The following is a 55,959-nucleotide window of genomic DNA, read 5'->3' as shown; positions in this document are numbered from 1 at the left end:
CCAGCCTGATCGCACTCCAGATGCTTGAGTGCGCTGCCCGACTGGGCAGCTTCACGCGCGCCGCGGCCGAACTGAACGTCACCGAAAGCGCGATTTCCCGGCAGATCCAGGCCATGGAGGAACGGCTAGGCGTGCGTTTCTTCGAACGGGTGCGCCAGCGCGTGGTGCTGACGCCCGACGGCGACCGCTATGTGCGCGACATCCGCGCCGAACTGAAGGCCATCGAGCGCGCCACCAAGGATCTGGCGTCGCGCGCTGGCGGCATGGAGGTGCTGGAACTCGCCGTCGTGCCCACTTTCGCCACGCAATGGCTGATTCCGCGCCTGGCCGCCTTCCGGGCCGAGCATCCACGGATCGTCGTCAATATCCACGCGCGGCCAGAGCCGTTCCACTTTGCCGATTCGCTGTTCGATGCGGCCATCTATTTTGGCAACGACGCCTGGGACGGGCATCCGTCGGCCACGCTGCTGGAAGAGGGGCCGTCGATCCCGGTGTGCAGCCCGCGACTGCTGCAGGGCGCGGCCCTGCGCCAACGCGAAGACCTGCTGAACCTGCCGCTGCTGCATCTGGCCAGCCGCCCCGATGCATGGCCTGACTGGTTCGGCGGCGACGACGAGTCGATCCGGCGCCGCGCGCGCCTGGGGCCGCGCTACGACCTGTTCACGATGGTCACGGGCGCCGCGATCTGCGGGCTCGGCATCGCCGTTTTGCCAGAAATGATGGTGCGCACGGAGATTGAAAGCGGCCAGCTGGCGGCGCTGCCGTTCGCCGGGGCGCCGGCGTCGGGTCGGCATGGCGCCTATTTCCTGACCTACCGGCAGGCCAGACCCGGCGACGGCACGGATCGGGACAAGGCGACGCTGTTTGCCGACTGGCTGATGCGCCAGTGCGAGGCCGCCTGAAATCCGATCACCCATTCGGCTGGGCATCAAGTTAATGCGTAAAGCGCATCAAGTTGCCCGGAAATATCACTTGCCGGCCGCAAGCCGCCCGACCACACTTGGCGGCTCTTTTGTCATCCCGTCGTCCCCCGGAATAACATGTCTGCCGCTTTCACGTCCCCCAGCCAGATCCGCGCCCAGTTCTCGCGCGCCATGTCCGATATGTACCGTGCCGAGGTGCCGCAGTACGGCACGCTGATGGCGCTGGTAGCCGATGTCAATGCCGAAGTGCTGGCCCGCGTCGGTGCCGTGGCCGCCGGTGCGGCCGGCCAGGAATCGCGCATCGAGGTGGAGCGCCACGGTGCCATCCGCGTCGGGACACCTGAGGAATTGGCCACGATCCGTCGCCTGTTCGCCGTGATGGGCATGTACCCGGTGGGTTACTACGATCTGTCCGTGGCCGGCGTGCCGGTCCACTCCACGGCGTTCCGGCCGAAGGACACCGCCGGCCTGGCCGAGAACCCGTTCCGCGTATTTACTTCGCTACTGCGCCTGGACCTGATCCAGGACGCCGCGCTGCGCGACGCCGCCGCAGCAGTGCTGGCCACGCGGTCGATCTTCACGCCGGGCTGCCTGGCGCTGATCGAGCGCGCCGAGCAGCAGGGCGGCCTGGCTGCCGACGACGCCGCCCGCTTCGTGGCCGAGGCGCTGGAGACATTCCGCTGGCACGGCAAGTCCACCGTCGAAGCCGACCTGTACTGGAAGCTGCGCAAGACCCATCCGCTGATCGCGGACATCGTCTGCTTCCCCGGCCCGCATATCAACCACCTGACCCCGCGCACGCTGGACATCGATATCGTCCAGACGCAGATGCCGGCACGCGGCATCAGCCCGAAGGCCGTGGTGGAAGGCCCGCCGACGCGCCGCTGCCCGATCCTGCTGCGCCAGACCAGTTTCCTGGCCCTTAGCGAGCCGGTCACCTTCCGCGATGGCGGCGAAGCCGGCACCCATACGGCGCGCTTTGGCGAGATCGAGCAACGCGGCGTGGCGCTGACCGCCAAGGGCCGCAAGCTCTACGACGAACTGCTGAACGAAGTGCGCAAGGTCATCACCCCGGCTGGCGACGGTTCGAACGCCGACGCCTATCGCAAGACGCTGGGCGACATCTTCCAGGCGTTCCCGGACGACCATCCGTCGCTGCGCCAGCAGGGCCTGGCGTATTACCGCTACGCGGTGGGCAATGCGGCGGCCGATGGTGGCGATGTGGAAGCACTGATTGCCACCGGCGCGCTGGTGGCCGAGCCGATCACCTACGAAGACTTCCTGCCGGTCAGCGCCGCCGGCATCTTCCAGTCGAACCTGGGCGACGAGAACCGCGACGACCTGCAGGCATCGCCCAACCGCGCGGCATTCGAGCAGGCGCTGGGGGCGACGGTCAGCGATGAACTGGCGCTGTACGCCGCAGAGCAACAGGCGTCGCTGGACGCGGCGCTGAAGACGCTCGGGCTGGCCGCAAGCGTTTAATGCACCCTCGGTTTGCTCCCCTCTCCCATGAAATGGGAGAGGGGCTGGGGGAGAGGGCGGGCAGTTCGATCTACGAGCCGTCGCAATTTGAACCGCAATGCCGTCTCCCCCGACCCCTCTCCCGCCTGCGGGAGAGGGGAGCAAACCAGACCGCCAGCCGCCACAAAAGAAAGAGGCCCGCCAGGCAGTTGCCTGTGCGGGCCCATAGAAAGACGAAGGGAAAGTCTTCGCCGTGGAGTCTGGACGCTTGACGCGATCCGATGACGATCAATCTTTGGTCAGACGTGGATCGGACGTGGATCGGACGTGGATCAGACGTGGATCAGAAACGGTGCCGCACGCCGATGATGGCGCCGAACTGGCTCTGGCCGGCCCGCACCTGCTCGCTGGTGGCGGTCAGCGTGGTGGCGCTGCCGTTCAGCGACGGGCCAAAGCCGGACAGGCCCATCGACGAACCGTTCCGGTTCTGCGCGTAGGCGGTGATCGCGTAGAGGTCGGTGCGCTTGGACAGCGCATAGGTACCCGACAGCACGAAGCTGTACGGATCGCCGTTGCTGTTGCGCACGTCGGTGTAGTAGGCGGCGCCGGTCACGGCGATGGCCGGGGTCACCTGGTAGGTGGCGCCGACCCAGTACAGGTTGGTGCGCAGCGAGCTGCTGGCGAAGTCGCCGTAGTACCAGCGATAGCCGGCAAATGCACGGCCACGGCCAAAGTTGTAGCTGGCACCGATGGTGGCGCGGCGCTCGCGGTTGTCGTCGGTGGCGACGGTGCTGCCACGCACTTCGTCATAGACCACGCGCGCCGACACCGGACCGGCATCGTAGCCGCCGGCCACCGACCAGTTGCGGCCGGCCTTGTAGTCGCCCGGCACTTCGCCGCCGGCGCTGCTGTCGTAGCCGGTGCTGTAGAACAGGCCGTAGTAGAACGCGCCGGTCTGCCCGGTGAACTTCAGCGAATTGTCCGCACGGCCCGACATCCACTTGTCGTGCATCAGCACCGAGTAGCGCGTGGCGACGGCCATCGGGTCATAGGCCAGCGAGAAGTCGTACAGCACCGTCTGGTGACGACCCAGCGACAGCGTGCCGTACTGATTCTGCAGACCCACGAAGGCCTGCCGGCCAAACAGGCGGCCGCCCTGGTTCAGGCTGCCGGTATCCAGATCAAAACCACTCTCCAGCGTGAAGACCGCCTTCAGGCCACCGCCCAGGTCTTCGGCGCCACGCAGGCCCCAACGCGACGTCGACAGGTTGCCGGCCGACATCCGCACCACATTGTTGCTGCCGCCGGTGGCGGTGTTCGGGGCGTGGGTCAGGAACTCCACGCCGGCATCCACCACGCCATACAGCGTGATGCTCGATTGTGCCTGCGCCGTGGCGGGCAGGGCAGGCAGGACGGCCATGGCGGCCAGGCAGGCGAGACGGGTCTTCATGCTTCGTTATCCTTGTAGTGAGACGCGCGCACGCGCGCCTCCGTAAGGGCTCAGGCGCGATGCGGCGCCTGAAATGTAACGATTAGCGACAAAGCAAAGAAGATCGAATCGTCTGACAGTTTGTCTTGAGATGTGAACAATCGGGGGGGACTCATGCCGGCAGCGACGCGGCCAGGGAAGTCCAGGTGGAACCGGGCACAAAGTGCCGCCGCAACCGGATGATCGCTAAAGATTGGCCACCCGCCACATATATCCAGTGCAACAACGGCGTAGAGGGCTGGATAAACGACTATGTTGGCTTCGAAGCGCCAGGGATGCCTTTGACGTTATGGGATTTCCGTGGTGGGTTGGATCAACGAACCCGGGTACTTGTCACCGATGGTGCTTGGCGACGCCCTGTAGTGACGCCCCGTGATCGCCACACCCCGTAGCCATCCATGCCGATGGCTACGCCACCTCCATCAACCCATCTACCACCAGCGCCCCCTCCGCCCCCAGCATGACCGGGTTCAGATCCACGGAGCGGATCTGGCCGCGCGCCTGGTGCACGAGGTTGCCGACCCTGCTGGCCACGTCGCACAGGGCGGCGACATCGAGGGCGGCCTCGCCGCGTACGCCGTCGAGCAGTGGGGCCATGCGCAGGCTGCGCATCGCGCGTTCGATGGCGGCTGGGCTGGCGGGGGCCAGTAGCACCGCCGTGTCGCGCACCACTTCCACGTACTTGCCGCCGTCGCCCACCAGCAGCACTGCGCCGAAGATCGGGTCCCAGTGGGCGCCGACCATGCATTCGCGCTGGCCGCGCGACATGCGCGCGACGATCACGCCTTCGCATGGGGCGTGCATGGCGTCGAGTGTCTGCGTTTGCTTGTGGAAGGCGTCGACAATTGCGTTGCGGCTGTTGCAGTTCAGGGCCACCAGGCCGTGTTCGCTCTTGTGCGGCACGGCCGGGGAACTGGCCTTGACCGCGACCGGCGCGCCAATCCGCTGCCACGCCGCCACGGCTTCGTCGGCGCTCTGGCACAGGTAGTGCTCGACCACCGGCACGCCGGCTTCGGCCAGCCGGGCCAGGCTGGCGGCCTCGCTGAGCGTGCGGGAAGGCGTGGCGATGTTGGACGGAACGATCGGCGGCATGACGGGCTCGCCCGCCACGTCGCGCAGCAGCTGCTGGTGCGCGGTCAGCTGATGGAAGGCGGCCAGCGCGTCGGCGGCATGCACGAACGTTGGCACGTTGGCGGCGCGGAATTGGCTGACCACCGTGTCCTGCCACGCTGCCACGGCGATCGGCTTGCCCGCCTGGTCGGCAAACCGGGCGGCATCGCGGGCAAATCGGGGGACGTCGTAGCCCATGCCGGCCACCGGAATGTCGAGCAGGACCAGATCGGCGGAGGGGTCGGCGCCGACCACCGGCAGGACGTCGCCAAACAGGCCGCTGTTGGTCAGCAGTGCGGCAGTGACATCCACCGGATTGGCCGTGGCCGCAAAGCCGGGCAGTCGGTCGGCCAGCGCGGATTGCGTGGCCGCGGACAGCGGCGCCATGGAGATGCCGAGGGTATCGGCGGTATCGGCGGCCATCACGCAGCTGGCGCCCGAGTTGCTGACGACGACCAGCCGGCGGCCAGCGGGCTGCCAACCGCGCAGGTAGAGCGGGGCGCAGCGTGCCAGCGCGTGGGCGTCTTCGACGCGCCAGATGCCATGGCGGGCCAGAAAGGCATCGACGGCGCGGTCTTCGTTGGCCATGGCGCCGGTGTGCGATGCGGCGGCGCGGGCGCCCGCCTGCGAGCGGCCCGATTTGACGGCCACCACGGGGATGCCACGCGCGCGGGCCACGGCAGCGGCTTCGGCCAGCGTCTGCGGGTCGGTCAGCGTTTCCAGATACAACAGCAGCAGGCGCACATCGGGGTCCTGCGCGACGCCCAGCGCGATTTCGCTGACCGTCACATCGGCCTGGTTGCCGGTGGCATGCACATGCCGTACGCCGATCCCCTGGTTGCGCAACAGGCCGTAGACCAGCGCCGCCGTGCCGCCGCTCTGGCTGACCACTGCCACCGGGCCATCCTGCGGCGGAATCTCGATAAACATTGTCGAAAAACTGGCGATCGTGCCATTGCCAAAGTTGGCCAGCCCCTGGCTGTTGGGGCCGACGATGCGCAGCCGGCCGTCCCGCGCGATGCGTACCATCTCGTTCTGCTGGCGCCTGCCTGCCTCGCCTGCCTCACCGAAGCCCGACGCGATCACGATGGCGGCGCCCACGCCCAGCCGCGCGCAGTCGGCCACTGCCTGCACGGCCGCGTCACCGGCGACCACGATCACCGCCAGTTCGGGCGCCTCGGGGAGCGCATCGAGCGACGGGTACGCGCGCAGCCCCTGCAGCGATGCACGCTGCGGGTTGACCGGATAGATGGCGCCGGTATAGCCCATGGTCTGCATGTAATGGATCGGGCGGCCGCCAATCTTGTGGATGTTGTCGGACGCGCCAACGATGGCGACCGAACGGGGCGAGAGCAGGGCGGAGAGGGCGGAGGACATTGTTTTGAGGTCTGCCGATGGCTGTTCTGATGGCTGTTCAGATCAAATCCGGGAAAAACGCAGCAGCGGCTGCCCGGCGTGGTGGAACACCCCGGCGCGCACCCGGTCGCCGATGGCGATGCCCGGGTCGGCGTGGCCCATCACGCGCGGGCCTTCATCGAGGGTCGCCAGCACCAGCCTGTAAGGCACCAGCGCCTGGAAGGCTTCGGTGGGCGCCCGGAACACCTCGGTCACCGCGTAGACGGTGGCCTGGCCGTTGCCATCGCGCCAGGCCAGTTGCCGGCTGCCGCAGGTGCGGCAGGCATGGCGCTGCAGCGGCTGCCAGGCGCCGCAGATCTCGCAGGTCTGGTAGCGCACCACGCCAGCGGCCAGGCCTTCGGTGTAGGGGGATTGGGATGGCGGTTCGCTCATGCGGTCTCCAGGATCAGGCTCACATGCGACGACAGTACGCCGCCATCGGCATGAAACAAGGCGCGCTTCCGAGGCTGCGGCAATTGCCGGGCGCCGGCCCGGCCGGCCAGCTGGCGCGCCGCTTCGGCAAGGTGCATCAATCCGCCCGCCACGCCCGAATGGCCAAACGCCAGCAGTCCGCCATGCGTGTTGAGCGGCAACGCGCCATCGGCGTCGAAATCGCCGGCACGCAGCCGGGCGACGGCCTGGCCGCGCGGGGCGATGCCGATCTCCTCCAGCAGCATGACCAGCGTGATCGTGAACGAGTCGTAGATCGCCAGATAGTCGATATCGGCCAGCGCGCAGCCGGCTTCGGCCAAGGCGCGCCCGGCGGCATCGGATGCGCCGCTGCGCATCACGTCGTCGAGCGCGCCAAGGTGCTGGTGCCGATGCGCCTGGCCGGCCCCTGCGATGCGTACTGGCGTGCCGGTGCCCGGTTCGGCCGATACCACCAGTGCCACGGCGCCGTCCGAGATCGGGCAGCAGTCCGACAGCCGCAGCGGCGACGCGATCGGCCGTGCCTGGCGGGCGGCCTGCAGCGACAACGGATCGCGCAGGTGCGCGTCGGGGTGCGCGGCGGCATGGCGCCGCATCAGCACCGCGAAGTCAGACAGTGCATCGGCATCCAGGCCCACCTCGTGCAGGTAGCGCGAAGCCAGCAGCGCGTAGTAGGCCGGCACCGACGCGCCGTTCGGCACTTCGATCTCGGGCTCGCCCACCTGCGCCAGCGTCTGTACCGACTGATCGCGGCTCTGGCCGCTGAGGCGGTTCTCGCCGGCCACCACCAGCACGTTGCGGCAACGGCCAGCGCGCACCAGATCATGCGCGAGCATCGCCATCAGCCCGCCCGTGGCGCCGCCGCCGGCCATGCCATGGGCATAGGCCGGCTGCAGCGACGCGAATTCGCAGAAACGGTCGGCCAGCATCAGGTGCGGCAGCGTGGTGGCGTAGCCGCACAGCACGCCGTCCACCTCGGCGCGCGCCAGCCGCGCGGCATCCAGCGCGGCATCGGCGGCCTGTGCCATCAGCGTCAGCGGGGAGCTGCCGGGCAGGCGCCCGAAGCGGGTGTTGCCCGCCCCGCGCACGTAGCCCGGTATCGCCAAGGCAGCGGTCACCGCAGCGGTCATTTCCTGAGCAGCGGGCACTGCGACCTGGCTACCGGCATGAACGCCTGGTCGCCGGGCACCGTGGCCAGCAGCTTGTAGTAGTCCCACGGGTACTTCGATTCTTCGGGCTTCTTGACCTCGAACAGGTACATGTCGTGGATCATGCGGCCGTCCTCGCGGATGCGGCCGTTTTTGGCGAAAAAGTCCTGGATTGGCAGCGCCTTCATCTGCTTCATCACGGCGGCGGTCTCGTCGGTACCGGCCGCCTGCACGGCCTTCAGGTAGTGCGTGACTGACGAATAGACGCCGGCCTGGCTCATGTTCGGCATCTTCCTGACCTTGTCGAAGTACTTGCGTGACCAGGCCCGCGTGGCGTCGTTCATGTCCCAGTAGAACGCCTCGGTCAGCACCAGCCCCTGCGCCGTCTTCAGGCCGATGGCGTGGATATCGTTGATATAGAGCAGCAGGCCGGCCATCTTCTGGGTGCCGTTCTTCGTCAGCCCGAATTCCGACGCGGCCTTGATGGCATTGACGGTGTCGCCGCCCGCGTTGGCCAGGCCCACCACCTGCGCCTTGCTGGCCTGGGCCTGCAGCAGGTACGAGGCAAAGTCGCTGGTGTTGATCGGATGCCGGGCCGCGCCCAGCACCTGGCCACCGGCCTCTTGCACCACCGTCGTGGCCGATTGCTGCAGCGTGTGGCCGAACGCGTAGTCGGCCGTCAGGAAGAACCAGGTCTTGCCGCCGCGCTGGACCATCGCGCGGGCCGTGGTGTTGGCCAGCGCGTAGGTGTCATAGGCATAGTGGACAGAAACCGGCGTGCAGAGATCATTGGTAATGCGCTCGGTGCCCGGGCCAGAGAACACCACGATCCTGTTCTTCTGCCGGGCCACGTCCAGCACGGCCAGCGCCGGCGCCGACGCGGCCACGTCCAGGATGGCATCGACCTTGTCCTGGTCGAACCATTCGCGCGCCTTGTTGGCGGCGATGTCGGCCTTGTTCTGGTGATCCACCACCACCAGCTCCACCTTCTTGCCTAGCACCTTGCCGCCGTAGTCGTCGATGGCCATCTGGGCCGCCGTGGCGCTGCCCCGGCCCGTGACATCGGCATAGAGCCCGCTCATGTCCAGCAGCAGGCCGATCTTCACGACATCGTCGGAAATGCCGGCCTTGGGCTGGGCGTGGGCGGCTAGCGATGCCACGGCCAGCGCAGCGGCAGCGATCAGTTTCAAGGTTGATGTCATAGTCTCCTCCGTCTTGTTATGTCATCTGTTTTCTCCCCTCTCCCGCAATGTGGGAGAGGGGAGCCTGGTATCCGCCCCGTGCTATACGGTTGCGATCGGCGTGGTCGGCGACCCGACGGCCCCGGGCAGCCGCAGCGGCGGCGCGGTCAGCATGAAGCGGGTACGCCGATGGGCCCGCAGCCAGTCGGCCAGTTCGCGCAGGTACCAGAGTTCGCCCAGCGGCAGCCCCAGCTTGAACAGGCAGTGGTGGTGCAGCGGCAGCAGCGGATGGGCGCTGGTGTCGTCGGGCGGGGGCAACGCCGGGAAGCGTTCGACGGCGTAGTTGTCGGCGATCAGGGCGGCAATGCCAGCGTCGGTAATCCAGTTCAGCAGCCGGTTGTCGCGGCCGTTCAGGGCGGCGCAGCTGTGGTGCAGCACGGCTTCGTCGGGATTGCGCTGCATCGACAGCACCACCTCGGCAAAGCCGGTGCGCAACAGCAGCATGTCGCCGCGCTCCACTTCCACGCGGTGGGCCTCCATGGCGCGCATCAGGTCGTCATAGCCGACATTGCGGAAGTCCGTGCCGAAGACATCGGCCAGGTCCACCAGCACGCCGCGGCCCTGCATGCCCTTGACGGCGAAGTTCTCGATGCCGAGCGCGTCGGCGTGGCTGCCGTGGCCGTGGCCGCAGTCGTGCGCCTCGAAGTGGTCATCCTCGGCGTAGTCCACCGGGCCCACGATATCGGCGTTGGCGCGGTAGCCGTTGTAGTAGACGCGTTCGGGCCGGCCGTCGCCGTCGGCATCGAACAGCGCGCCCACGTGCGCCAGCGAATCCCATTGCGTCGAATACTGCAGGCACAGCAGCACCTGGTCGTCGCTGATCACGTCGGTGGCGGCCGGGTTGACCTTGGCCAGCGGGAAATTCAGGTACGGGATGTCGTCGCGGAAGGTGGGCCGTAGCTGCGGCGGATGCCGGCGGGGGTTGAGCTTGTTGCCGCCGGGATAGTCCAGCGGCATCGACAGGCAGAAGCTGATGCCGGCCTGGATCTCGCGGGCGCCCTTGACCACCTGTTCCGGGCCGATCAGGTTGACGCGGCCCAGTTGATCGTCGGGCCCGAAATCGCCCCAGTTTGAGCCTTCTGGACGTTGCTTCCAGCGCATGCTTCAAGCCTCCTTCGGTTGTGCCTGTGGTTGGCGGGTGGGATGGCGCCAGGTGGCGGCGATGGCGTCGGCCTCGCGGCGCAGCGCGCGGGCCAGTGCGGCCTCGCGTTCGGTAATGCGTTCGTTGAGGGCGGCAATGCTGATGGCCCCCAGCGGATAGCCGTCCGGGCCGGGCAGGGCGATGCCGATGCCGCCCATGCGCTCGACCACGACATCCAGCAGCACGGCATAGCCGCGCGCGCGCGTGGTTTCCACGTGGCGGCGCAGCATGTCGGCATCGATCCGGGGATAGCGCTTCAGCGATGGGGCGATGCACGCCAGCACCGCGTCGATCTCGTCGTCGGGCAGCGCGGCCAGCAGCGCCAGGCTGCCCGCCCCCACGCCGAGCGGGCGGCGGCTGCCGACATCGAGGTAATTGGCGCGGATCGGGAATGTGCCCAGGCGCAAATCCAGGCACACGGATTCCCAGCCGCCAGGCACCGAGAGAATCGCCGAATCTTCAAATGTATGGGCCAGCCGGATCAGGGCGGGGCGCGCCAGCGGCCGCATGTCGAGCCGGCGCTGTGCGGCCGCCTGCAGGGTCAGCCATTCGCGTCCCGGCGAAAACGCCTTGGTGGCCGGGTCGCGCTCGACCATGCCTTCGGCCATCAGCGTGTCGAGCAGCCGCAGGGCCGACGCCTTGTCGACCTGCGCGGCGGCAGCCAGGTCGGTCAGCCGGGCATTGCGGTTGTCCGACAGCGCGCGCAGCAGCCGGCAGGCCTTCTGCAGCGATGTGCTCTGGACGGTCACGTATGCGTCTCCTCCGGTTCAGGTTTTGTGTCATGAAACCTCGGTGCGCGCGACAGCCGTTGATTTATAGGCGACGGAAGCGGGCGCGTCATTCTGCGATGCACCAAATTTTGCCTGCCGAAACTCTGACATCGGCCCGTTTTCGGCGTCGTCCTACAGACCCGTGCGGCCGCATGCCGACGTGGCGAAAGCGGCGCGAACGCTACGATGGAACGGGGAACACAGAAGAAACATGAGAAATCTGGAAGGGAGGGCCATCCAGGAAGCGTCCGGTCGATGCGTCCGGCACAAAGGAGCCCAGACATGACAGGCAATCTGATCTCAGGCGAGGCGGCCAATACCCGAATCGCCGCACTCTACGACACCGAGGCCGACGCCACGCAGGCGGTCGATCTGGTCTGCAACACCGCTGGACTGAGCGCCAAACAGGTCAAGCTGGTCCATCCGCACGAAGCGCACTTTGGCCGCAAGCTCGAGCCCGACGAACACGGGATGGCGCGCACGGCCGTCCGGTCGCACCTGACGCTGGGCGCCTGCGGGCTGATCCTCGGCCTGCTGGTGGTGGCCGTGCTGTATCTGCAGCAGGTCGCGTGGGTCACGCAGAATCCGTGGCCATCGGCGGCCGCAGGGGCGTTTATCGGTGCCATGCTGGGCATGATGGGCGGCGGCCTGATCACGGCCCGGCCCGATCATCAGGCGGTGATCACCCCGGTGCGCGAGGCGGTGAAGCACGGTCGCTGGGCGGTGCTGGTAAATCCCGAGTCGCCGCAGCAATGCGACGATGCCATGCGCACGCTGCGCGGCACCCATGCCGAAGTGATGCGGTCGGTATGACGTCAGCGGCCGGCGGGCGGCCCCTTATGCGCCCAGGCGCCTCGTCGCTTACTCGCCAAGAAATTCGGCAATGACTTCGAGGCCCTCGACGTGATCGGCCACCACCTTGGCGATGACCGCCAGCGGTATCGCCAGCAGCATGCCCCAGGTGCCCCAGAGCCACGTGAACAGCAGTAGCGACACAAAGACGGCGACCGGATTCATGCGCGCCATCCGGCCTGTCATCCACGTGGTCATGCCGTTGCCGATCAGCGTGGCGATCACCATCGATCCGCCTGCCGCCGCAGCCGCCACGGCCAGTGTGCCCGATTGCATGAACCCGGCCACGCCCAGACACACAGCCACCACCAGCGAACCGAAGTAGGGCACCAGGTGCAGGACGGCCGCCACCAGCGCCCAGGTGCCGGCATTGTCGATCGACAGATACTTCAGCAGCAGATAAATGCAGAAGCCCAGCGAGGCGTTGGTGACCAGCAGCATGATCATGTACCGCTGCACCTGCCGGTTGATCTCGTCCAGCATATGCACGTTGATCTTCTTCTGGCTCAATGTCTTGCCGGCCATCTTGATGAACTTGCGCTTGAACATGTCGCCCGTCAGCAGCAGGAACCACGTCAGGAACAGCACCACCACCGACTGGGCCATCAGCGCAAAGGCACTGACCCAGCCCGCCCACACCATGTTGCTGAAGTTGTCGGCGGTGCGCTCCACCACCACCGGGGCGCCCTTGGGGGCGGGAAGCTGCCCGGTGCCGCTGAGGATGGTGGCGGCGCGGCGCACCTTCTGCACCACGGAGTCGTCGCCGCTCATCAGCGCCCCCACCGAACGCGACAGCTTGCTGGCGATCTCCGGCAGGCGATCGACGATCGACGACACCTGCCCCTGCAGCAGATAGGCACAGCTCAACGCCAGCGCCATCAGGCTCAGCAGCACCAGCGTGGCGCCGATGGCGCGAGGAATGTGACGGCGCTGAAGCAGGTCCACGAGCGGATCGAGCAGATAGGCAAGGATGATGGCCAGCACCACCGGGACGATGAACGCGGTGGCGACATGCAGCGCGTACAGCGACGCCAGCGTGGCCAGGACGATCAGCGCCGAACTGGCGCGCCCAAGTGACTGGGTCCAGCCCGGGGGGGTGTAATCGGAAGTGGTGACGGGTGCCGCCGCGGCACCCGGCATCGGCCCCGTCAGGGCGGCGTCCGGCATGGCACTAACCGTGTCGCCGGCAGGATCGGCGTCAGGGGTCAGCGCGCTGGCCTCTGGCGGCCGCGCGGACCGCAGGGCGGGAGAAGGCGGAACGGTCGACATGGCGGCACGATATGGAGGTCATTATTCCCGGAGGATAGCCTCGGGCCGCATCGCGGGGTGTCGGCGCGCGGCGGGTCGCGGTGTAGGACGGATACACGTAACGGTTGCAGCACCGGGGCGGAGGCACTCGGGCGCGGTACCGTGGCCCCAAAACAAAACGCCAGTCTTGTGGACCGGCGTTTCGGGGAAAGCAATGATTCGATGGGATTGCCCCGGGGGATTGCTTGCGTGGGCTTGCGTCTGTGTTTGCCTAGCGCGGTGAATCGTCGCGGGGGCCGGAAGAGGCATCCAGGAACGGTTGCTGCTTGAGCAGGGGATCGTTCTTGACCATCCAGCGGACACCGAAAGCCAGTGCAACGATGCAGGCCAGCATATACGCAACGATCGCAGTGAGAGTCAGCATGTTTCTGTCACAGGAGTAGGTTGCGACCGCAGTTGCCACGTCGGTGATCCAGGACGATGCTGGACAGCGCGTGGCGGGCCGGATGGGAACGGATTGTATGTGACAGCAGACGTGATTCCGGACCCATTTCGCCTGAAATTTTCTGTATGCCGATCTAAGCGCAACTAATATCGGCACGTTTTACTATGTCCGAACATCGGACCGATGACGCGTCAGAAATAGCACCCCATGCTGTACTGCTCGGTGCGCAGTGCCTGGGCGGCGTGGCGATAGCGGTCCGCGTAGCTCCAGTATTCGGTGTGCTGCATGGCGCGTTCGGCGGCGCGCGCCTGGTACTCCAGTGCCCGGCACTGGTTCCAGAACGCGTTCTGGCTGCGCCAATCGGCGTCGTCCTCGCGCGCGTCCCAGTTCTGGATCTGCGCGGACATGCGGGCGCGGTTCTGCAGGTAGGCCTGTTCGTCCTGGCGGATCTTGGCCGTCTTGGTGACGGTGGTCACGTTGCCGCGCATCGAGCTGGTGACGTTCTGGTAGCCCGCCGGACATGACCCGTTCGTGTAGAGCGTGTCACGCGGGCTCTCGCACTTGGTCACGGCCTGCGCCGCTCCCGAGGCGGCCAGGGACAGCAGGAAGGCGCATAGGAGTCTGGACATGGCGCGGCTCGCGGCGGGTTTCGATCCGACCACTGTAGGCAGTGCGTGGCAGACCCACCAAGGCCGTCAAGGTATCCAGATATTTCACAAGGGGTCGATGGCGTGGCGGAGTGTGCTGCGCTGAGGGTGCGCAGCGGCAAGCTGGAACGCTGGCCCTCTCCCCCGGCCCCTCTCCCGCAAAGCGGGAGAGGGGAGAAAACCGCTTCCAGTCCTACAGCAGCTTCCAGACGCCCTCGGCCTCGCTGGCGACCCCATCGGCCTCCAGCTTGCGCAGGTGGGCCATCAGAGAGCGCAGCGCGATCGGATGCCTGGTGACAGGAACGTCGTCGTAGACGCTGGCCACCAGCGTGCCGGCGTCGGCCGGCGCCAGCGCCCGCAGGGCGTTCATCACCTTGGCTTCGCGCTGCATGCGGTGGCGGATCAGCAGCCGGATCGCGTCGTGCGGGCGCGGCATCAGGAAGCCGTGCCCCGGGGCGATCCATTCGATATCCTCGTCCAGCAACGCCTGCAGCGATGCCAGGTAGGCGCGCATGTCGCCATCGGGCGGGTTGATCACCACCGTGGACCCCTGCATCACGTGGTCGCCAGTGAACAGCGTCCTTTCCTCTTCCAGCAGGAAACACAGGTGGTTCGACGCATGCCCCGGCGTGTGGATCACGCGCAGCGTGGTCTTCGGACCCAGGGCGATGCGGTCGCCGTGCCTGGGCTGATGGTCAGGCCGGAAGGTCTGGTCCTGGCGATCCACTACGTCGGTGGTGCGGCCCCAGACCGGCGCGGCGGTGGCCTCGCGCAGGCGCACCGACCCCGGCGAGTGGTCCAGGTGGGTATGCGTGACCAGAATCCATTTCACGGGCCCGGGCGCGGCGGCCATCACGGCGTCGAAGTGGGCGGCGTCATCGGGGCCGGGGTCGATCACGGCCCACTGGTTGTCGGCGCCGGCCACGAAGTAGGTGTTCGTGCCAGGCCCGGTCATCACGTTGCCGTTGTTGGCCGTCACGCGCCAGACCCGTTCCGACAGCTTGACCGCGAGGCCCGGTTCCAGCGTGTAGCGTCCGTGGCCTGCGCCATCCGGGTCGATGCGGGCGATCTCGGCGTAGCTGGGCTCCTCCGGCATCACAGGGCGCTGGCCCTTGGGGCCATGGGCCAGGCGCGGCATCACCAGCGCGATATTGCGCTGCTGCCGCGCGTAGTCGAAACAGGCCTGTGCCGTCCCGAAATGCGCGATGGACTGCAGGATCTTGCGTGTGGCATTGACCAGCGTGAGGTTGTTGGCCGGGTCCACCACGTCGGCCGGCCGCATCCAGCGGTGCTCCACGGCCTCCACGCCATCGTGGATCGCGGTCTGCCCGGCGGGCAGCACGGCCATGAAGAAGCGCGTGTCGAACCGCTTGGGCAGGCCCGGCGGCGTCAGCCAGTAGGCGCAGTAGGCCAGTTTGTCGACCGCCAGCCGCAGGCCCAGCATGTCGCACACATGTTCCAGGCCCTTGCCGCCGTAGCTGGCCGCCTCGCGCAACTGCTGGTGGACGTCGGGGCCCAGGTCGTCCAGCCGCACGATTTGCCCGCTGGCGTCGTAGGCAAACAGCAGGTTGGCTTCCTCGAACGCCTCGCGCACGGCGCAAAGGTAGTAGTCCAGCCCGTTGGCCGGCACCTGCAGCCGCGCGCTGGCCGCCGCGTCGTCCAGGCCGGCGCACAACGGATGCAGCGTGGCGTCCTGGGCATCGAGCACGCCACCCGGAAATACGAAGGCGCCGGCGCTGCGGTCGTCGTCGCGCTGCGGGCGGCGCATCATCAGGATTTCCATGCCCTGGGGCCCGTCGCGCAGCACGAGCATGCTGGCGGCGAAGCGCATGGCCTTGGCGTGGAGGGCGTTGGCGGATGGGGTGGAGGGCGTCTGGGCGGGGGAGGTCGGGGCGGCGGACATGTGCGGCGGGCGAAGTCTCTTCGGATTCTCTTATCGGCAGATTCGGCCCATTCTAGCGGGTCGGGCGGTGCCGCGACGCAGCAATGAGCCCGCCCGTGTGCAACTACTGGGTAAACAGGGCCATCTGGCCGGTCAGCAATGTCTCGAAATCGTCGTCCAGGAACGGCAGGATGGCGTCGGCGATTGGCTGCAGCTGGCGGGTGACATAGTGGTCATAGTCGATCGGGGCGGCGCGCGTTTCCAGCGGCTCGGGGCCGGCCATGGTCATCAGGTAGCTGATCCAGCCGCCGTTCTGGTACTGCCTGGGGCGCCCGTGGCGCTCGTTGTAGTCGTCCGCGATGCGCGCCGCGCGGACGTGCGGCGGCACGTTGCGCTGGTATTCGTCGAGCTGCCGGCGCAGGCGCTTGCGGTAGACGAGCTGGCCGTCGAGTTCGCCGGCCAGCGTGCGCCGTACCGTATCGCGCACGTAGTCCTGGTACGGCTCGCGGTTGAAGATCTTCTCGTACAGCGTCTGCTGGAACTGCCGGGCCAGCGGCGACCAGTCGGTGCGCACCGTTTCCAGGCCCTTGTACACCATTTCGGGCCGGCCGTCGGCACGCACCACCTGGCCCGCGTAGCGCTTCTTGCTGCCCTGGTCCGTGCCGCGGATGGTCGGCATCAGAAAGCGCCGGAAGTGCGTTTCAAATTGCAGTTCGAGCGCGCTTTCCAGCCCGTAGGTCTGCCAGAGATGGTCGCGCCACCAGTCGTTGACGTACGCCACCAGGCTGCGGCCGATCTGCGCCGCGTCGTCCTCGGTGCGGGCGCGGCGCAGCCACACGAAGGTGGAGTCGGTGTCGCCGTAGATCACCTCGTAGCCGCGCGCTTCGACCAGTTCCCGGGTCTGGCGCATGATCTCGTGCCCGCGCATGGTGATCGACGATGCCAGCCGCGGGTCGAAGAACCGGCAGCCGCTGGACCCCAGCACGCCGTAGAACGCGTTCATGATGATCTTCAGCGCCTGCGACAACGGCTTGTTCCTGTCGCGCTTGGCTGCCTCGCGGCCCTGCCACACGCGGGCGACGATGGCTGGCAGGCAGTGCTTCGTGCGCGAGAACCGCGCGCCCCGGAAGCCGGGCACGGAATCGGCATCGTCGGGATGCGCCAGGCCTTCCACCAGCCCGATCGGGTCGATCAGGAAGGTGCGGATGATCGACGGATACAGGCTCTTGTAGTCGAGCACCAGCACCGATTCGTAGAGCCCCGGCCGCGAATCCATCACAAAGCCGCCGGGGCTGGCCTCGGGTGCCTTGTCGCCCAGGTTAGGCGCGACATAGCCCTGCCGGTGCATCAGCGGCATGTACAGGTGCGTGAACGCCGCCACCGACCCGCCGCTGCGGTCGGCGGGCAGGCCCGTGACCGTGGCGCGCTCCAGCAGGAAGTGCAGCAGTTCGGTCGCCTCGAAGATCCGCGTCACCAGTTCGCAGTCGCGCAGGTTGTAGCGCGCCAGCGCCGGCTTGTCTTCGGCAAACATCCGGTCGATCTCGTCCATGCGGTCGTACGGATTGTCGATGGCCTTGCCTTCGCCCAGCAGCGTGCGCGCCACCGCTTCGAGGCTGAACGACGGAAAGCTCCACGTGGCCGAGCGCAGCGCCTCGATGCCGTCGATCACCAGCCGGCCGGCCGCGCCCGCAAAGTAGTGCTGCTGCCGGTTGTGCTCGCGCCATTCCATCTCGGCGCCGCCCCGGCCGAGCCGCAGCGGGATCTGGTACTGCTTCGCATGTTCGCGCAGCACGCGCAGGTCGAACTGCACCAGGTTCCAGCCGATGACGGCATCGGGATCATGACGGGCCAGCCAGTCGTTGAGCCGTTCGATCAGCTGCTGGCGTGTGGCGCAGTATTCGAGCGCAAAGTCGATGTCTGCGGCGGCGTTCTGCGGGGCAGGCCCCAGCATGTACACCTGCCGCTGGCCGCAACCTTCCAGGGCAATCGAATACAGGTCCCCGAACGCGTTGGTCTCGATGTCGAGCGAGACCACGCGCAGCGTGGGCCGATAGTCGGCGGCCGGCTTCATCTGCGCGTTGCGCAGCACACCGTCGGCGCCGGCATCGCCGTCGAACCAGACCGGTGCGGTGATGAACCGCTCCATCAGGTAGCGTTCGGGCGGCCGGACATCGGCTTCGTAGACGTCCACGCCGGCGTCGCGCAGCGACCGCTCCAGCTGCATCAGTTGCCGGTGCTGCGGGCAGTAGAGCCCCAGCACCGGGCGGCGCTGGAAGTCCTGCAGGGCCAGCGGGCGCAGTGACACATCGCGCTCGCCCTGCAGCAGGGCTTCGGCGACGGCACGCTGTTCTTCGGGGATAAAGGCCGTGGAGGGCTGCCACGGCAGGCGCAGCCGGCGCGGCCCGTCGTCCGTGGCGAGCCAGAACTCGACCTCGGTGCCGGCCGGGGTGTCGCGCCAGTGTCGGGTCAGGATAAAACCCTGCTGAAGAGCCACGCTGCAAAACCTTGGGGATTGTTTCTGGCGTGGATTTTAGCGGAGTCGGGCTGGCGTGCCGCTGTGGCGTGTCAGGCAGGGCAACGGACCCTGGAATACCACCGGCCCGCTGGCTGCGTCGCGCTGGGGCGATCCGCCGGGCGGCTCCACGCTGACCGCCAGCGCGGCGATATTGGCGGGTAGCGCGTCGAGCGGCAGGCGCACCTCGCGCGCATGGCCGAGCACGCCCGGCGATATCGGCTTGCCGCCCTGAGGCAGCGCCCAAAGCAGCAGCGCCTGCTGGGACGTCAGCGGCAGATGTTGTCTCCCCTCTCCCATTGATGAGAGGGCCGCCTGCCTTGCTACGATCCCGAACCTGCCACCGCGGCTGCGGGCCCCGGTGTGGCGGGTTTCGCGGTGACGTCGGGTGCCGACCTCAGATCCGCGGGGATCGCCGGATCTGGGGCCTTGCGTAGCGGCTGTGGCTGCGGTTGCGGCTGAGGGGCTGGCGCGGCCTGCGCGAGGGGGACTGGCGCCGGCTGGGGCGCACGGGCCTGTGCGACTGGCGCGGCCGGAGCCGGAGCCGAAACTGGCACTGGCGCGGCCGCCTGTGGCGCAACGGCCCGCGCAGGCGCCGGCTTGCCCGCCACTGGCGGCTGGGTGTTGACGGTCTGCTGCGACCATCCGCCGCCCAGCGCCTTGTATAGCTGCGCCCGGCTGGTCAGGCGCGCGAGCTGGATCGTCACCAGCTTCTTTTGCGCCTCGTACTGCTGGCGCTGGGCGTCGAAGACCGGGAAATAGTCGTCCACGCCGTTCTTGAAGCGCATCTCGGCCAGCCGCCGCGTCTCGGCCACTTCCTTCTCCAGCGATTGTTGCGCGGCGGTCTGCCGGTCGTACGTGCCACGGGCGGCCACGCCGTCGGCCACCTCGCGGAAGGCGCCCTGGATGGTGCGCTCGTACTGCGCCACGTTGATGTCCTTGCGGACCTTCGATGCGTCCAGGTTGGCCTGGTTGGCGCCGGCATTGAAGATCGGCAGCGTGATCTGCGGCGCAACCGCCCACGCCGCGCCTCCCGTGAACAGCCCCGCCAGCGTGGTGCTGGCCAGGCCGACTCCCGCGGTCAACGAGATCCGTGGGAAGAACGCCGCCCGCGCGGCGCCGATATTGGCATTGGCGGCCTTCAGCCGGTGCTCGGCAGCCATGATGTCCGGACGCTGCTCCAGCAACTGCGAGGGCAGGCCGGCTGGCAGCTCCGCCACGAACGAGTTGTCGCCGAACGGCTGCGGCGGCGGCAGGTCGGCCGGGATCGGGCCGCCGATCAGCAGCGACAGCGCGTTTTCGTCCTGCGCCACCTGGCGCGTGAACTGTTCCACGTCCACGCGGGCCGTTTCCACCTGGGTCTGGGTGCGGTGCTGGTCGATGGCGGCCATGCCGCCGGCCGCCTTGCTCTTGCGGACCATTTCCGACGCATCTTCCTGGATCTTGAGCGTGTCTTGCGACAGCTTCAGCAGTTGCTGGTCGGCCTGCCAGGTCAGATAGGCGTTGGCAATTTCGCCCACCAGGCTGATTTGCGTGCTGCGCCGCACTTCTTCGATGGACAGGTACTGCTCCAGGGCTTCGTGCTTGAGGCTGCGGATGCGGCCGAACACGTCGAGTTCGAACGACGAGAAGCCGACGCCGGCGCCCCAGGCGTTGATCACCGGGTCCTGGCCCGGCGGGCGCAAGTCGCCGGTCAGACGCGTGCTGCTGAAGCCCAGGCTGGCATCGACGGCCGGGAACTGCGCCGCGCGCCGGATGCGGTAGTACGCGCGGGCCTCGTCGATCGACAGCGTGGCCACGCGCAGGTCGCGGTTGTTGGCAAGGCCCAGTTCGATCAGCCGGCGCAGCCGCGCATCGGTGAAGAAATCCTGCCAGCCAAGGTTGGCGGCCTGCACCTGCGACTGCGGCGCACCGTTGGCGCCTTGCGTGGTCTGGTAGGCCGGGCCGTCGGGGTAGGCGTTGGGCACGGGCGAATCCGGGCGCTCGTACTTCGGTTCGAGCGTGCAGGCGGCCAGTGCCAGCGGCAGCAGGATGCCGGCGCTCCAGCGCAGAGACGGCAGGCGTGCGGGAGAAAGGCGCATTGTTATCGTCTTCATATGTGAATCAACCTGTGAACGCGCGGCGCAGCAATTGCACGATGGCCGTGCCAGGCAGGCCGCGATGCGCGATGTTGTGAGGGGGCTCGCTGAACAGCAGGCGGATCAGCCGGTGCCGCGCCGCCATGTCGGGAACCAGCGCGATGCCGATCAACTGGCCGTCGGTGCGTGCCACGCGGCACGGTACCCAGCCCAGCGGCGCGAGCCAGAAGGCCCCTACGGCACCGGGTTCCACCCGTGTGCCGCTATGCGATTCGAGCGCGACGCCGTTGCATGACAGGTCGCGCGTGACGCCTTCGACCTCGCGTGAAATGCCGTCGGCGCCGTAGAACTGCAGGCGTCCGGCCGCACGGAACGGGAACCGCTCCTCCTTGCGCGGGCGCGGCAGTTCGAAGCAGACCAGCATCGACGCCAGGTAGAGCATCATCGACACCAGGGTCCAGACGACGTTGAACATGGTGCCGGGCGCGTTGCCGTCGGCGGCCACGGCGCGCGCCAGGCCCATTGCCGACAGGAAGAACAGGCTGCCGTAGAGCAGCGCGAACTTGCCGTGCACCGTCAGCCTGGAGCGGTCCAGTCCCTTGTTCGTCACCTTGAACGGGCGGCCGAACGGCTTGAACATGGCGCTGGCCAGCGTGGCCGTGACCGCCATCGCCGCCACGATCTGCGTGACCTCGGTGAAGATCGGCATCGCGCGCGACCCGGTGATCCAGATGCTGTACGCCCAGTACAGCAGCAGCGCCGGCACGCCGTAGGCCAGGAACTGCATCGGGTCGCCATAAAGCGTGGGCACGTTGAAGAACCAGTAGAGCAGCGGTCCGAGCAGCAGCATGATCGTGAACGGACGGCTGACCCAGTGCAGCAGGCCGTGCACATAGTGCAGGCGCTGGCGCAGCGTGAAGCCGCGGCCGCGCATGGGCCCGTCGGCGGTCAGGGCCACCTGGATCGTGCCCAGCCCCCAGCGGCTGCGCTGGCTGATGTACTCGGGCAGGCCTTCGGCGGACAGGCCCACGCTGAGGCGCTCGTTGAGCCAGCGCGTGACATAGCCGAACGGCATCAGCTTGTAGGTCAGGTGGATGTCCTCGGTCACCGTGCCGGTGGGAAAACCGCCGATATGGGCCAGCGCCTCGCGCCGCACCACGAACGACGTGCCGATGCAGAACGCGGTGTCCCAGGCGTCCTTGGCCGGCTGCATCACATCGAAGAACGCGCGCTGTTCGTCCACCCAGCATTCGGTGGAGCGCAGGTTGTACTGGATGGGGTCGGCGTTGTAATAGAACTGGGGCGTCTGCACCACGCCGACGCGCGGGTCGTCGAACAGGCCGATGATGCGCAGCAGGATGTTGCGGTTGGGCGCGAAGTCGGCGTCGAGCACCATGATGTAGGGCGCGCCGCCATCGCCCTGGGCGCTGTGATGCAGCCCGTTGTTCAGGTTGCCGGCCTTGGCGTGGGTGTTGTCGGGCCGGGTCACGTAGTTCACGCCGACCGTGCGGCAGAAATCGCGGAGCCAGTCGCGGCGGGTGTCGTCGAGCACCCAGACGCGGAAGTTCGGGTAATCGATGGCCTTGGCCGCGACGATGGTCTTTTCCAGGACGTCCAGGCCTTCGTTGTAGGTGGCGATGAAGATGTCCACGGCCGGCGCATCGCGGTCGCCCCGCAGGCGGGCCTCGCTGGCATCGGCCTCGGCCGAGTGGTCGGTGGTGCGCGTGAGCGTGACGATCGAGATCAGCGTGTAGAGGATCGTCAGCGTTTCGAAGCCCAGGAATACATGGGCCCAGATGCTCGGGAACTCCATGCGCCATTCCGGCAGCGTCTCGGTGACGCGCCAGATGTAATACACGATCAGCAGGACCGCCGCCGCCAGGCCGAAAAGCCAACGGTCCGCAGCGCGTTGCCGGTTGCCGCGCAGACACAGCACGGCCACCAGCAGCGCGCCCGCATTGATCTGCACGAGCATGCTGCTATCGAGGAAACTTGCAAAACTCGCGGCGAGCATCGTTACTCCTTGGGTGGATTGTCGGGGGGTGCCGCGGCCTGGTTGGCCGTGGCACAGCTCGCGCCCCGGCAGCCGCCTGGCTGGAACGGATTCCAGCCGGTGGCGGCAAGCACGGCCCAGGCCGTGGCGCCCAGGTGGGGCAGGTGAAAGTAATAGAAGTCGTCGGTCTTCGAGTCGGGGCCGATCTGCAGCCCCGTGCGAACGCGCTGCTCGGGCGTGGCGAACAGGTAGCCGGACGGCGCACGCTGCGACACCAGCAGCGGCCAGAGCGGCGCGGCCTCGCTGTCGCGCCCCGTCGCGCGCAGCACCAGCGCGGCCTGCCCGGTGCCTTCGGTCCAGATGCCGTCGGGGTTGGCATTGAAGCCGTAGCCGCCCTTGACGCCGTGTTTGGCCCGCGCCCAGCCGAGCGCCCGCTGCCAGGTGCCGGCGGCATCGGGCATGGCAATCAGCGGCCAGAGCGAGGCATCGAGCGCCGAAGGGCCGCCGTTGAGCGAGCGGCCATCGTCACGCGTGCCAATCGCAAAGCGGCCTTCGCCGGGCTGCCACATGGTCTCGACGAACTTGCGCGAGCGATCGGCACCGGTCTTCCAGCGCGGGTCGCTGTCATAGCGCGACAGCCAGCGGAACACCGCGTAGGTGTCGACGTTGTGCTCGGTGGACTTCCAGCCCTGACGCTGCGGCGACGGTTCGTGGCCGAAGTACCCGCCGATGAAGGCGGCGGGCGCGTCGGCGTTGTACGTCTCCTTGTCGACCCAGCCCATCATCGTTTTGGCCGTGTCGAGATAGCGCGTCGAGCGCGTGGCGTCGTAGGCGGCCAGCAGCAACAGCGCGGCCCAGGCCACGTTGCCGGTGGCGGTGCCCACCTGGTAGCGGTCCTCGAACCACTTGTTGGCCTTGGCGTCCCACCAGCCCGGCATCGGCACGGGGCCGTCCGCGGGCATCGCGCCGGCACGATAGGCGTTACGGATGCGGCCGTCGTGATAATGACGATCGCGCGTGACGCCGGCCACGACGCCATCGGCAATACGGCGCCCGGCATCTCTCTGGCCGCACGCGATCAGCGCGATGCCGGCCAGCGCGTTGTCATAGACGAACGCCGACTCCTTGAGCGGGCCGGGCAGCGGATCGCCGCCCGGCGCGGCCTCGTAGCTGGCCAGCATGACCGGCCCGTTGCCCGGGATGGCAGCCACGCGTTGCGTCAGCGTCTGGCAACCTGCGTCGCGCATCTGGTCGCGCGCGGCATCGCCCGAGGCGGGCGCCGCGGACAGTGCCAGCGGGGTGGTGAGCACGGCTGTCATCAGTGCTTCGGTCAGCCGCTTGCGGGCGGCCCGGTATGGCATTCCTGCGGTCGTACGCTGCACGGTAGTCTCCTTCCTGCGGGCGTTGGGTGAATGACTGTGCGATCGGCTCCGATCAGATCAGCCGGCGAAACCACGGGCGGTCAAGGCTGACCTTGGCCCAGTGGCCGAGTGCGCAGCGGTCCGTCTTGCCTGCGCCGGGCAGGTCAGGCAGCGGCTTGTTCAGCTTCGCGATCAGGTACAGCTCGTTTTTCTCGATGGGCGGGAAGGGCACGAAATAGCGCGCCTGGTCGCCATCCGGCGCCCGCGGCAGGATTTCGGCCACCTTGCCGGGCAGCGGCGTGGCCACGCCGTCGACCATCACCGTGACCGGGGCGCCCGGCAGCAGGTCCTTGCTCAGGCTGCGCGGGAACACGGCCACCACGCTGGGGGTGGTGCAGTTGGTGGCGCGCATCAGCGTGGCGCCGGCTGCCACATGCGTGCCCGGCGGCGCGAGCACGTCTTCGACGATGCCGCCGGCATAGGCCTTGATGTCGAGGTTGGATATGCGGTCCAGGCGCTGCTGCTCGGTGTTGACGAGCTTGTCGACTTCGGCGCCGTATTCCTCCAGCTGCTTGATCTCGGCCTGCAACTGGGCGTTTTCGGCCTTCAGCTCGTCGGACCGCTGCGCGAGCGCGCCCGCGGCGCCGTCGGTGTTCGAGGCATAGACGCGGTTGCGCGTGGCGGCACTGGCGCTGCGCGCACCGTTGAGTTCCGCCTCGATCGCATCCTTCTGGCCAGCCAGCACGGCAAGCTGGTTGCGCGATGCCTCGGTGAACGCCGGGCTCACGGCGCCTGCCTGCTGCATGGCTTCGTTGCGCGTGACGACATTGACCTGCGCTTCGATCTGCTGCTGCGCTGCGGCCAGGCGGGCCTCGATGCCCCGGATGCGCGCATCGTTCTGCTGCTGCGCCACCGATACATAGCGTTTGACGTCGCCATTGGTGGCGGCCAGGCGGGCCTGGTTGACTTCGAGTTTCGATCTGGCCGCTTCCAGCCGTTTGTCGTTATCGAGCTTCTTGCCGGTCAGTTCCATCAGCAATGCCCGGTCCATGTTTGGATTCTGCAGCGTCATCAAGGACTGGCCGGCGGTGAAGGCCGTGCCCACCGGCACCAGCTGCTTTGTGACCACACCTTCGACAGGGGTGGTGATCAGGCTGACCGGGCTGTTGACGATCGCGCGTTCCGACGAGCGCACGAAGATATACGGGAACATCACGGAAAGGATGATCCAGATGATGAACCCCACCATCCCGTAACTGGCCAGGCGCGGAATGGCCTGCCATACCGGCCGCAGGCTCAGCGGGCTGCCTTGCTTCGCAACGGCGTCGCGCGGCGGGGTCTGTTGCGGCCGATGCGGCGGCGAGGGCGGTAGCCGCGTTGGCACGGTCGGCTTTTGGTCTGAATTGTTGTCCATGCGAGCTCCCGGATGAAAAAAGGTGGCCACCCACGATCGCCAACGTCGATCGCGGTTGTTAAATTCGCAGACAGCACTATCCCCCCGCACGAGCGCATGCCCGTTCGGTTGGTGCGGTGCTGTACGTCCCCCAACAATTGTTATGCGCCGTTTGCCCCGGGCCGTTGCTACGCCGCCGGGACAGGCGAGTGGACCGTGTGTGCCGATCCATTGAACTGTCCGCACACGCCCAGGACGGGCCGTATGCAGACAGACACTACGAGACGCGACGCGCCATGGAAGCCCACAGCACAGCATCGCCGATTGATGCGATGCAACGCTGGAGCGATTCAAAGTTAGTCAGTTTGGCCTGGGCTTGCTGTAAGAATGTGTAAGGGCTGTATATCGGACCACTTATATCTATCGGTCGTAGAACCACGAAATCGCCTGCATGCAGGAAACCGCTGATTCAGGCGCCGCGCCGGTTAACGCGACGTTAAGGCAACGACGCGGCGGGCAGGTAGATCTTGCAAGCATTCGCCCGGCGCGGAAGTTTTTGCTTGGCGAGAAGTACAAAGCATGACGGCGCGGGCGCATCGCTGCAATGCAACGAAGCAGGGGTCGACGACTGTGTATCAGAGTGTGACGGCGGCCCGTCGAGCGGGGCCGAGAGACCCCGCGCCCGCATTCGAGCCGCTGAACGTACCGATCATTTACATCACGGCGTGATGCAATAAGGTCGGCGCGTGGAGGGTGAGGAGCAAGCATGGCGAAGCGGGTTGGGGGCATCCGCCTCGGGCTGCGGACTAATTCCCGGTCATCGGTTTGCTCATTGCGCTAATCCATTGCGATAAGAAAACTTATCGCAATGAGATCATCAGCCATCCGGAAATACGGCACTTTGACTGGAGGGTCGGAGCAGGGAAGGGCATGCCGCTGGAAGGCAGCTGGGGGAATTCGTTGCAGCGCAACTCCGCCCCACACCCCCCTTGCCCGGCCGCCAAAGTGACCCGTGCGCGCTACCGGCTGCGTCGGCGGCACGCCATCTTCTGCAGGGCAGTGCCTTCTTAGTATTCCCGAGCATACAAAATCCTTGATGATTCAACGAAAATGGCTGGCGCGGTGGCGCCTCCGGCATGCCGCCTGATAACAAGAGCCCACGCATGTCTCGCCTATCCTCGCTGCGCCCCGTCATGCCGATCCTGATCGGTGCTTCCGTCATGCTGTCGCTGGCCATGGGCTTGCGGCAGAGCCTGGGCATCTTCGTGCCGCCGCTGACACGCGATATCGGGATTTCCGTGGGCGATTTCACGATTGCCGTGGCGGTGCAGAACCTGACCTGGGGACTGTTGCAGCCGTTTGCCGGGGCACTGGCCGTGCGGAGCGGATTCCGGCCGCTGATGGTGGGCGGCGCGCTGCTGTATCTGGTCGGGCTGGTGCTGCTGGCCACGGCCCACGGCATGTGGGCGGTGGTGCTCGGTGGCGGGCTGCTGATCGGCATGGCGATGGCCAGTACCGGCACGGCGATGGCCATGGCGGCGGCGTCGAACGCGGTCAGTACCCAGGTGCGCAGTCTCGTGCTGGGCTGCGTCTCGGCGTCCGGCTCGCTGGGCGCGATGATCGCGGCGCCGCTTGGCCAGAGCATCGCGGGCGAATGGGGCTGGCGCATGGGCCTGGCGTCGTTCGTGATCCTGGCGCTGATCATGCTGCCGGCTGCGTGGTTCGGCGGCCGGGTCGACCAGGTGCGGCAGATCCCCACCCACGCGCAGGCAGAGCAGAGCGGCCGGCAGGCGCTGATGACCGCGTTGCGGCATCCGCCGTTCGTGGTCATGGCGCTGGCTTACACCGTGTGCGGCATGCAGCTGGTGTTCCTGACCACGCATCTGCCAGCCTATCTCGATATCTGCGGCATGGATCCGATGCTGTCAGCCAAGGCCCTGGGCCTGATTGGCGGATTCAACGTGCTGGGCAGCCTGTTTTTCGGGTGGGCCGGCGGGCGGGTCAACAAACTGCTGCTGCTCGGCGGCATCTATATTTGCCGGTCGATGGGCTTCATCTGGTTCTTTCATGTCTCGCCGACCCCGGAGACCACGATGGTGTTTTCGGCGGTCATGGGCTTTCTGTGGCTAGGCGTCTCGCCGCTGGTGCAGGGCTGGATTGCCCAGACCTTCGGGCTGCGCTGGCAGGCCATGATTGCGGGCGTGGCGTTTTTCAGTCACCAGATCGGCAGCTTTATCGGAGCCTTTGGCGGGGGCTGGCTCTATGACCTGATGCACGACTATGCGCTGGCCTGGAAGATTGGCGCCACGCTCGGCCTTGCCGTCGGGCTGATCCAGATCGCGTTCGCCTTCCTGGGCAAGACGCAAACGCCGCGTCTTGTGCCGCAGGCGGAATAGGGTCCTTGTCCGGACATGTCACATCGTGATGGTTGGTTCGGGAAATGTCCGAAATGTGCGGATTACGTGCAGTGCCTTGCGATTCATCGACGGGCATAATCGGCCGTTAATGCGAAATCGCTTCGAAACCCGCAGCGATTTCACATGCGGGCAACGGCTTCCCGCACGTTGCCCGCATCTTTCTGACCGCAGGATTCATGGCACTGTCCCCACAACAAAAGCGCCTCGTCCAGTTATTGAACGAGGGTTATACGCTGCGTATCGTCCGATCCCTGATTAATCATTCGCCAGTTCACGCGGAACTGTTTTGCTCAGAAAACTTCTGCGTCGAAACGGTGCAATGGTGGCGGATCGCCAAGATGCTGAGGACGCGCTGCGTCAGCCTCGACACCGGAAATATGGCCGACGCCACGCAAATCGTGGCCGCCGCGCCTGACGCGCCGGATCGGCCCGAGCAGGCCACCGCGGTTATTCCTTGACCGCCCCGGTCATGCCGGACACGTAATACTCGACGAAGAACGAATAGACCACGGCCACTGGCAGCGAGCCGAGCAGGGCGCCTGCCATCAGTGCGCCCCAGTGGTAGACGTCGCCTTCCACCAGTTCGGTAACGATACCCACGGGCACGGTTTTGACTTCCGACGACGAGATAAACGTCAGCGCGTAGATAAACTCGTTCCACGACAGCGTGAACGCGAAAATGCCTGCCGAAATCAGCCCCGGTACCGCCAGCGGCAAGATAATCTTGACCAGGATTTCCCAGCGGGTGGCGCCGTCGATCAACGCGCATTCCTCCAGTTCGTACGGGATCGAGCGGAAATACCCCATCAGCAGCCAGGTGCAAAACGGAATCAGGAAGGTCGGGTAGGTCAGGATCAGGGCCCAGCGCGTATCGAACAAGCCGAGCTGGAAAACGATCGAGGCCAGCGGGATAAACAGGATCGAAGGCGGAATCAGGTAGGCCAGGAAAATCGCCAGCCCCACCTGCTTGGCGCCCTGGAACCGCAGCCGCTCGATGGCATAGGCGGCCAGCACGCTTGCCGCCAGCGACGCGAACGTGGACACCGTCGAGACGATGACCGTATTGAGCAGCCAGGCCGGGTAGGGCGTGTTGAATAGTAGTTTCTTGAAATGAGCCAGCGTCGGCGCCATCACGAAGAACGGATTGGCGCTTTGCATCAGCAGTTCGCCATCGGGCTTGAAGGCCGTGATGCCCATCCAGTAGAACGGGAACAGCAGCACGAACAGGAACACGCCGATCGGGATATACAGCGTCACCCAGCGGCGCGGCACGGATTGCAGGTACTCCATGCCTTGCGATTCGTTTTCCACCGCTTTCGCCTTCATTTGTCGCCCCCCTGCTGCCATGCGCGCCGTTGCAGGCCGAAATACGAAAACAGGATGGCAGCCAGCAGGAAGGGCACCATCATCGTGGCCAGCGCCGCGCCTTCGCCCAGCGATCCGCCTGGAATCGCGCGCTGGAACGACAGGGTGGCCATCAGGTGCGTGGCATTGAGCGGCCCGCCGCGCGTGAGCACGTAGATCAGCTGGAAATCGGTGAAGGTGAACAGCACCGAGAACGTCATCACCACGGCGATGATCGGCGTGAGCAGCGGCAGGGTCACGTAGCGGAACTGCTGCCAGGGCGTGACGCCGTCGATGGACGCCGCCTCGTACAGCGTGGGGGAGATGGTCTGCAGCCCGGCCAGCAGCGAGATGGCCACGAACGGGATGCCGCGCCACACGTTGGCCGCGATGGTCGAGAATCGCGCCAGCCACGGGTCGCCCAGGAAGTCGATATAGCGGTCGATCAGCCCCAGCTTGACCAGCGTCCAGCTGATGACCGAAAACTGCGCATCGTAGATCCACCAGAACGCGAGTGCCGACAACGCCGTCGGAACGATCCACGGCAGCAGCACCACCGCCCGGAAGAACGACTTGAACGGCAGGTTGCGGTTCAGCAGCAGCGCCAGCCACAGCCCCAGCGCAAACTTCAGCACGCTGGCGATCAGCGTGTAGAAGATGGTGTTGAAGAGCGCCAGCTGCGTGACCGAATCGCTGGCCAGGTAGCTGAAGTTGTCCAGCCCGATCCACGCGCCGGGCCGTCCGATCTTGGTGTCGGTAAAGCCCAGCCAGACGCCCAGGCCCAGCGGGTAGGTCAGGAAGAGCAGCAGCAGCACCGCCGTGGGCAGCATGAACAGCAGCCCCAGCGCGTGACGGTTGTCGGACAGCCGGGACAGCATCGAGCGCGGAGCCGGCTGGGCAGGGGGCCGCTGCGAGGCAGGCGGCGTCGCAGCGGTATTCTGCATCGCGTCAGGCCTTGTAGTAACGTTCGGCGCGCTGTGCCGCGCGGGCCGCGGCTTCCTTGGGCGTCTTCGCCCCGCTGGCCGCCTCGGCCACCATGTCGAGCACGATGTAGTCGGCCATGGCCGCCGCCGAGGCCGTGCCCAGCGGGCCCGCATGGCCGTTATCGAGCATCAGCGATGCGGCGTCGCGGTACACGGTGTGCTTCGGGTCGGCCGTCCAGATCGGGTTCGCCTCGTATTCCTTGAGCGGCTGGCTCACATAGCCGATGGCAGCCTCCATCCACGGGTTGTACTGCTCGGGCTCCATCATGAACTGCAGGAAGGCCTTGGCCGCGTTGGGATACTTGCAGTACTTGAAGATCATCATCTGCGTGATCTGCATCAGCTCGGTCGGCTTGCCGCTCTTGCCGATGGGGAAGTGCGCGTGCTGGATATCCTTCGCCATCTCCTGCAGCTTGGGCTCCTTCGAGTTCTTGGCCGCGTAGTAGACCGAGATGCCGTTGGCCGTCAGGCTGACCTGCCCGTCCAGGAACGCCTTGTTGTTCGACGGGTCCTGCCAGGACAGCGTGCCCGGCACGAAGGTCGGATAGAGCTGCTTGGCGTACTCCAGCGCGGCCCAGGTCTCGGGCGAATTCACCACCACCTTGCCCTTGGTATCGACCAGCATGCCGCCGTGCGACCACAGCAGCCAGTGCGCCCAGTTGTTGCCGTCGCCCACGGCCTTGCCCAGCGCGAAGCCGGGCGGCGTGCCCTTGGCCTTCAGCGCCTGGCACAGCTTCAGGAAGCCGGCCGTGTCCTTGGGGATGCTGTCGAAGCCGGCGGCCTTGACATGGCTTTCGCGGTAGACCAGCGCGTTGCCCACCACGCCCAGCGGCACCGCGATCCACTTGCCGTTGTGCATGCCGTACTTCTTGCACACGTCGTACCAGCCGCCATGCTTGTTGCCCAGGTAGGTGGCCACGTCGGTCACATCGACGAGCTTGTCGGGGTACTGCTGCGGATCGTCGAACCAGCCCAGCACGATGTCCGGCCCCGTCCCCACGCTGGCCGCCACGGCCGCCTTGGGCCGTACGTCTTCCCAGCCCTCGTTGTCGATGCGCACTTCCACCCCGGTCAGCTCGCTGAACTTCTTTGCGTTGGCATTCCACAGGTCTTCATCGCCCTGCACGAAACGCTTCCAGCGCAGCACCCGAAGCTTGGCGCCGGCCTCGGGCTTGTACTGCAGCTGGGTGGCGGCGTTTGCCTGGGTGGCGCCCAGTGCCGTGGTGGCAGCCACGGCCGCCGTCGATACCAGGAAATCGCGCCTTGTGAAGTTTCCGGAATGGCTCATTGCTGTGTCTCCTCCATGGTCATGCCAAGGGTGGTTATTGCCGTGCGGCCTGGCGGGGCAGCGCCTGGCCCGATTCGGCGTCGAACAGGTGCGTGTGGTGATGGTCGGGCACCAGATGCAGCGCCTGGCCAGCAGCAAAGTCGTGGCGTTCGCGGAACACGGAAATGAAATCGGTCTCACCGAAGCGCGAGTACACCTCGGTATTGGCGCCGGTCGGTTCCACCACCGAGACCGTGGTCGGAAAGCCTTGGCCCGGCGCGCCGTAGGCCAGATGCTCGGGCCGCACACCGTAGATCACGCGCTGGCCGTCGGCGCCGGCGCCGTTTTCCAGGCGCGCGGGGGCGGGCAGCAGCGTGCCGTCCGGAAACTCGACCCGCGCTTCGCCGTTCTGCCGGCGCAGCACGCCGGGCACGAAGTTCATCGCCGGCGATCCGATAAAGCCGGCGACGAACAGGTTGTCGGGATGGTCGTAGAGCGCCAGCGGGCGCCCGCGCTGTTCCACGCGGCCGTCGCGCATCACCACGATCTGGTCGGCCATGGTCATGGCCTCGATCTGGTCGTGCGTGACATAGACCGATGTGGTGCGCAGCCGCTGGTGCAGTTCCTTGATCTCGGCGCGCATCTGCACCCGCAGCTTGGCATCGAGGTTTGACAGCGGCTCGTCGAACAGGAACACCTGCGGATCGCGCACGATGGCGCGCCCCATGGCCACGCGCTGCCGCTGGCCGCCGGACAGCTGGCGCGGGTAGCGGTCCAGCAGCTGGCCCAGGCCCAGGATGCCCGACGCCTTGTCCACCTTGTCCTTGATGGTCTGCCTGGCCACGCCCGCCAGCTTCAGCGAGAACGCCATGTTGTCGTAGACCGACATGTGCGGGTAGAGCGCGTAATTCTGGAACACCATGGCGATGTCGCGCTCCTTGGGCGGCAGACGGTTCACCACGCGGTCGCCGATGGCAATCTCGCCGCCCGAGATTTCCTCCAGCCCGGCCAGCATGCGCAGCAGCGTGGACTTGCCGCAGCCGGACGGCCCCACCAGCACCGTGAACTCGCCGTCGGGGATGTCGATGCTGACGCCCCGTATGACCTGCGTCCCGCCAAAGGACTTCTGCACATCGCGGATCTGAACCGATGCCATGCGTTGCGTCTCCTTGTCCGGCGCCGCGCCGCGCTTTGGTGGCGGCCGCGCCCGGGGTGGTGCGTCAGTGGTTGTCTTTCGGCACGGCCGCGCCGCTCTTGCCAACCAGGAAGTCCATGTCGGCGCCCAGATTGGCCTGCTGCACGTGCTCGAAGTACAGCCGTGTCCAGCCGCGCTCCATGGGCGGCGCGGGCGGCTGCCAGGCCGCGCGCCGTTTTGCCAGTTCCTCGTCCGATACATGCAGGTGCAGCTTGCGGGCTTCCACGTCCAGCTCCACCATGTCGCCGTTCTGCACCAGCGCCAGCGGGCCGCCGGCGGCGGCCTCCGGCGTGACGTGCAGCACCACGGTGCCGTAGGCGGTGCCGCTCATGCGGGCGTCCGAGATCCGCACCATGTCGGTAATGCCGCGCCGCAATAACTTGGGCGGCAGCGGCATGTTGCCGGCCTCGGCCATGCCCGGATAGCCGCGCGGGCCGCAGTTCTTCAGCACCAGCACGCAGTGCTCATCGACGTCCAGCGATTCGTCGTCGAGCCGGCGGTGCATGTCCTCGCTGTCCTCGAACACCACCGCGCGGCCCGTGTGCTTGAGCAATGCCGGGGTGGCCGCCGACGGCTTGATCACCGCGCCATCGGGGCTCAGGTTGCCGCGCAGCACCGCAATGCCGGCGTGGGGCTTGAAGGGGGCGTCGAAGGCGTGGATGACCTCGCGGTTCCAGTTCGGCGCGTCCTTGCAGTTGTCCCAGAGCGTGTTGCCGTTGACAGTCAGCGCGTCGCGGTTCAGTAGCGGACCCAGTTCGCGGATCACGGCCGGCAGGCCCCCGGCGTAGTAGAAGTCCTCCATCAGATGCCGACCGGATGGCTGCAGGTCGACCAGGCAGGGCAGGGCGTGGCCCAGCGCATCCCAGTCGTCCAGGTTCAGCTTCACGCCGATGCGCCCGGCAATGGCCAGCAAATGGATCACCGCGTTGGTGGACCCACCAATGGCGGCGTTGACCTTGATGGCATTCTCGAAGGCCTGGCGCGTCAGCACCTTCGACATGACCAGGTTGTCCTTGACCATCTGCACGATGCGCCGGCCCGAGGCGCGCGCCAGGATGTTGCGGCGCCCGTCCACGGCAGGAATCGCCGCGTTGCCCGGCAGGGCCATGCCCAGCGATTCGACCATGCAGGCCATCGTCGATGCCGTGCCCATTGTCATGCAGTGACCGTGAGACCGGTGCATGCAGCCTTCGGCCTCGAAGAAATCCTCCTGCGACATATGGCCCGCGCGCACTTCCTCGGACATCTTCCACACGTCGGTGCCCGAACCCAGCTCCTGTCCGCGAAACTTGCCGCTGAGCATCGGGCCGCCCGAAATGCCGATGGTGGGCAAGTCCACCGAGGCCGCACCCATCATCAGCGCCGGCGTGGTCTTGTCGCATCCCATCAGCAGCACCACGCCGTCGATCGGGTTGCCGCGGATCGACTCCTCCACGTCCATGCTGGCCAGGTTGCGGAACAGCATGGCGGTGGGACGCAGCATGGTTTCGCCCAGCGACATCACGGGGAATTCGAGCGGAAAGCCGCCGGCTTCCCACACCCCGGTCTTGACCTGGTCGGCCAGCGTCCGGAAATGCGAGTTGCAAGGCGTGAGTTCGGAATAGGTATTGCAGATGCCGATGACCGGCCGGCCATCGAACTGGTCATGGGGAATGCCACGGTTCTTCAGCCAGGACCGATAGATGAAACCATCGCGATCCAGTCGGCCGAACCAGGCCTGGCTGCGCCTTTTGGGCGGCCCCGGCGGCTTGTCGTCGTTCACTCGGGTCTCCTGCGTTCTGCTTCTTGTCGGGGGTGCAGATCCGGATGCCCGCGACCCAATCCCGCGCCGCACGCATGCCGAGTTGAACGGAGTCTAGGTCAGGGTATCGGACAGGTAAAGTGGTATTACCAATATGCGGTATGGGGCTTTCCCGGATGCCAGCGGGCCGCCGGCCATGACGCGCCGCAACAGCCCGGGGCCTTCGCCGGGCGGGCTGGCTCAGCCCGAGACCAGCCGCATCGCCGCGTGCAGCAGCACGCCCACCATGCCGCCGACGAAGGTGCCGTTGATGCGGATGTATTGCAGGTCGCTGCCGATTTCCGACTCGATCTTGCGGCTGATCTCGGCGGCGTCCCAGCCCTTGACCACCTCCGTGATCAGCATCGGCGCCAGATGCCGGTAGCGGCTTACCGCGAGCTGGACGCAGTGCAGCCACCAGCCGTTCATCCTGGCCTGCAAGGCTGGATCATCGCGCACGCTGGCGCCCAGCGAGGCCACCAGATCGGCCAGCATGGCGCGCGCCAGCGAATCCTGGCGTGCGGCGTCGGCGCTGATCCAGTCGCGCAGCCGTTGCCAAAGCGCGCGGTAGCTGTTCTCGCGCTCCAGGTGGCGCAGCAAATCGCGCATCCATAGGTGGCCGATGCGCCGGTAGCGGTCCGACGTGCGCAGCCTGTCGATCATCGCCTGCACCGCTTCATCGAACTGCTGGCGCAGCGGATGGCCGGGCTCGGTGCGCACCTCGTGCAGCAGCGCAATCACGCCTTCGACGAACTTGTTGACGATGTAGGCATCGAGCCGCACCGGCGTGTAGCGCGACGCCTCGCTGAACTTGGCCTGGAGCAGCCCGGCGTTGTCGGCCAGCCATGCCTCCAGCGCCGTCAGGGCGCGCTCCAGAAGCGGCTGGTGACGCTGGGTGTCGGTCAGGATCTGCAACAGATGGCCGGCGATGCCCGAGACATCGAGCGTACGCAGGCCGGGCAGCGCGCCACGCTGGATCAGGCGGGCCACCTCGTCGTCGTCAAAGACGCGCAGCAGCGCGGGCAGCGTGTCCACGGCCTGGTCTGCCAGCGCGCGGCTATTGCCGGGCGTCGCCAGCCACGTGGCCACCGCCTGCGCGGTGTTGTGCGAGCGCAGCTGGCCGACAATGACTTCGGGCGCCAGGAAATTGCGCTCCACAAAGATGCCCAGGCTTTCGGCAATGCGTTGCTGGTTGCGCGGAATCACCGCCGTATGGGGCACGGGCAGTCCGAACGGATGCCGGAACAGCGCCACCACCGCGTACCAGTCGGCCACGGCGCCCACCGTGCCGGCCTCGGCAAAGGCACGTACCCAGGCCAGCCACGGATAGTGGGGTTGGCCCAGCACGCTGGCCACCAGCAGCGCCAGCATCGCCACCAGGATGCCGGTGGCGATCGCGCGCATGCGGCGCAGGTCGCGGTCGCCGCGGGTGACAGCCTGGCCGGCATCGGCAGGCAGGGCGCCGGACGTCTCCGACCTTGTGGGGGGAAGTCCGGCGCGGTCGCTCATGCGCGGCTCACTGCAGGTCCTGCCGCAGGAACCCGCGGATCACGGGCGCTACCTCCGCCGCCCGCGACACCAGGAACAGGTGACCATCGTCGATCACATGCAGCGTTGCGTGACGGATGCGCGCGACCAGGATCTTGGCGTTGGCCAGCGGCACGATCGGGTCGTCGTTGCCATGCATGACCAGCGTGGGCTGGCGCAGGCCGCCCAGCCACGGCAGGCTGCTCCAGCCCCACGCGGCCAGTAGCTGGTAGACATAGCCGCGTCCGCGCGGCGGCTCGATATGGCGGCTGTGCTCGCGCAACAGCCCAAGGTCATGGCGATAGGCGCCGCCGTACAGATCCCCGCCAATCTTTTCCAGATAGGCGGGATCGGTATAGCGGCGCGGCCCCAACATCCGGGCCAGCACCGACGGCCTGGCCGGCACCATGATCACGCCGGGCGATGTCGCGGCCAGGATCAGCCGCCGGCAACGCCGGGGATACAGGTGCGCGAACTCCTGGGCAAGCGCGCCGCCCCAGGACACGCCCAGCACGTCCACCTGTCCGGTATAGCCCAGGTGGGTCAGCAGCTTGTCGGCCAGCAGGCTCAAGGTGGAGAAGCGATACGGCATGACCGGCGTGGGCGAACCGCCTACGCCGGGAATGTCGAAGATGACGACTTCCACGTCGCCAAGCGCCGCGATCAGCGGCTCGACCAGCTCCAGATTGGCGCCGATGCCGTTGAACATCAACAGGGGCGGGCTGCCGGTGGTGCCGCGGCGGATGGCGACACGCAGCGTCCGGCCGTCCACGTCAATGGTGCGAATATCCAGTTTGCCGCCAGTCTTGGCCTGGCACGCTGCCTGATTCATCGGGTTGTCCTTGTCGCGGGCGCCCCGCAAGCCGCCCGCCGGCATTTCATGAGGATCCGCGATCACTGCGCGGGCTTGAACAGCGCCTTAAGTTCCTCCACATTCTCGGCGATTCGCTTGCTGGCTGCCGACACGCTGTCGGCCTGCGTCTTCTGGGCGATGTCCGCCAGGTCGCGCAGGTTGGCCAGCGACTTCTGCAGCGCGCCCTGCGTCAGTTCCACCGCGCCCGTGGCGGCGCCATTGCCGGCGACGCCCGACTGCATCAGGCGGTCCTGCAGGCCGGACAGCGTGCCGCGCACGACTTCCGCCTGCTTCTGGCTGAACGCCTGCACGCCGTCAAGCAGTGCGAGGTGGATGGCGGCCAGCGCGGCCAGGTCCTTGCGACGCGCTTCGGCAATGGCGCTCACGTCGAGGCCGGGCAGGCCCAGGCGCTGCAGCACGCCGGTGTAGGCGGAGAACAGGGCGGCGGCAGGGTGGGCCGGCGACGATTTCGATGCAGTAGTTTCCATGGTCTTCATGCTAATGGTGCGGTTGAGAAAAGAAACGCTCGGCTACAACGGTCGCGCACGATCACGCGCCGGTGACGTAGGTGCCCGGTGCGTCGCACAGGGCGGGGTGGCTGGCACTGCCCACCTGGGCCGGTGCATCGCGCCGGTCGCCGGATCGCTCGGCCAGCCACGTGCGCCAGTTGTCCCACCACGAATCGGGTTGCGCGGCGGCGCCGCCCAGCCAGGCCTCCGGATCTTCCGGCAGGGCCGCGTCGGCATTGACGAAGAACCTGGCCTTCGGATTGCCCGGCGGGTTGATCAGGCTCTGGATGTGGCCGCTGGAACTCAGCACGAAGCGCGTATTGCCGCCGAACATGCGCGCCGTGTTGTAGACGCCCTTCCACGGGGTGATGTGGTCGGTGATGCCGCCCACGACGTACGTGTCGCAGGCCACCTTGGACAGATCCACCGGCGTGCCCAGCACGGTCAGCGCGCCGGGCCGGGCAAACACGTTGCCGGCGAAGATGTCGAGCAGCTGGCCGTGGAACTTGCCCGGCAGGCGCGTGGTGTCGTTGTTCCAGTACAGGATGTCGAACACGGGCGGGGCATTGCCCAGCAGGTAATTGTTGATCCAGTAGTTCCATACCAGGTCGTTCGGCCGCATCCATGCGAACACGCGACCCATCTCGTTGCCTTCCAGCACGCCCTTCATGATGCTGTTCTGTTTGGCCGCCGAGATGCTCTCGGGCGTGGCAAACAGGCCGATCTGCGACTCCTCGCTGCTGTCCAGCACGGCCACCATCAGCGTGGCCGCATGGACCAGGCGTTCGCCGCGCGCTTGCAGATGACCCATCAGCGCCGACATGGTCATGGCCCCGGAACAGGCGCCGTGCAGGTTCACATCGTCGCTGCCGGTGATCTCGCGCACCGCGTGGATGGCTTCGATCAGCGCCGACACGTAGGTGTCCATGTCCCAGTCGCGATGCTCGATGGTCGGGTTGCGCCAGCTCACGGCAAACACCTGGAATTCACTCTGCAGCAGATAGTCGACGATGCTCTTGCCCTTCGACAGGTCGAACACGTAGTACTTGTTGATCTGCGGCGGCACAATCAGCTGCGGGCGCCCGTGCACCTTCGCCGTGGCCGGCCTGTACTGGATCAGTTCCAGCACCTCGTTGCGGAACACCACGGCACCGGGCGACGTGGCCAGGTTCTTGCCCACCTCGAAGGCCGACGTATCGACCTGCGACGGCATGCCCTGGTTGCGCACGGCGTCCATGATGGCGTTCTTGATGCCGGAGACCAGGCTGGTGCCGCCCGATTCGACGATCTTGCGCAGCGCGGCCGGATTGCCGAGCAGCGTGTTGGTCGGCGCCAGCGCGTCGGTCATCAGCTGCAGGACGAACTGCGCGCGCTCCTTGCTGCGGTCGTCCAGCGCGGACCGATCGACAAAGCCGCCCAGCGCGTTGCACCAGGCCAGATAGCTCTGCATTGCCACGCGGTAGAACGGGTTGCTCTGCCAGGCGCTGTCGATAAACCGCTTGTCGCCTTTCTGCGGCGCGGGACCGCCCTTGCCGGCCAGTGCCGCCACCAGTTCGCGCGTCAGCGCGGCGCCTTGTTCGACCAGCAGCCCGGGCTGGCGCACGGTCTGCGCGCTCACCTGGCGCACGGTGTCCAGCACGTCGCACGGGCGCAGCCCGATGAACGGGTTGAGCTTCGGCCGGTTCGTGCCGGCGTGGCCTTGCTCTTTCAGGCCTTCGGGCGCGGCCAGGGCGCGCACGGGGGATTCCACGTTGGCTTGCATGTTGTCCTCGGCTCCTGTCAGCGCGCGGCCATCAACATGGCCAGCGATTCCGCCAGCAGTGCCGGCCTGGTTTCGCCTTCGATTTCCAGCGTATTGATCATCCGGGCGATCACCCGGCCATCGCCCTTGTCTTCCACCGCCGCCAGCGTCACGCGGTTGCGCACCCGTGCGCCTGCCTTGACCGGCGCCAGGAAGCGCACCTTGTCGAGCCCGTAGTTCAGGCCCGCGCTGGCATCGTGAGGCACCACGCCCACTTCCATCGACAGCGACGCCAGCAGCGACAGGCTCAGGTAGCCGTGCGCGATGGTGCCGCCGAACGGGCTTTCGCGCTGTGCGCGGTCCACGTCCACGTGGATCCACTGGCGGTCGCCCGTGCAGTCGGCAAAGGCATCGACGCGGGCCTGATCGACGATCAGCCAGCCCGATACGCCAAGCTCGCGCCCGACGAAGTCGCCCAGGGTGTTCATGCTGTAGCCAGCAATGGTCATGGTGTTGTCTCCTCGCACGCATTCCCTCGTGCATTCGTTTTGGCCTGTGGTGCGCCGGAGCCGTCACCCCAGGCGGGATTCAGGCGGCGCGCTGTATGGATGCCATGTTGGCCGTGCAGCCGGGATGGCCGTATCCCCCAAAGAGGGGACCGGAAAGGGGAGCGCGGGGAGGGAAGACCGGGGAGGGCGGGGAGGGCGGTAACGGAGCCGGCGCGGGTGTCAGTGCCCGGTCACCAGCCCCAGCGATTGCGCACGTGCGACGGCATGCGCACGTTTTTCCACTGACAGCTTGACGAAGATACTCTTGATATGGGTCTTGACGGTCTCGGGCGCGATGCCCAGCGTCCGCGCGATTTCCTTGTTCGACTGGCCTGCAGCGATCAGCGCCAGGATGCCGCCTTCGCGCGCGCTCAGCGCCTCGCGCACCGACGCCGACGACGCCTTTTGCCGCATCTGGTAGCGTTCGTTGCAACGTTCGAGCAGTTCGTCGATGCAGGCCAGGCGTTGCGCGCCGCCGTTGGCGGCGACGGTAGCCTGTCTGACCAGTGCCAGAAGGGCCCCGACGCCGGGCCCCTGGTCCAGGATGATCCGGTACGCACGCGCGGATTCGATGGAGGCCAGCACCCGGCTGCATTCCTCGACGGCCCGCGCGGCCGCACCACTGGCCTGGCAGGCCAGTGCCAGCAGGGTGCGGGCGCGTAGCGCGAGATAGTTGGGGTGCCTCTGCGGAAGGCGCCGGAGCAGGGCATCCAGCAGGCGCACGGCCTCATCCGGCCGTGCCCCGGCCATGGCCAGGCTGGCGGCACCCAGCGTCCGATAGCGGTCCAGTTCGCTGACGCAGGCCTCGCAATCGGGCGCATCGACGGTATTCACCAGTCTGTCGATCTGTTCGACGCACGCAGCGGCCTCCCGGGCGCGGCCCTCGGCAAGCAGCAGCCGGACACGCTCCAGGAGGATGGCAGCCACCAGCCGGTGCCACGCGCGTTGATGGCCAATCGTCAACGCCTGTTCGACCCACGCGTGGGCCTGATCCAGGTGCCCGCGCGCCGCCGCAATGCGGACCAGCAACGTATAGGCCACCAGCACGCTGTCCAGCAGGACCGCCGCGTCGATGACCGGCATGCGTTCCACCAGCAGCGTTTCGGCGTCTTCGAGCCGGTCCTGCTCGTAGCGCAACTGGGCCAGCGCGGGCGCGCACAGCGCGGCGGCCGTCGAGGCCGGGCCGGCGTTGTCTTCGGCAAACCGCATCGCCTGCAGAAAGTACCGCTCGGCCACGTCGAAACGCATCTGCTGCAATTCCGCAAGGCCCAGCAGGCAAAGCCGGTAGACCGAAGACAGCGGGTAGCGCCGGTTTTCGTCGGGCGAGTAGGGGATCCATGGCGTGGCATACAGCCGTTCCAGATCGCCGGACTTCCAGTGCGCGAACCGCACGACGTTGCTGAGCACGTTGATCATCCACGGGTCATCCGACAGCGGGCGGCTCAGGCAGTCTTCCGCCAGCCGCAGCGCGCCCTGGGCATCGTCGCGCAAGGCGGCAAGCAGGGCGCGTATCGCCCGGCATTCCCACAGGTAGCGTTCGCGATCGGCCTCCGGCCCTTGTGCGGCGTCCCGCTCGATGGCTTCCACCATCGCGGACGCTTCTTCGAAACGCATGGCCAGCGCCATGCCCCGTGCCAGCGCCAGGCGCACGTCAACCTGGCCACGCATGATGTCCGGCGGCAAACGCCGCTGCCAGCCAAGCAGCGTCTTCAGATCGCCCTGGCGGACCAGCGACATCGCACATTGGCCAATCAGCGCAACGGCATCGGCGGCATCGCCGGCTTCCAGCGCATGCCAGACGGCGTCGGTCCACAGTGCCTGCGCGGCATACCAGCGCGATGCGCGCCGATGCAGGTCGGCAATGTCGATGTCGGCGGCGGTCTCCAGCCGCTGGCGCAGGTAGTCGCGCAGCAACTGGTGGTAGCGGAACCACCGGCCTTCGACGTCCAGCGGATCGAGCAACAACTGACGCGTGGCCAGCGCCTGGAGCATGTTCTGGCTGTCCGCCGCGCCGGTAACGGCTATGCAGAGTGGCGCGGAAAGCCGGTCCAGGATGGCGGTGCGCACCATGAAATCGACCAGCTCCGGGGTCTGGCAAGCCAGCATTTCTTCCAGATAGGCCGCGATAGGCCGCGCCGTGCCCGATGGCGCCACCCAGGTGCCCGACTGGCTGCGCGCCAGCATCGGGGCGGACAGGCGCAACGCGGCTGCCCAGCCTTCGGTCGAGGCGTGCAAGGCGTCTACCGAGGCCTGCGGCAGGCCTCCCGCGCATTCGCGCTGGACGAACCGCCCGGTTTCGTCGGCACTGAAGCGCAACATCGAGGCGTCGATCTCAAGCAGCGCATTGCCGGCCCGCAACCGTGCCAGCGGCAAGGGCGGGTCCGCACGCGTGCCCAGCACCAGATGGAAGTTCGACGGCGCGTGGGCCAGAAGCAGCGCCACGGCTTCATGAATCGATTCGGTGCCGATCAGGTGGTAGTCGTCCACGAACAGGAACAGTTCGTCGTCGATCTCGGCCAGCGCGTTGACCAGCGTGGCAATCACCGCGCGCGGCACAAGCAGCGATACCTCACCGGCAAGCCCCGGTGGCGCGCCTTCAGCGACACAGGCACCGTACAGCGATTGCGCCAGATGACTCAGAAAATGTGCAGGCTCGTCATCTTCCCGATCCACCGACAGCCAGGCGACACGAGCGCCATCGGCGCGCAGCCGATCAAGCCACGCAATGCAAAGCGATGTCTTGCCGAAACCTGCCGGCGCCTTAATAACGGTCAGCCGCTTGTCCCGACCCTGGCCAAGTACGTCCAGCAGGCGTGGACGTTCGATCAATCCGGCCGGCAGACGCGGCGCAAGGATCTTGGTCGCCAGCAGAAACGGAACGGACGGCGCGGACAGGGCCGCAGGAACAGACGCCAACGCTTCCGCGACGCGCCGACCGGAAGCACGGTTGCGGGCCGCCGGCTTTTTCCCAGGCGGTGCCGATGGAAAGAGTGGGCCTTCGCGCATGAAATTGATTCTAGGCGCGCCAACCTTCGATTCAAGCAGGGCCAGTTACATGGGCAAGAGGTGGTGGGAGGCGCTTTAGCGGTCGAAGTGTTCTCAAATTGGCGCGTATCTTATTTAACATAAGATAGATTATGCACCGAGCGGCCTATGCGGCACCGCGCTATCAGATGCACTTCGCAACAGTTTTTTACAACATGTAACCGGATCGTTACTGACTAGAATCAAAGCCGCTGAACCCCCGTTTCCGTTGCGGAAATGCACCAATGATATTTCTCAATTGGAGACGGCAGCATGATAAAGCGCCCCTATTCCATCGATAACAACGCAGCGGAAATCGCTCAAGAAGTGCTTATCTGTGAATTTTTTGACATGTTGGGAGAGGCAGCCCGCCACGTTGGGGAGACTGACCTATACGCGATGCTGTCCGTCCACCGCACTACGCTTTTACGCTGGCGCACGGGCGAGACACGCATTCCAGCAGCCGCGCGCGCCCTGGTGGCCATCCTTGCAAGCGGCATTCCGCCATGGATGGACCCCGGGGCGTGGCGCGGCTTCCGGTTCGAGCGTGACGCGGTTGTTACGCCTGGCGGCCGGCGCTTCACCGCCCAGGCGTTGGGCTCACTCGAATGGCACGACCAGTATGTTGAATCGCTACAACGCCGCGTGGCGCGCTTGGAGGACCAATTGCGCCATGTGTAGGACATGCGGCATGATGCTGGCGCAAATGACCCAATCGGCCGCCCTGGCGCGACCGATTCCCACTCCAAGGCGCTCCGGCGCCGCACTTAGCTCACTGCCCATGATGCTGACTCGCTCCACTCTGCGCCGCGCCGCTCTCTGCGCACTGGCCGCCGCCGTACTCGCCGCGCTGTACTTGGCTGACCGCTATCAGAACTACGATAGTTGCGAGCAATGGACGCAGGCCTACCCCGAACACCTTGGAAAGTGTAAGTTTTAAATGTAACTTTTCATTACGACAAAACCCCGCCGAGGCGGGGTTTTTTCTTTCACCCGTAATTAACATAACGGGCGGGGTCCATGCCAGGCGCTTACTTGCGGCGCTTGAAACGGCCCTTGCTGTCACGTGCCGGGGTACGGCGCTTGCGCTTGGTTGCCATGATCGACGCTCCTAGTTCCACAGGGTTGTTTTCCCATCGCCGTCTTTCAACGTGATGGTGCCTTGATCCGCGATCCACTGCTTCAACGCAGGGAACCGCGACAAAACGATGGCGGCCAGGATCACGCCGCCGATGACGATGAAGCCCTCGCGCACAATCTCATGCGGCGCCGGAATCCACTTATTCACCGTGGCCCTCCAGGTGCCTATCCAGGCGATCATGCGCGGCGCGCGCCAGGTCATGCGCAGCGCCCACACGCGCGGTCAGCCGCGCCAGGTCGGCGCGAATCCCGCCCCAAATGCCGGCCGCCGTGGCGATGGCACCGAGCGCCGCCTTGATGAGATCGGGCGAAAGCCAATCCATGCGATCAGCCCGGCAGCAGCACGGCCAGCAGGCCGCCGACCGCAACGCCGGCCCCTTCAATGGCGTGCGTCAGTTCCGGTTTCATGCCGAACAGGCCCGCCACCAGCGCGAGGCTTTGCCAGGTGGACGGCTCTTGCAAACGATTCAGGATGTATGCGCGCATACGTTATCTCCACAGGTAGGAAAGGAAATCACCGGCCCCACAGGCAAAGGACGCGTCCCACGTGCGCCCCTCCCGCTTAGCCCGTTCACACTCGGTTTCGTCGGTACGGGGGACACCCACGGCATCCCCAATGCCAAACACCAGCCCGGTGCCGGCGCCGACAATGGCTTGGCCCGCCGCTTCACCCAGCGCACCGCCCGCCGCAGCCGCAGCCGCACCGCTTTTTTTTTGAGCCAGGAACACGACGCCGGCAGCCCCGAGCAGCACGGCCACGACAACCAGGGTTCGCGTATCGATCGTCATCAGCCGCCCCACCAGTTTCGCGCCGCGCCCACGACATTGGGGATGACCTGCGCCGCGTAGGGTGTCGCGTTGTTGGTCGATAGCGTTGTACCGCCCGCGTTGGTCGGGTCGATGTAGTAGCCCACCGGGGCCGCCGCGATCAGCGGATTACCGTCCGGCGCGCCGTGGTAGCCGTTCGGAAAGAGATCACCCGAAGAGAGGCGCTGCCACATGTCGCCACCGAAATCGGTGCCATTGACCGGCGCGTATTCGTACCAGTCCATTGGCGTATAGACCGACACGCGCGCCGCCAGTTGGCGACGGTGCACCCAGTACAGCAGCGCGGCCCCCACGATCAGCGTGGAATTTTTCATGCGTGGCCCCTTAGTTGCCGAACAGGGACGCCGGATCATAGGCAAGGTTGCCTTGGTAGTAGTACTTGCCATCGGGCGAAATGCTCGTGCCGTCCGAGAAGTACTGCCACCCGTTCGACCAGGCGCCGCCGTTCGGATTCATGATTTCGGATACGCTGCCAGCGTTGGCCGGCACGCCGGCCTGGCCAGGCGTTGGCATGGCCGCGCCGAGCGGCGTTTTGCCCGTTTTGGTGACGACAAACAGCAGCACACCCGCCGCCATGGCGATCAAGATCAGGTCAGAGCTTTTCATGCGGCGACGCCCTCCGATGCGCCTTGTTGGGCCAGCACGGCGCGTGCCCGGTCCCAGGTAAGAGTGGGTTGTCCATAGGGCGAGCCGGGCAGGCTTGCCCACTCGCGATTACATTTGCGAATGGCCGCTTCGAAGCGGCCCGCGATCACGTCCGCCAGCGCGCCACGGCGACGCAGCAGCCCGACGAATGCGATATCTTGCGATGCCGGCGAGAAGTCCGGCAGGTTGTACTTGGCGCGCATTTCGTCCCAGGTTCGCGCGAGCATTTGATACGCACCGGCCGCCGTCGATGTGATGCCATTTGCCGATATCGCCTGACGCGGGTGGTCGGCGTAGGAATCGAACAGGCGCCCCGTGAACATCGTGCGATATCCGTCAGCGCCGAGTGTCCCTTCCCCGGTGCGAACCAGGATCGAGAATGCCTGTACGTTGGGGTTGCTCAGTGCGGTAGCCATGTCGATATCGAGTGTCCAGTCTTCCCAGGTCGAATTAATCCAATCGCCAATGTCGGTGTTTTCTGTGGCGTCTCCGCCTGCGTCAACGCTTGCGCCGCGCCACCAGACGTAAGCCGCTGCGCCCAGCGTGGCCGCGACGATGACCGACGACGCACGCACTAGATGCTTTCCTCGTAAAACTCAAAGGCCGCGCCCAGGTCTTCGCCCGCCACTGCGTTGAACAGCAGCAGTCCATTGCCAGGCGCGACCATGATCGGCTCTGCCATTTTGACCAGGCGCACCGACTTATCGAGCACCCCCATTGTTGGCCCGCCCATCGCCGCCACCGACTTTTGCGTGCGCAGTTCCGCGGCAGAATTTGCTCCCCCTAGTCGCTTGCTTTGCGCATTGCCGCCCAGCGTCGTGAGTGCCACCGTGTTGGATCGGATGCCTACGCCCTGCGCCAGTCCGCCCGTTACTGCGATGATTTGCACTTGCTCGACGTACAGGTTTTTTGTGTTGGTGCCAGGGTTCCACAGTTGCACATGCATGAGGTTTGACGCCACGCCCGTGTCATACGAATACCCCATGAACGCGCCGTTTGCCTGCGTGCGCGCCTTGCCGCCGTCGATCACTTCGACCGAGCCTGAGATTCGGTTGTCCGAAAAATCGCCATCACCCACCAGCACGTTTCCGATGATGGTGGCCACGCCGGCATTGTTCTCGATGACCCAGGTGTCAGACTTTGCCTCCGACGCCGGCAGCCGGATGGCTTGACCAGGCTTGAGCAGGATGGCGCTCACGCCGTAGCCACAGCGCACTTTCAGGGTGTTGTCTGCCCCGCCCGCCGAGCCCGACAGGTAATAGAGAAACGACCCCTTGGCGTTGACCACGGCCGGTTTGTTCACCGGTACGTTGATGTCAAAATATTGCATCAGAGTTTCCCCCTCATCATCATCACGGCAGCGATGGCGACGGCCGACATGCCCACGATGACGATGGCCCGATTCGGGTCATTCAGTTTGGTCGGCAGGCTGGCCAGGGATTGGACGACTTGCAGCGCCGCCGCATCTTGCGCCATCGCCTTACCGGCCAGTGCTTGCGACCCCGCGAAGAGTTGTTGCGTCACGTCCTGCGTATGTGCCGCCATGTCGGCGCCCACCTTCGCAAGGATGGTCGTTGCGTCGATGGCCTTGCCGGCAATGGTCGTGTTGGAATTCAGTGCGGCATTCACGGCACCGTTGTCGGTGTTCGTGATAAACACATTCGACTGATCCGCACTCACCACATTGGACCCACCGTCCGCGACTACGCGCCGATCCTGATAGGTGGTGGTGGTGTTGGTGGTGGTGGTGTTAGTCGATGCCGACGAGGACGACGACTTACCGCCAAAGTTGTATGGCGTATCGGGCAGGCCCAACGCCATGAGTTTGATCTGTGCCGGACTGCGAATCACAGTGCTTTCTCCATTTCCACAGCCCGCGACTCGAAACCCGCGCGCTGCATCGCGCGCACCAGTCCCGGCCGCGCCGTTTTGAATCCCAGGTGTCCGGCGCCCAGGTCGCGCGCCACGCGCTCGATGTGCGGCAGCATGGATGCCAGGTCGCGGCCCGCCGCCGCCGTCACGTAAGCCACCAGCCCGCGCCTATCGCGGTAGGTTTCTTGCGTCCAGGCAAACAGCAGTGCGCCGCACTCATCCCGCACGGCATACACCTGGCCGGCAAGTGCATCCTCCAAGATGAACCCGCCGCCCGAGGTATCGAATTCCGCCGCCCTGGCCAGCAGTTCCGCGACTTCCTGCGTAGCGTTGACGAGTGCGACGGTCACGCCCATATCAGCCCTTCTTGCGCAGCAGGTAGATGGCGCCCACGGCCAGCACGCCGACGAGCAGCAGCGTCGGGACTTGAAATCCCATGCTGGCGCCGTTGGCCTTACTGGAGCCCGTGGACACAGTCCAGCCCTGACCGTTGAATCCCGAACTGGCCTGCGTGCTGGAATCGTTGCGGCCGATGGCTTCCGATGGCCCTGCCGGTGGCGTGCTGGCAATCTTGCCTATGGCATTCATGCCCGCGCCGATCATTGCGCTATACGGTTCCATTGCCTCAGTCCGCCAGTTTGACCAGCAACAGCCCGCCCAGGATCAGCGCGGCCAGCGTAATGCCACGATTCGACAGCGGCGTCTGCGCATAGCCCGCATAGGCACCTTGACGGAACAGGCCGCCATTGGTCGCCTCGAATCGCTTGTAATCGTAGAAGTCCTGGCGCGCCGCGTCCTGTTGCCACACGCCCACGCCGAACTTGAGCACGTCCAGCACCTGGCCCGTGTAATTGCCAACGGACGTGCCGCCCGCGCCCCACGGTTGGTTGTTGGGTTGCGCGGCGGCCGGCGCGTTGACCGTGCCGTCAGACTGCGGCCCCACGGTCGGCATCAGCGAGTCGGGCGAACCGCCCGTTTCACCGCCCGAGCCCACATAATCGGATGGTTCGAACCAATCGAACATTGCACACTCCCGTTGCGTTGAAACCCAGCGCGGCGCCCCATGCGGCGCCGCGCCCCGCCCTTACATGTTGCTGAGCAGGTCCAGGGTTTCGATCACGGCGGTTACCGTGTCGGCAGCGCCCAGCGTCGGGTTGAACTCCAACGACACCATATCCGCCGTCACGATGGCGTTGCTGTAGTTGTTGTCTGCGCACGGGTCGTACGTGTACAGGTTGGTCTGCGCTGTCTTCTGGTATTCGTTCTGCCAGAAGGCGTTCACCGCCGTCAGCACGTTGTCATGGATCACCACGCCGTTTTTCTTCACTTCCAGCGCCGTGATGTTGCCGCCGTGCGCGAAGTGCACACGCTTGATGACGGCGCCACGGTTGGCCAGGTCGATCAGCTTGAACGGGAACTTACCGGCGCCACCGAACGAGGTCGTGAACGGGATTTGCTTGGCGATCACGCCCAGCGGTTGCGGCGGCCCCAGTTCCGCATAGCTGTCCAGGGTCGGCGCGGTGGCACCCGCAATGGTGACTTCCAGGGTCAACGACGAGACACCTTGCGCGGTGTTCAGGTTGCCCAGGAATTGCTCTTTCATGAGCTTGGCGCGCGGTTCCGTGAAATCGATGGTCAGGAACGCGGCGTTGGCGGCCAGGCCTCGATACTGGTTTTGCAGGTCCAGGCGGGAGCCGGTGTTCTGGAAAATCACCTTGCCATTCAGACGGACCTTGATATCCGTAATCATGGACTTGGTGAACGTGGTGCCGCCGAGCGCAAGAATGATCTTGTTGTAGCTCATGCCGATGGGCAGGCTTGCGGTGGCGATGCCGTTGGCCACAACGTTGGTGAACGGCAGGTTTTTGACGAGCAGCATTTACGCGTATCTCCGAAAGGTTGCGAGGGGAGCCTGGCGCGTGCTTAGAGCACGTCCTTCAGGAGCGGCACGTTCAGGTTTTGCACGATGGGCGCCACCACGATCTTGGTGACGGCCAGGAAGGCGATGAACGTGATGTAGGACTTCACATAGGGATTCGACACGGTGCGATCTCCGGTAACAGGTTGGAATGAACGCGGCCCCCCGCGCACAGATTCGAAGCCTACGGACGCACCCGCCAAAAACGAAGAAACGCGGCCATAAGCCGCGTTTCCATAGCCACCCCTACCCTACGCCCTGGCCACCCGCTTTTTTTTCGCTGGCGGCCCGGTTTCCGGGGTCTGCGCGTTGCTCCCTGGCCACGGTTTAGCCGGTGCCTGGCGCCCCGTTGGGTTGACCACCCCCCACACCACGTTACCGGTGGCCATGTCTTTTTCCAGGTATTGCAACGGCAGCAGCGCCCCGATGGCTTCCACCGGCACCCCGATCACGTCCGCCATGGTCTTTTGGTCGGTGGCGTAGTTGAGGCGCCCGCATCGGATGCGTGTGCAGTTCCCGAAAAAGTCCTTGTCCACGCGCGCCGGCCGCTGCGTGGTGCCGTAGATGGTCAGTCCCTTGTGGCGGCCCTTGAGGTTGAGCAGGGACCAGCCAGGCGGCGCCTTGCTGGCGGACGTGACGAAGGCCAGTTCTTCCGCGACCACGGCGCAGTGCCCCGCCGCGTACGCGATGCGGCAGAAGGCGTCGAATTGCTTCGCGGCCGTTTTCAGGTCGGACGATGGCTGAAAGCGAATGCAGAACGGCCCGCGCCCCGCCGCCTGCACCAGTTCCAGCAGACGCCCAACGGCGCCCGTTGCCTGGCCGGCCAGGTGGCCGTATTCGTCCTGCGGGTCCCATATCAGCACGCGAGCGTGCCGCGCCTCGCGCAACGCCGCCTTGAGGCTGGCGGACTTGCCCGCCCCGGTCGATCCGATATAGCCCAGGATATTGGCGCGGTTGGCAACGCCCGCGCCTGGCGCATCAGCGGGGCGCAACCTCATTTGTAGAGCGCCATTTGCGGGTGGACGCTACCCTCCGGCTTTTCGGCCGGGTCGATCACGTCCGCCGCTTGCAGTGTGCTGGCCGACTGGCCACGGGTCGCCGCCGCCTGCGCCTTGGCCGCCTCCACCTTGGCCGCCACCAGGCGCGAGGTTTGCCACAGCACCGGCCCGCACGTCACGATTGCCACCAGTTCGCACGGCATGGCCCCGGCCATGTCCCAGCCGTATTTTTCGAACACGGGCGCTAGGCTGGCGGACATGCGCGCCTTGGTGTCATCGCCCCACAGCGGCGCGGCCTCCGGCACGAAGCCCACGGCCAGCGCGCCGAACATATCGACGGTCTGGCGTGCGCCCGCGCCATAGTCGGGACCCGGCGCCGGCAGTTCCGGCGCGTTGGGGTCCCCCGGCGCGGCCACGGTGGCGGCCTGGCCATCGACTTCGGCGGCCAGCCCTTGCAGGCCGGCCAGTTCCAGGTTTTCGGGTACGTTGTCTTTGTCCATGGTCAGAACATGAGTCCGGAAGGTTTGCGAGCCGGCGCCGGTGTCGGCGCTGGGACGGTGTTAGCCGCGGGCGCCGCCACCGGCGCCGCCACGGGTTCCGGCCGCTTCACGTTGGCCAGGATGCGGCGATGCGCCTCCGTGCCCTTTTTCGCGTAGGCCGGGAAATCGCACCATTGGCACGACAGATTGATGGTCCCGTTTTCCGCCTCTTTGACGGGTACGGTTTGCCCACAGCACAGGCACGGAATCGTGCCGATTTGTGTTTTCGGACGAATGGCCACGGGTCAGCCCTCCGCGATCAGGCGACGCAGTTCGGCCGCCTCAGCCTGCACAGCCGACGCGAACGCCAGCCACTCACCGAAGAACTTGCCGCCCTGCATCTTGACCAGTGCCGGCAGCTTTTCGTATTCCTGGCGCATCGCCGCCAGTCGCGTTTCCAGTTCCGTCATGCGGTCCCCCAGGATTGATAGAGATGCGGAAAAAGCGATTCGTCCGGGTCTTCGACGTTTGCGCGCTCCCACCAGGGGCGCGCGTCCGTACAGTTAGAGACACGGGTCCAAGGCGCGGCGAGCCGCGCAACGTCAAAAGCCAAACCTTTGGGCATCAGCGCCCCCAGGTCGCCACGGGCGCCCTGCGTAATGGTCCAGTCATAGCGCGCGCTGGCCACCGCCACGCGCACGCTGCGCATGGTCGCAATGCCATCGGTCACGCGCTCGATGCCCCAGGCCCACACGCCCACGGTGGCATTGGCCATGCCGTCGCCATAGCGGCCGGCGCCGTCTTGCTCGATGGTGTCCAGGCGCACCACATAGCCACGTCCGCAGAAGACGCCGCCCTGCGCCTTCACGTAGGCCGCCCAATCGGCCGCGCGCTCTGCGCCTTCCGTGTCGTCACGGTTCACAGCCGTATGCGCGTCACGCAGCGATGCCGGCGCGTTGTCGGGCAGCGCCTTGACGCGGCGCAGTTCGCGCCAGACCGTCACGGGCGGCCCGCCCACTTGCTGGAATTGGCGAATGCCCCAGGTCGCGGCCCAGGCTTCGACGCGCTGCGGAACCGTCATGATCGGTTCGCCCGTGATATCGGTTTCCAGGCCGCAGCCGTCGATATTCTTCGCCACGTACTTGGCGATGTAGCCCGCCGCGCTGCCCTTTTCCCAATCGATGGCGCGGAAGTCCACGCGCTTCGCATGCGCCCCCCGCTCATCCGGCGAGTCTTGCAGCGCGTAATGGCGCACGACTTCTTCCAGGCGCCGCGCATGTTCCGGCGCGTGGAAAAACAGGCAGTGCCAGTGCGGCGTGCCGTCATGCTGAGGTTCTGCAATACGAAAACCGTAGAGCTGGATCTGTTCGCGGGCGAGCTTGGCGCGCGCCCTGGCCCACAGCTTCGACAGGTATTGCTGCGCCTCGCGCGGCAACGTGCCGTCATACTTCGGGTTCTCGATCACCCGGCCGCCGTTGACGGTGCGCCAGCGGTGCATGCGCGCCGGGCACGTGATCGTGATGAAAGAGCCCGCGTGCCCCAATTCCTGCGCGATGCGCTCAAAGCCGGCAATGCGCGTCATCAATTCCGCCCTCCGGATGGCCTTGTTGGCCGTGCCCTTGGCGGCCAGTTCCGCCAGGGTGAATTCTTGGTTGTGTTCGTTGGTCGCAATCGTGCGCGCCAGGGTGGCCGCGTTGCGTCGGTTCTGTTGCTGGCGCCTGCGGTGCGATTCGTCAGAGACGTAGCGTTCCGCTTGCTTGTGCACGAAGCCCAGCGCAATGGCGGCGCCCTCCACCTGGCGCGCGTGCGCCTTGCGCAGACCCCGGCGCCACCACAATGGGCACATGAGCCGCGCGCACTGCGAGCGGGCGCCCTTGCGGATCGGCGGGGGTTCCACGCCCTGGCTAGTGGCCACGTCGCACATTTTCGCGGCCAGGCGCGGCCAGAACGCGGGCGGCCCGCACAGTTCAGGCGCCGCCTCGCGCGGCGTGGTGCCCAGGTGCGCCGGCCGGTCGGTCAGCGTCACCGCGACGACGCGCGGGCGCTCCGGCTGGATGGTCGGCCCCAGGCTCATGCACCAGCGCGCCATGGCGTCTGCCCTGGCGCAGATATCGGCATCCCTGGCGTCCAGGGGCACGCGCACGTTGGCCAGCTTGGCAGCCGCGCGCTCAATTTCCGACTTGGCTTGATACGCCACGGCGCCGCCCACGAACTTCGCACGCGGCCCGTAGCCCCCTACTTTCGACTCCACCCGCGCCCACAGACGTTTGCGCCAGGCGGCCGGCAGGCCGCGCGTTGCGTCATGGATGCGTTGATAGTCGGAGAGGATCACAGCTTTTCCAGTTGCTCGAAAGGAACGAGGAATTCCAGGGGCTGGCCAGCATCGCCCGTGCAATGCACCTCGACGTACCCGGACTTGTATCCATGCACCGTTCCGGTCCAGCCGTCGATGTATGCATAGAAGTCGTCAGCCGCGCGCACTCGCACGCGGTCGCCCACAAGTAGCAGCGCGGCGGACATGGCTTAGCGGCCCAGCAGCTTGAGTTGGTCGGCGCTGAATGCGACGGCGCTGCCGTCTTCATCCATGCGAACGGTCACGCGCTCGCCCGACTTGTCTACGGCGATCACGAAACCGGCCGTACCGTCGCGCGGGTGGCCATCGGAAACAACCTTCACTTGGTCCCAGGGTTGCATTTCAGTTTTCCTCTTCGGTTGCCAGTGGATCGGAGAGCAGCAGCGCGGCACGACTGGCGACGCGTCGCACGGCTGATTTGATGGCGGCGCGCTCGCTGACTTGCAGCGCGCGCCACGATTGGGCCGCCAGCGAATGCACAGTGCCGACGGTGACGTTGGGATAGGCCGCGCGAATCCAGAAGCGTCGTTCGCGCGGGTCAATGTGGAGATTCCAGGTGCGGCCGAACGGGTCCGGCTCGCTTGTCGTCATCGCGCGCAGTTCCGCCAGCGCATCGCGGCCGGCATCGGTTTGCACGAATTGTGGGATTGGCGATTGGCTATGCATGGCCCCGCTCACATGCGGGGGAACAGGGGGACGCGCAGCAAATCGTCTGCCAGGCGCTGAATGGCGTTTTCCGACCAGTCAGCGGCCGTAATATCTGGATACGACTTTTGATTTGCGGGAATCACATTCCTGATAATGCGGGGATTATCATTGCCGCATCGCAGGTCGGTAATCAGTCGCAGTGCGGCGACCGCATCTTGCGCCCGATCCAGGTTGCGTTGATAACCGCGATTATCCCCGTGCGAAATGCACAGTGCAGCTTGCGCCGCATAACCAGCGGTCAGCAGTTCCAGGCCATCGATAGCGGCCAGCAGCAGAAAGATTTGCGTGAACGAGCCCACAGACACCCCCTTTTTTGAACGTGATTCGATGGGGAGTGACTATGCTGAGACCGTGCGAAGTGCACAAGGCCCCCTGCCCTGGCCAGTTAGCCAGGTTTTCGATAGCCATATCCCCATGGGAATGTGGCCATGAATAGCAAAGGACTATCTATGTCGATCAGTATTTTTGAATGCAAGCAAAGTGCGGATAGACGCATTTTGCACATGTGGCGAGTGTGCGGTTTGCACAGGGGTCGAATCGCCCGCAAAGCCTTATGGGGCGTGCGATTCGCACATAATCAGCCCAGTATGCGCATTTCACATTCGATAGATTATTTTTAGAACGCATGTTGGCCATTATTAGTAATGTCACCTCTGCGATGATTAGAGATGTCACCTCTGTTGTCCCGTAGGCTCCCAGCTTCGCCGGGCGCTACGGGAGGCAGCGATGCACGGACAGGGATTGGTGACCATGAGCATGCGCGAAGTTGACCGCATGAAGGTAATCCAGGCGGTGGCGGACGGCCATTTGGCGCGCTGGCGGGCTGCCGAGCGTCTGGGTATCAGTGCCAGGCACGTCAGGCGGCTGGTTTTGCGGCTGCTGGAGGATGGGCCGGGCGGACTGATATCGCGCAAGCGCGGGCGTTCCAGCANGCATGTTGGCCATTATTAGTAATGTCACCTCTGCGATGATTAGAGATGTCACCTCTGTTGTCCCGTAGGCTCCCAGCTTCGCCGGGCGCTACGGGAGGCAGCGATGCACGGACAGGGATTGGTGACCATGAGCATGCGCGAAGTTGACCGCATGAAGGTAATCCAGGCGGTGGCGGACGGCCATTTGGCGCGCTGGCGGGCTGCCGAGCGTCTGGGTATCAGTGCCAGGCACGTCAGGCGGCTGGTTTTGCGGCTGCTGGAGGATGGGCCGGGCGGACTGATATCGCGCAAGCGCGGGCGTTCCAGCAATCGCCAATTGCCCCCCGGGCTGGAGTCCCGTGTTCGAGGTCTGATCCGCGACAGCTACGCCGACTTCGGCCCGACGCTGGCCTGCGAGAAGCTGCGCGAGCGCCACGGTATCGATCTTTCGCCGGCGTGCGTGCGTCGGATCATGATCGATGCGGGCTTCTGGGTGCCCCGGAAGCTGCGCCCGCCGAGGATCCACCAGCCGCGCAACCGCCGGGCTTGCCTGGGCGAACTGGTGCAGATCGACGGCAGCGACCACGCCTGGTTCGAGGACCGGGCGCCGGCCTGCACGCTGCTGGTGTACGTGGACGATGCCACGGGCCGGCTGATGCAGTTGCTGTTCGCCCCGACGGAATCCACGCTGGCGTACTTCACGGCGACGCGGGCCTATGTCGAGCGGCACGGCAAGCCGCAGACGTTCTACTCCGACAAGGCCGGTATCTTCCGTTCGAACCAGCAGCCATCGCCCGAGGAGCGCGGTTACACGCAGTTTGGGCGGGCCTTGTTCGAGTTGAACATCGACATCCTGTGCGCCAATTCGAGCCAGGCCAAGGGGCGTGTGGAACGGATGAACGGCACGCTGCAGGACCGGTTGGTGAAGGAGTTGCGGCTGCGGGAGATCTCCAGCATGGAAGCCGCCAATGCCTTTGCGCCGGCCTTCATCGCGGACTTCAACGCGCGCTTTGGCAAGGTGCCGCGCAGCGACTTCGATGCGCACCGCGCGCTGCGCGGCGAGGAGGACTTGGAAAGAATCTTTAGCTGGCGCGAATGGCGCAAGGTGTCGCAGAGCCTCACGCTGCAGTACGACAAGACCATGTACCTGCTGGAAGACCGCCCCGAGCACCGGGGGCTGATCCACCGCTACATCGAGGTGGCCGAATATCCCGACGGGCGGGTCGAGCTGTGGGCCGATGGCGCTTCCCTGCCCTACACCACGTATCACCGGTTTCCGGAGATCGACCAGGGGGCGGTGGTCGAGAACAAGCGGCTGGGCCACGTGCTGGCGATTGCGGCACGGGTGCAGGCGCTGCGCGACAGCCGGCATCAGGCGGGCCCGTCGCGCACGCTCTCGGG

Annotated in this window: 57 protein-coding genes and 2 pseudogenes (1 of these 59 only partly in view); 9 read left to right on the top strand and 50 right to left on the bottom strand. The window is 66.2% G+C overall.

Features of this window, described 5'->3' with window-relative positions; genetic code table 11:
- Both D9X30_RS24560 and hglS read left to right on the top strand, forming a co-directional pair.
- Nucleotides 1–902 carry the 3' portion of a LysR substrate-binding domain-containing protein gene (locus D9X30_RS24560; RefSeq protein ID WP_153947712.1) on the top strand. It extends 10 nt beyond the left edge of the window, so 902 of the gene's 912 nt are visible here — the last part of the coding sequence; its start codon lies off the left edge, out of view; it ends in the stop codon at nt 900–902.
- A gap of 138 nt (nt 903–1,040) precedes the next feature.
- Entirely contained in the window at nt 1,041–2,405 is a 1,365-nt protein-coding gene (gene hglS, locus D9X30_RS24555) for a 2-oxoadipate dioxygenase/decarboxylase HglS (protein ID WP_153947711.1), read from the top strand.
- A 322-nt stretch (nt 2,406–2,727) separates the two neighbouring features.
- Here the strand turns inward: hglS and D9X30_RS24550 are convergent, their stop codons facing one another.
- From D9X30_RS24550 to D9X30_RS24520, 7 genes are all read right to left on the bottom strand, one after another.
- Nucleotides 2,728–3,834 (bottom strand): porin, encoded by a 1,107-nt coding sequence (locus tag D9X30_RS24550; RefSeq protein ID WP_153947710.1) that lies wholly within the window; start codon nt 3,832–3,834, stop codon nt 2,728–2,730.
- Nucleotides 3,835–4,281: 447 nt separating this feature from the next.
- Complete coding sequence (locus tag D9X30_RS24545; RefSeq protein WP_153947709.1) at nt 4,282–6,360, bottom strand: acetate--CoA ligase family protein; 2,079 nt, start codon at nt 6,358–6,360, stop codon at nt 4,282–4,284.
- A gap of 42 nt (nt 6,361–6,402) precedes the next feature.
- Entirely contained in the window at nt 6,403–6,771 is a 369-nt protein-coding gene (locus tag D9X30_RS24540) for a Zn-ribbon domain-containing OB-fold protein (protein ID WP_153947708.1), read from the bottom strand.
- On the bottom strand, nt 6,768–7,937 hold the full coding sequence (locus D9X30_RS24535) for a thiolase family protein (RefSeq protein ID WP_153947707.1): 1,170 nt from the start codon (nt 7,935–7,937) through the stop codon (nt 6,768–6,770). The genes D9X30_RS24540 and D9X30_RS24535 overlap by 4 nt, the downstream gene beginning before the upstream one ends.
- Entirely contained in the window at nt 7,934–9,157 is a 1,224-nt protein-coding gene (locus tag D9X30_RS24530; protein WP_153947706.1) for an ABC transporter substrate-binding protein, read from the bottom strand. The genes D9X30_RS24535 and D9X30_RS24530 overlap by 4 nt, the downstream gene beginning before the upstream one ends.
- Before the next feature lie 81 nt (nt 9,158–9,238).
- Nucleotides 9,239–10,297 (bottom strand): cyclase family protein, encoded by a 1,059-nt coding sequence (locus tag D9X30_RS24525; protein WP_153947705.1) that lies wholly within the window; start codon nt 10,295–10,297, stop codon nt 9,239–9,241.
- A gap of 3 nt (nt 10,298–10,300) precedes the next feature.
- Nucleotides 10,301–11,086, bottom strand: a complete 786-nt coding sequence (locus tag D9X30_RS24520; RefSeq protein WP_249641080.1) for an IclR family transcriptional regulator — start codon at nt 11,084–11,086, stop codon at nt 10,301–10,303.
- A gap of 303 nt (nt 11,087–11,389) precedes the next feature.
- Between D9X30_RS24520 and D9X30_RS24515 the strand changes: the two genes are divergently transcribed.
- Entirely contained in the window at nt 11,390–11,920 is a 531-nt protein-coding gene (locus D9X30_RS24515) for a riboflavin biosynthesis protein RibA (protein WP_153947704.1), read from the top strand.
- A 48-nt stretch (nt 11,921–11,968) separates the two neighbouring features.
- Here the strand turns inward: D9X30_RS24515 and D9X30_RS24510 are convergent, their stop codons facing one another.
- The 10 genes and pseudogenes from D9X30_RS24510 to D9X30_RS24465 all read right to left on the bottom strand — a co-directional run bounded on the left by D9X30_RS24510 (nt 11,969) and on the right by D9X30_RS24465 (nt 25,539).
- Entirely contained in the window at nt 11,969–13,228 is a 1,260-nt protein-coding gene (locus D9X30_RS24510) for an AI-2E family transporter (protein WP_153947703.1), read from the bottom strand.
- Nucleotides 13,229–13,478: 250 nt separating this feature from the next.
- Nucleotides 13,479–13,631 (bottom strand): hypothetical protein, encoded by a 153-nt coding sequence (locus tag D9X30_RS24505; protein WP_194946509.1) that lies wholly within the window; start codon nt 13,629–13,631, stop codon nt 13,479–13,481.
- A 212-nt stretch (nt 13,632–13,843) separates the two neighbouring features.
- The gene (locus D9X30_RS24500) at nt 13,844–14,281 is read right to left on the bottom strand and encodes a hypothetical protein (protein WP_153947702.1); all 438 of its coding nucleotides are present in this window, start codon (nt 14,279–14,281) and stop codon (nt 13,844–13,846) included.
- A 211-nt stretch (nt 14,282–14,492) separates the two neighbouring features.
- A complete protein-coding gene (locus D9X30_RS24495; protein ID WP_502799684.1) occupies nt 14,493–16,202 on the bottom strand; it encodes an MBL fold metallo-hydrolase in 1,710 nt (569 codons plus the stop codon).
- A gap of 103 nt (nt 16,203–16,305) precedes the next feature.
- Entirely contained in the window at nt 16,306–18,675 is a 2,370-nt protein-coding gene (locus tag D9X30_RS24490) for a DNA polymerase II (RefSeq protein WP_249641079.1), read from the bottom strand.
- A 36-nt stretch (nt 18,676–18,711) separates the two neighbouring features.
- A pseudogene (locus D9X30_RS24485) lies at nt 18,712–19,083 on the bottom strand (anti-sigma factor domain-containing protein); the annotation flags it as partial.
- Nucleotides 19,017–20,774 (bottom strand): efflux transporter outer membrane subunit, encoded by a 1,758-nt coding sequence (locus D9X30_RS24480; protein WP_153947701.1) that lies wholly within the window; start codon nt 20,772–20,774, stop codon nt 19,017–19,019. The pseudogene D9X30_RS24485 and the gene D9X30_RS24480, both read right to left, overlap by 67 nt.
- Nucleotides 20,775–20,796: 22 nt before the next feature.
- Entirely contained in the window at nt 20,797–22,785 is a 1,989-nt protein-coding gene (locus D9X30_RS24475) for a glycosyltransferase (protein WP_153947700.1), read from the bottom strand.
- A 2-nt stretch (nt 22,786–22,787) separates the two neighbouring features.
- Nucleotides 22,788–24,125 carry a hypothetical protein gene (locus D9X30_RS24470; RefSeq protein ID WP_502799695.1) on the bottom strand — a complete coding sequence of 446 codons (1,338 nt, stop codon included), beginning with the start codon at nt 24,123–24,125 and terminating at the stop codon, nt 22,788–22,790.
- A 73-nt stretch (nt 24,126–24,198) separates the two neighbouring features.
- Nucleotides 24,199–25,539 carry an HlyD family secretion protein gene (locus tag D9X30_RS24465; RefSeq protein ID WP_153947699.1) on the bottom strand — a complete coding sequence of 447 codons (1,341 nt, stop codon included), beginning with the start codon at nt 25,537–25,539 and terminating at the stop codon, nt 24,199–24,201.
- A 1,142-nt stretch (nt 25,540–26,681) separates the two neighbouring features.
- On the opposite strand from D9X30_RS24465, the gene D9X30_RS24460 reads away from it, so the two are divergent.
- Together D9X30_RS24460 and D9X30_RS24455 are read left to right on the top strand one after the other, a co-directional pair.
- A complete protein-coding gene (locus D9X30_RS24460; protein WP_153947698.1) occupies nt 26,682–27,914 on the top strand; it encodes an MFS transporter in 1,233 nt (410 codons plus the stop codon).
- A gap of 197 nt (nt 27,915–28,111) precedes the next feature.
- On the top strand, nt 28,112–28,393 hold the full coding sequence (locus D9X30_RS24455) for a hypothetical protein (RefSeq protein ID WP_153947697.1): 282 nt from the start codon (nt 28,112–28,114) through the stop codon (nt 28,391–28,393).
- Here D9X30_RS24455 and D9X30_RS24450 read toward each other — a convergent pair.
- From D9X30_RS24450 to D9X30_RS24400, 11 genes are all read right to left on the bottom strand, one after another.
- A complete protein-coding gene (locus tag D9X30_RS24450; RefSeq protein ID WP_092599712.1) occupies nt 28,383–29,261 on the bottom strand; it encodes a carbohydrate ABC transporter permease in 879 nt (292 codons plus the stop codon). The genes D9X30_RS24455 and D9X30_RS24450 overlap by 11 nt on opposite strands.
- Nucleotides 29,258–30,157, bottom strand: a complete 900-nt coding sequence (locus tag D9X30_RS24445) for a carbohydrate ABC transporter permease (protein ID WP_153947834.1) — start codon at nt 30,155–30,157, stop codon at nt 29,258–29,260. Before D9X30_RS24445 ends, D9X30_RS24450 begins: the two co-directional genes overlap by 4 nt.
- A gap of 70 nt (nt 30,158–30,227) precedes the next feature.
- Nucleotides 30,228–31,550 (bottom strand): ABC transporter substrate-binding protein, encoded by a 1,323-nt coding sequence (locus tag D9X30_RS24440; protein ID WP_153947696.1) that lies wholly within the window; start codon nt 31,548–31,550, stop codon nt 30,228–30,230.
- Nucleotides 31,551–31,584: 34 nt separating this feature from the next.
- Nucleotides 31,585–32,685 carry an ABC transporter ATP-binding protein gene (locus tag D9X30_RS24435; RefSeq protein WP_153947695.1) on the bottom strand — a complete coding sequence of 367 codons (1,101 nt, stop codon included), beginning with the start codon at nt 32,683–32,685 and terminating at the stop codon, nt 31,585–31,587.
- Nucleotides 32,686–32,749: 64 nt separating this feature from the next.
- On the bottom strand, nt 32,750–34,486 hold the full coding sequence (locus D9X30_RS24430) for an IlvD/Edd family dehydratase (protein ID WP_249641078.1): 1,737 nt from the start codon (nt 34,484–34,486) through the stop codon (nt 32,750–32,752).
- 219 nt (nt 34,487–34,705) lie between these two features.
- Nucleotides 34,706–36,013: a DUF445 domain-containing protein gene (locus D9X30_RS24425; protein WP_228770887.1), complete on the bottom strand. Its 1,308-nt coding sequence runs from the start codon at nt 36,011–36,013 to the stop codon at nt 34,706–34,708.
- A 7-nt stretch (nt 36,014–36,020) separates the two neighbouring features.
- On the bottom strand, nt 36,021–36,863 hold the full coding sequence (gene phaZ, locus D9X30_RS24420) for a poly(3-hydroxyalkanoate) depolymerase (protein ID WP_153947694.1): 843 nt from the start codon (nt 36,861–36,863) through the stop codon (nt 36,021–36,023).
- 62 nt (nt 36,864–36,925) lie between these two features.
- Nucleotides 36,926–37,372 (bottom strand): TIGR01841 family phasin, encoded by a 447-nt coding sequence (phaP, locus tag D9X30_RS24415; protein ID WP_228770886.1) that lies wholly within the window; start codon nt 37,370–37,372, stop codon nt 36,926–36,928.
- A 61-nt stretch (nt 37,373–37,433) separates the two neighbouring features.
- Entirely contained in the window at nt 37,434–39,155 is a 1,722-nt protein-coding gene (locus tag D9X30_RS24410; protein WP_153947692.1) for an alpha/beta fold hydrolase, read from the bottom strand.
- 17 nt (nt 39,156–39,172) lie between these two features.
- Nucleotides 39,173–39,643 carry a MaoC family dehydratase gene (locus D9X30_RS24405; protein WP_153947691.1) on the bottom strand — a complete coding sequence of 157 codons (471 nt, stop codon included), beginning with the start codon at nt 39,641–39,643 and terminating at the stop codon, nt 39,173–39,175.
- Nucleotides 39,644–39,862: 219 nt separating this feature from the next.
- Nucleotides 39,863–42,511 carry a winged helix-turn-helix domain-containing protein gene (locus tag D9X30_RS24400; RefSeq protein WP_228770885.1) on the bottom strand — a complete coding sequence of 883 codons (2,649 nt, stop codon included), beginning with the start codon at nt 42,509–42,511 and terminating at the stop codon, nt 39,863–39,865.
- A gap of 468 nt (nt 42,512–42,979) precedes the next feature.
- On the opposite strand from D9X30_RS24400, the gene D9X30_RS24395 reads away from it, so the two are divergent.
- On the top strand, nt 42,980–43,387 hold the full coding sequence (locus tag D9X30_RS24395; RefSeq protein ID WP_153947689.1) for a DUF3653 domain-containing protein: 408 nt from the start codon (nt 42,980–42,982) through the stop codon (nt 43,385–43,387).
- A 10-nt stretch (nt 43,388–43,397) separates the two neighbouring features.
- Nucleotides 43,398–43,646 (top strand): hypothetical protein, encoded by a 249-nt coding sequence (locus D9X30_RS24390; RefSeq protein ID WP_153947688.1) that lies wholly within the window; start codon nt 43,398–43,400, stop codon nt 43,644–43,646.
- Between the two features lie 171 nt (nt 43,647–43,817).
- Here the strand turns inward: D9X30_RS24390 and D9X30_RS24385 are convergent, their stop codons facing one another.
- The 22 genes from D9X30_RS24385 to D9X30_RS24280 form a co-directional block, all read right to left on the bottom strand.
- Nucleotides 43,818–43,994: a hypothetical protein gene (locus tag D9X30_RS24385; protein WP_228770884.1), complete on the bottom strand. Its 177-nt coding sequence runs from the start codon at nt 43,992–43,994 to the stop codon at nt 43,818–43,820.
- Nucleotides 43,987–44,169: a hypothetical protein gene (locus tag D9X30_RS24380; RefSeq protein ID WP_153947686.1), complete on the bottom strand. Its 183-nt coding sequence runs from the start codon at nt 44,167–44,169 to the stop codon at nt 43,987–43,989. Before D9X30_RS24380 ends, D9X30_RS24385 begins: the two co-directional genes overlap by 8 nt.
- Nucleotides 44,170–44,173: 4 nt before the next feature.
- Nucleotides 44,174–44,332 carry a hypothetical protein gene (locus tag D9X30_RS24375; RefSeq protein ID WP_153947685.1) on the bottom strand — a complete coding sequence of 53 codons (159 nt, stop codon included), beginning with the start codon at nt 44,330–44,332 and terminating at the stop codon, nt 44,174–44,176.
- A gap of 3 nt (nt 44,333–44,335) precedes the next feature.
- Nucleotides 44,336–44,635: a hypothetical protein gene (locus D9X30_RS24370; RefSeq protein ID WP_153947684.1), complete on the bottom strand. Its 300-nt coding sequence runs from the start codon at nt 44,633–44,635 to the stop codon at nt 44,336–44,338.
- A complete protein-coding gene (locus tag D9X30_RS24365) occupies nt 44,635–44,988 on the bottom strand; it encodes a hypothetical protein (protein ID WP_153947683.1) in 354 nt (117 codons plus the stop codon). Before D9X30_RS24365 ends, D9X30_RS24370 begins: the two co-directional genes overlap by 1 nt.
- Nucleotides 44,989–44,998: 10 nt before the next feature.
- Nucleotides 44,999–45,280, bottom strand: coding sequence for a hypothetical protein (locus tag D9X30_RS24360; protein ID WP_153947682.1), 282 nt, complete (start codon nt 45,278–45,280; stop codon nt 44,999–45,001).
- A complete protein-coding gene (locus D9X30_RS24355) occupies nt 45,277–45,894 on the bottom strand; it encodes a glycoside hydrolase family 24 protein (protein ID WP_153947681.1) in 618 nt (205 codons plus the stop codon). Before D9X30_RS24355 ends, D9X30_RS24360 begins: the two co-directional genes overlap by 4 nt.
- On the bottom strand, nt 45,894–46,649 hold the full coding sequence (locus D9X30_RS24350) for a hypothetical protein (RefSeq protein ID WP_153947680.1): 756 nt from the start codon (nt 46,647–46,649) through the stop codon (nt 45,894–45,896). The genes D9X30_RS24355 and D9X30_RS24350 overlap by 1 nt, the downstream gene beginning before the upstream one ends.
- Nucleotides 46,649–47,170 carry a hypothetical protein gene (locus D9X30_RS24345; protein WP_153947679.1) on the bottom strand — a complete coding sequence of 174 codons (522 nt, stop codon included), beginning with the start codon at nt 47,168–47,170 and terminating at the stop codon, nt 46,649–46,651. Before D9X30_RS24345 ends, D9X30_RS24350 begins: the two co-directional genes overlap by 1 nt.
- The gene (locus tag D9X30_RS24340; protein WP_153947678.1) at nt 47,167–47,541 is read right to left on the bottom strand and encodes a hypothetical protein; all 375 of its coding nucleotides are present in this window, start codon (nt 47,539–47,541) and stop codon (nt 47,167–47,169) included. Before D9X30_RS24340 ends, D9X30_RS24345 begins: the two co-directional genes overlap by 4 nt.
- A gap of 7 nt (nt 47,542–47,548) precedes the next feature.
- The gene (locus D9X30_RS24335; protein WP_153947677.1) at nt 47,549–47,812 is read right to left on the bottom strand and encodes a Loki-CTERM sorting domain-containing protein; all 264 of its coding nucleotides are present in this window, start codon (nt 47,810–47,812) and stop codon (nt 47,549–47,551) included.
- Between the two features lie 4 nt (nt 47,813–47,816).
- A complete protein-coding gene (locus D9X30_RS24330) occupies nt 47,817–48,215 on the bottom strand; it encodes a hypothetical protein (protein ID WP_153947676.1) in 399 nt (132 codons plus the stop codon).
- Between the two features lie 60 nt (nt 48,216–48,275).
- Nucleotides 48,276–49,070: a major capsid protein P2 gene (locus D9X30_RS24325; protein ID WP_153947675.1), complete on the bottom strand. Its 795-nt coding sequence runs from the start codon at nt 49,068–49,070 to the stop codon at nt 48,276–48,278.
- A gap of 290 nt (nt 49,071–49,360) precedes the next feature.
- Nucleotides 49,361–50,107, bottom strand: a complete 747-nt coding sequence (locus D9X30_RS24320; RefSeq protein WP_153947674.1) for a P-loop NTPase family protein — start codon at nt 50,105–50,107, stop codon at nt 49,361–49,363.
- Entirely contained in the window at nt 50,104–50,607 is a 504-nt protein-coding gene (locus tag D9X30_RS24315) for a hypothetical protein (RefSeq protein WP_153947673.1), read from the bottom strand. The genes D9X30_RS24320 and D9X30_RS24315 overlap by 4 nt, the downstream gene beginning before the upstream one ends.
- A gap of 2 nt (nt 50,608–50,609) precedes the next feature.
- Entirely contained in the window at nt 50,610–50,888 is a 279-nt protein-coding gene (locus tag D9X30_RS24310; protein ID WP_153947672.1) for a hypothetical protein, read from the bottom strand.
- A 3-nt stretch (nt 50,889–50,891) separates the two neighbouring features.
- Nucleotides 50,892–51,056: a hypothetical protein gene (locus D9X30_RS24305; RefSeq protein ID WP_153947671.1), complete on the bottom strand. Its 165-nt coding sequence runs from the start codon at nt 51,054–51,056 to the stop codon at nt 50,892–50,894.
- A complete protein-coding gene (locus tag D9X30_RS24300) occupies nt 51,053–52,918 on the bottom strand; it encodes a replication endonuclease (protein ID WP_153947670.1) in 1,866 nt (621 codons plus the stop codon). Before D9X30_RS24300 ends, D9X30_RS24305 begins: the two co-directional genes overlap by 4 nt.
- Nucleotides 52,915–53,106, bottom strand: coding sequence for a hypothetical protein (locus tag D9X30_RS24295; RefSeq protein ID WP_153947669.1), 192 nt, complete (start codon nt 53,104–53,106; stop codon nt 52,915–52,917). The genes D9X30_RS24300 and D9X30_RS24295 overlap by 4 nt, the downstream gene beginning before the upstream one ends.
- Nucleotides 53,107–53,109: 3 nt before the next feature.
- On the bottom strand, nt 53,110–53,280 hold the full coding sequence (locus D9X30_RS24290; RefSeq protein ID WP_153947668.1) for a hypothetical protein: 171 nt from the start codon (nt 53,278–53,280) through the stop codon (nt 53,110–53,112).
- Between the two features lies 1 nt (nt 53,281).
- A complete protein-coding gene (locus D9X30_RS24285; protein ID WP_153947667.1) occupies nt 53,282–53,605 on the bottom strand; it encodes a hypothetical protein in 324 nt (107 codons plus the stop codon).
- An 8-nt stretch (nt 53,606–53,613) separates the two neighbouring features.
- Nucleotides 53,614–53,946 carry a hypothetical protein gene (locus D9X30_RS24280; RefSeq protein ID WP_153947666.1) on the bottom strand — a complete coding sequence of 111 codons (333 nt, stop codon included), beginning with the start codon at nt 53,944–53,946 and terminating at the stop codon, nt 53,614–53,616.
- Between the two features lie 427 nt (nt 53,947–54,373).
- On the opposite strand from D9X30_RS24280, the pseudogene D9X30_RS24275 reads away from it, so the two are divergent.
- Both D9X30_RS24275 and D9X30_RS24270 read left to right on the top strand, forming a co-directional pair.
- Nucleotides 54,374–54,583, top strand: a pseudogene (locus D9X30_RS24275) (helix-turn-helix domain-containing protein); the annotation flags it as partial.
- Between the two features lie 99 nt (nt 54,584–54,682).
- Nucleotides 54,683–55,959 (top strand): ISNCY family transposase (locus tag D9X30_RS24270; RefSeq protein ID WP_153950437.1); only part of this gene is annotated, 1,277 nt, incomplete at its 3' end.

Source organism: Cupriavidus sp. U2 (genome assembly GCF_009663685.2).
GTDB classification, from domain to species: domain Bacteria; phylum Pseudomonadota; class Gammaproteobacteria; order Burkholderiales; family Burkholderiaceae; genus Cupriavidus; species Cupriavidus necator_C.
The sequence above is the reverse complement of the archived record's forward strand: the minus strand, read 5'-3'. Positions and strand labels throughout refer to the sequence as shown.

Coding starts and splice junctions, on each gene's coding strand:
- D9X30_RS24350 (WP_153947680.1), bottom strand. CDS start 46,649: ATGCAATATTTTGACATCAACGTACCGGTGAACAAACCGGCCGTGGTC.
- D9X30_RS24360 (WP_153947682.1), bottom strand. CDS start 45,280: ATGAAAAGCTCTGACCTGATCTTGATCGCCATGGCGGCGGGTGTGCTG.
- D9X30_RS24500 (WP_153947702.1), bottom strand. CDS start 14,281: ATGTCCAGACTCCTATGCGCCTTCCTGCTGTCCCTGGCCGCCTCGGGA.
- D9X30_RS24365 (WP_153947683.1), bottom strand. CDS start 44,988: ATGAAAAATTCCACGCTGATCGTGGGGGCCGCGCTGCTGTACTGGGTG.
- D9X30_RS24315 (WP_153947673.1), bottom strand. CDS start 50,607: ATGGACAAAGACAACGTACCCGAAAACCTGGAACTGGCCGGCCTGCAA.
- D9X30_RS24475 (WP_153947700.1), bottom strand. CDS start 22,785: ATGCTCGCCGCGAGTTTTGCAAGTTTCCTCGATAGCAGCATGCTCGTG.
- D9X30_RS24380 (WP_153947686.1), bottom strand. CDS start 44,169: ATGGATTGGCTTTCGCCCGATCTCATCAAGGCGGCGCTCGGTGCCATC.
- D9X30_RS24505 (WP_194946509.1), bottom strand. CDS start 13,631: ATGCTGACTCTCACTGCGATCGTTGCGTATATGCTGGCCTGCATCGTT.
- D9X30_RS24320 (WP_153947674.1), bottom strand. CDS start 50,107: ATGAGGTTGCGCCCCGCTGATGCGCCAGGCGCGGGCGTTGCCAACCGC.
- D9X30_RS24305 (WP_153947671.1), bottom strand. CDS start 51,056: ATGACGGAACTGGAAACGCGACTGGCGGCGATGCGCCAGGAATACGAA.
- D9X30_RS24535 (WP_153947707.1), bottom strand. CDS start 7,937: ATGACCGCTGCGGTGACCGCTGCCTTGGCGATACCGGGCTACGTGCGC.
- D9X30_RS24295 (WP_153947669.1), bottom strand. CDS start 53,106: ATGTCCGCCGCGCTGCTACTTGTGGGCGACCGCGTGCGAGTGCGCGCG.
- D9X30_RS24375 (WP_153947685.1), bottom strand. CDS start 44,332: ATGCGCGCATACATCCTGAATCGTTTGCAAGAGCCGTCCACCTGGCAA.
- D9X30_RS24435 (WP_153947695.1), bottom strand. CDS start 32,685: ATGGCATCGGTTCAGATCCGCGATGTGCAGAAGTCCTTTGGCGGGACG.
- D9X30_RS24390 (WP_153947688.1), top strand. CDS start 43,398: ATGATGCTGGCGCAAATGACCCAATCGGCCGCCCTGGCGCGACCGATT.
- D9X30_RS24330 (WP_153947676.1), bottom strand. CDS start 48,215: ATGTTCGATTGGTTCGAACCATCCGATTATGTGGGCTCGGGCGGTGAA.
- D9X30_RS24515 (WP_153947704.1), top strand. CDS start 11,390: ATGACAGGCAATCTGATCTCAGGCGAGGCGGCCAATACCCGAATCGCC.
- D9X30_RS24550 (WP_153947710.1), bottom strand. CDS start 3,834: ATGAAGACCCGTCTCGCCTGCCTGGCCGCCATGGCCGTCCTGCCTGCC.
- D9X30_RS24540 (WP_153947708.1), bottom strand. CDS start 6,771: ATGAGCGAACCGCCATCCCAATCCCCCTACACCGAAGGCCTGGCCGCT.
- D9X30_RS24395 (WP_153947689.1), top strand. CDS start 42,980: ATGATAAAGCGCCCCTATTCCATCGATAACAACGCAGCGGAAATCGCT.
- D9X30_RS24425 (WP_228770887.1), bottom strand. CDS start 36,013: ATGAGCGACCGCGCCGGACTTCCCCCCACAAGGTCGGAGACGTCCGGC.
- D9X30_RS24545 (WP_153947709.1), bottom strand. CDS start 6,360: ATGTCCTCCGCCCTCTCCGCCCTGCTCTCGCCCCGTTCGGTCGCCATC.
- D9X30_RS24510 (WP_153947703.1), bottom strand. CDS start 13,228: ATGTCGACCGTTCCGCCTTCTCCCGCCCTGCGGTCCGCGCGGCCGCCA.
- D9X30_RS24455 (WP_153947697.1), top strand. CDS start 28,112: ATGGCACTGTCCCCACAACAAAAGCGCCTCGTCCAGTTATTGAACGAG.
- D9X30_RS24480 (WP_153947701.1), bottom strand. CDS start 20,774: ATGCGCCTTTCTCCCGCACGCCTGCCGTCTCTGCGCTGGAGCGCCGGC.
- D9X30_RS24405 (WP_153947691.1), bottom strand. CDS start 39,643: ATGACCATTGCTGGCTACAGCATGAACACCCTGGGCGACTTCGTCGGG.
- D9X30_RS24445 (WP_153947834.1), bottom strand. CDS start 30,157: ATGCTGTCCCGGCTGTCCGACAACCGTCACGCGCTGGGGCTGCTGTTC.
- D9X30_RS24450 (WP_092599712.1), bottom strand. CDS start 29,261: ATGAAGGCGAAAGCGGTGGAAAACGAATCGCAAGGCATGGAGTACCTG.
- D9X30_RS24465 (WP_153947699.1), bottom strand. CDS start 25,539: ATGGACAACAATTCAGACCAAAAGCCGACCGTGCCAACGCGGCTACCG.
- D9X30_RS24440 (WP_153947696.1), bottom strand. CDS start 31,550: ATGAGCCATTCCGGAAACTTCACAAGGCGCGATTTCCTGGTATCGACG.
- D9X30_RS24530 (WP_153947706.1), bottom strand. CDS start 9,157: ATGACATCAACCTTGAAACTGATCGCTGCCGCTGCGCTGGCCGTGGCA.
- D9X30_RS24460 (WP_153947698.1), top strand. CDS start 26,682: ATGTCTCGCCTATCCTCGCTGCGCCCCGTCATGCCGATCCTGATCGGT.
- D9X30_RS24525 (WP_153947705.1), bottom strand. CDS start 10,297: ATGCGCTGGAAGCAACGTCCAGAAGGCTCAAACTGGGGCGATTTCGGG.
- hglS (WP_153947711.1), top strand. CDS start 1,041: ATGTCTGCCGCTTTCACGTCCCCCAGCCAGATCCGCGCCCAGTTCTCG.
- D9X30_RS24290 (WP_153947668.1), bottom strand. CDS start 53,280: ATGCAACCCTGGGACCAAGTGAAGGTTGTTTCCGATGGCCACCCGCGC.
- D9X30_RS24325 (WP_153947675.1), bottom strand. CDS start 49,070: ATGCTGCTCGTCAAAAACCTGCCGTTCACCAACGTTGTGGCCAACGGC.
- phaP (WP_228770886.1), bottom strand. CDS start 37,372: ATGGAAACTACTGCATCGAAATCGTCGCCGGCCCACCCTGCCGCCGCC.
- D9X30_RS24370 (WP_153947684.1), bottom strand. CDS start 44,635: ATGACGATCGATACGCGAACCCTGGTTGTCGTGGCCGTGCTGCTCGGG.
- D9X30_RS24410 (WP_153947692.1), bottom strand. CDS start 39,155: ATGCAAGCCAACGTGGAATCCCCCGTGCGCGCCCTGGCCGCGCCCGAA.
- phaZ (WP_153947694.1), bottom strand. CDS start 36,863: ATGAATCAGGCAGCGTGCCAGGCCAAGACTGGCGGCAAACTGGATATT.
- D9X30_RS24495 (WP_502799684.1), bottom strand. CDS start 16,202: ATGTCCGCCGCCCCGACCTCCCCCGCCCAGACGCCCTCCACCCCATCC.
- D9X30_RS24335 (WP_153947677.1), bottom strand. CDS start 47,812: ATGGAACCGTATAGCGCAATGATCGGCGCGGGCATGAATGCCATAGGC.
- D9X30_RS24285 (WP_153947667.1), bottom strand. CDS start 53,605: ATGCATAGCCAATCGCCAATCCCACAATTCGTGCAAACCGATGCCGGC.
- D9X30_RS24470 (WP_502799695.1), bottom strand. CDS start 24,125: ATGCCATACCGGGCCGCCCGCAAGCGGCTGACCGAAGCACTGATGACA.